Source organism: Psychrobacter nivimaris, assembly GCF_043419765.1.
Classification (GTDB): domain Bacteria; phylum Pseudomonadota; class Gammaproteobacteria; order Pseudomonadales; family Moraxellaceae; genus Psychrobacter.
In genome coordinates this window covers 57,672-115,342 of sequence record NZ_JBHOFX010000006.1, presented here as the reverse complement: position 1 = coordinate 115,342, position 57,671 = coordinate 57,672, and the positions used below count along the sequence as shown (strand labels likewise).

The window sequence follows — 57,671 nt, the reverse complement described above, 5'->3', positions numbered from 1 at the left end:
GCTTAACTTTTTGCTTTTCACGCAACTGTAGAGCATATTCTGAGGTCTTGTTACGGCTTACGCCATGCTGACCTGGTGGACGACCAGCTTTCTTCGTTTTTACGTCATACGGTTTAACGCCAGATTTAAGGCCTAAATCCGTACCTTCACGACGTGATAATTTCAGTTTTGGTCCAATATAGCGGGCCATTGTTATGTCTCCTATAAGCTTTTAGTATAAAAAGCTTCGTCTTTAATATTAGACGCGGCGCTTTTTCGGCGCACGGCAACCATTGTGTGGGATTGGGGTTACATCAGAGATGCTGTTAACTTTATAACCCAATGCACCTAGTGCTCTTACCGCAGACTCACGACCCGGTCCTGGTCCTTTGACCAAAACATCGATATTCTTAACACCATATTCTTGGGCCGCTTTACCAGCGACTTCAGCTGCAACCTGAGCTGCAAATGGTGTAGATTTACGTGAACCACGGAAGCCTTGTCCACCTGAAGTGGCCCAAGCCAATGCATTACCTTGACGATCGGTAATCGTAACAATGGTGTTATTAAAAGACGCATGGATATGGGCAATGCCCTCCGATACTGAACGACGAGCCACCTTTTTGCGACTGCGAGTGTCTTTTGCCATCTTTTAGCTTCCTAAGTTAATTATCTTTTGAGAGGGCGTGTCGGACCCTTACGAGTACGAGCGTTGTTCTTGGTGTTCTGACCTCTAACTGGTAGGTTACGACGATGACGGATGCCACGGTAACAACCAAGATCAACTAAACGCTTGATGTTCATTGAAACTTCACGACGAAGGTCACCTTCAGTCATGTAGTTTGCAACTTGTGCACGGATAGCATCTAACTGTGTATCATCTAACTGACTGACTTTAGTAGTAGGGGCGATGCCAACTGCTTCTAAGATTTTCTGAGCAGTGGTACGACCTACACCAAAGATGTAAGTTAGTGAAATAACAGCATGCTTATTATCCGGAATGTTTACGCCGGCAATACGAGCCATTGATTTCTCTCCATTAAAGAAAAATAAGCGTTATCTAGCGATAAGGCTTTACTCTTCAGATTTGTTGCTGTTAATACTAGAGCTTTTATAGTCATTATCGATGTTTTGACTATAAGTCTGCTCATCGATTCTATTATAAAAGATTTTGTATAAACACGGCAAGTGGCGGATGATATCGCATCCGCCGTTATTTTTCAAGTATTAATTTAATTAGCAGCGAAAACTAAATGTTTTCTAATACTAAATATTAACCTTGACGTTGCTTGTGGCGAGGTTCTGCTGTACAAATAATATGTACACGGCCTTTACGGCGCACAACTTTACAGCTACCACAAATCTTTTTAACTGATGCTTGAACTTTCATAGCATGCTCCTTGAAATATCGTACCGCTCATTTAAGGTTGAGTGGGCGATTGAATTAACGTCTGATCATGATATTGATGGGTCATCAAATGCGCTTGAATCTGCGAGATGAAGTCCATTACCACAACCACCATAATCAGTAAAGACGTACCACCGAGTTGAAACGGCACACCAAACGATGACTGGACGACCATTGGCATTAAACAAATAACCGTCATATACATCGCGCCAATAAAGGTCAGTCGGTTTAATACATGATCGAGGTAACGCTGAGTTTGTTGCCCTGGGCGAATACCTGGGATATACGCACCACTACGTTTAAGGTTCTCTGCTACTTCACGCGGACTAAATACCAACGCCGTATAAAAATAACAGAAAAAGATAATCATTGCGCCAAACAGTACTAAATATAGCGGCTGTCCTGGAGACAAAACCAATGCCATATTTTGAAGTATTTTCTGTACAAAGGTAGGATCAGTCGATTGACCAACCCACTGCCCTAAACTTGCAGGAAACAACAATAAAGAACTGGCAAAAATAGCTGGGATAACCCCTGCCATATTTAGCTTCAACGGCAAATGTGATTGCTGCTGAGCATAAATTTTGCGACCTTGTTGCTGTTTTTGTGCATAGTTCACAGGAACACGGCGTTGAGCACGTTCAATATAAACGATACCCGCAGTAACCGCGATACCTAACAGTACAAAAATAAATAGCACAATCAAGTTCATCTGACCTTGATTGACCTGTTCAATAGACTGCGAAATCATACCTGGCGTACCAGCCACAATACTCGCAAAAATGAGCATTGAAATACCATTACCTACGCCGCGTTCTGTAATCTGCTCACCAAGCCACATTAAGAACATTGCGCCTGCTACTAAAGAAGTAACAGCTGGAATATAGAAGGTAAGACCAGTAGATAAAGTAAGGTTTTGGCTGATTAAGCCGGCACACATTCCTAATGACTGTACTAGTGCTAAAGCAAGTGTTCCCTGACGGGTATACTTGTTTAGCTTGCGTCGTCCCGCTTCACCTTCCTTTTTGAGGGCTTCAAGCGATGGCAATACTGCAGACATCATCTGTACGATAATCGATGCTGAGATATATGGCATAATGCCAAGTGCCATGATAGACATACGCTCTAGCGCACCACCTGAGAACATGTTAAACATGCTCAGAATGGTGTTTTCGTTGCGCGAAAACAGATCAGCCAAGTTAACTGGGTTGATACCCGGAACTGGAATATGTGACCCTAAACGATAAACAATCAATGCGCCGATTAAAAATAATAAACGCGTCCATAGCTCATCATACTTACGTATAAATGCGAATGGATTAAGCGGTATACCAGCCGATGACATTGATTGTTTTGACACGTCACTACTCCTCGATGCTACCACCAGCAGCTTCGATAGCTTGCTTAGCACCTTTAGTCACTTTAATACCTTTGAAGGTATAAGCTTTAGTGACTTCGCCTGATAGCATTACACGAGCACGTTTCATATCGTGACGGATAAGGTTAGCAGCTTTAAGTGTTTCAAGGCTAACTACATCGCCTTCAATTTTATTCAGTTCAGAAAGACGTACTTCAGCAGTCTTCATAGCCAGTTTACTGGTAAAACCAAATTTTGGTAGACGGCGATATAGAGGCATCTGACCACCTTCAAATCCTGAGCGAATGCTAGAACCTGAACGAGATTTCTGACCTTTTACACCACGACCACCAGTCTTACCAAGACCTGAACCGATACCACGACCACGACGTTGGGCAGTTTTCTTTGCGCCAACACCTGGTGATAATTCATTTAATCTAAGACCCATTACGCTTCCTCCACTTTTACCATGTAGTTAACGCGATTGACCATACCACGAGTCGAAGGAGTATCTTCTACTACTACAGTATGATTAATACGGCGTAAACCCAATCCTTTCAAGCTCGCTTTGTGGCTCTTTAGGCGATGGGCACCCGATTTAAATTGAGTGACTTTCATTTTTTTCATCGTAACTCACCTAGTCTAAGTTAACCCAAGATTTCGTCTACAGATTTACCACGTTTAGCTGCCATCTTCTCTGGAGTTGACATATCACGTAAACCGTTAAACGTTGCGCGAACAACGTTAGCAGTATTGGTAGAACCATAACATTTAGTCAAAACATCTTTGACACCAGCAACTTCTAATACAGCACGCATTGCGCCACCAGCGATTACGCCAGTACCTTCAGATGCAGGTTGCATATAGACTTTACTAGCACCATGACGTGCTTTGATTGGATGATGCAAAGTTGCATCATTTAGCTCAACAGTAATCATATTACGTTTGGCAGCTTCTAGTGCTTTTTGGATAGCAGCTGGCACTTCACGTGCTTTACCACGACCAAAACCTACACGACCATTGCCATCGCCCACTACAGTCAATGCAGTGAAAGAGAAAATACGACCACCTTTAACAACTTTCGCTACGCGATCAACGGTAACTAAGCGTTCTACTAGACCGTCAGTCTGTTCATTTTTATCATTTTTATCATTTCTAGCCATGATTAAAACTCCAATCCGTTTTCGCGAGCAGCTTCTGCTAAAGCTTTAACTCGACCATGATATTTGAAACCACTACGGTCAAAGGCAACTTTAGTAATGCCAGCTGCTTTTGCGCGTTCTGCGATCATTTGGCCTACAGACGTTGCTGAATCAGCATTACCAGTCGCGCCTGAACGCAAGCTGCTGTCTAAGGTAGATGCCTGAGCAATCACTTCACCACCATTTGGAGAGATAATCTGGGCATAAATATGTTTTGACGTGCGGTTAACCGTTAAGCGATGAACGCCTAAGAAACGGATATGCGCGCGTGTTTTCTTAGCTCGACGCAGACGAGCTGCTTTTTTATCAAACATTTCAACTCACCTTATTTTTTCTTAGCTTCTTTGCGAATCACATGCTCGTCACTATAACGAATACCTTTACCTTTGTAAGGCTCAGGTGGGCGGAAACCACGGATGTTGGCGGCTGCTTGACCAAGCTGCTGTTTATTGTTTGATTTCAAAACAATTTCAGTTTGCGTTGGCGTTTCAGCTGATACACCTTCAGGTAACGTATACTCTACTGGATGAGAATAACCAACGTTCAAGGTTACCTTGTTACCAGTAACTTGCGCGCGATAACCAACACCAATCAACTGAAGACGTCTTTCAAAGCCTTCGTTTACGCCAGTAACATAGTTGTTAACAAGAGCGCGCATGGTGCCAGTGTGCATCATAGCTTCTTTTGAATCGACTGTAGGTGAGAAAATGATAGCATCATCTTCCTGTTTCAGCTCGACCAATTCATGCAGGCGTAAAGACATAGTACCGTTCTTGCCTTTAACTTCGACCTGCCGATCGTTCAAAGTAACGCTTACGCCGTTTGGCAGCGTCACTGGGGCTTTAGCCACACGAGACATAGGAATATTCCTTAAAAAATTTAACTTCTTTATATTAGCGAAAAAACTAACAGGCTAAAAAGCGTGTTAGTTTAGCATAGTTGACTGTGTTAGACATCTATCAATTCAAAATAATTTAATATTACTCAATCAATAGAAGCCTAACAACCATCAAATAGACTTCATCGTCGTATAGCTTACGCTACAAATGCGACGATTTCACCACCGATACCAGCAGCGCGTGCAGCACGATCGCTCATGATACCCTGGCTAGTAGATACGATAGCAACACCCATACCTTGCTTAACAGTAGGGATTTCGTCTTTACCGCGGAACTGGCGTAAACCAGGACGGCTATAACGTTGAATAGTTTCGATAACCGCACGGCCTTCGAAGTATTTCAATTCAATAGTAAGGGTTGCTTTGTTGTTTTCTTGCTCAGTAACAACGGCGCTTGCCACATAACCTTCGCTAACTAGCAAATCAGCAATTGATTTACGTAATTTAGAGCTCGGCATTGCTACCGATACTTTGTTAGCCATTTGTGCGTTACGGATACGGGTTAGCATATCCCCAACGGTATCTTGCATACTCATATAGTTACTCCTTACCAGCTTGCTTTACGAACACCAGGCACATCGCCTTGCATGACACGCTCACGCAGCATATTGCGTGACAAGCCAAACTTGCGGAAGTAACCGTGAGGACGACCGGTGATAGCACAACGATTACGCAGACGTACTGGTGATGAGTTGCGTGGAAGAGCTTGTAGCTCTAACATCGCTTCCATACGAGTTTCGTCACTTGCAGTCATATCACTGATAGTTTCTTTTAGCTTGATACGCTTTTCAGCATATTTAGCAACCATTTTTTCGCGCTTTAATTCGCGGTTAATCATGCTCTTCTTTGCCATAACGTCTTTACCTTATTTAAATGGGAAGCCGAATGCTTTAAGCAACGCACGACCTTCTTCATCAGATTGAGCTGACGTGGTGATTGTCACATCCATACCACGGATACGATCAATCTTGTCAAAATCTACTTCTGGGAATACGATTTGTTCTTTGATACCCAATGAGTAGTTACCACGTCCGTCAAAGGCTTTAGGTGAAAAACCGCGGAAATCACGAATACGAGGAATTGCAATGGCAACGAGACGATCTAAAAATTCGTACATTTGCTCACCGCGTAGCGTTACTTTACAGCCAATTGGCCATTCTTCACGAATCTTAAAGCCAGCAACTGATTTACGCGCTTTGGTGACAACAGGTTTTTGACCAGCAATCGCAGTCATATCAGCCACAGCACCTTCCAACAATTTCTTGTCTTGAGACGCGCCGCCTACACCCATGTTAAGTGTGATTTTAGTGATTTTAGGCACTTGCATCACATTGTCCAAACCAAGATCTTCTTTGATTTGCTGCTTTAATTTATCGTTATATAAAGATTTTAATCTTGCCATTACCATTACACCCTTAGTGTCTTACGCAGTCGCCACTACTTCACCGTTTGAACGATAGACGCGTTGTTTCTTGCCGTCTTCGCCAAACTGATAAGTAATACGGTCTGCTTTTTGGGTTTGCGCATTTAAGATTGCGACATTTGAGATATGCAGAAAAGCTTCTTGCTTAAGAATGCCACCTTCAACGCCAGTTGCCTGATTTGGCTTCTGATGTTTAGTAACAATATTAATGCCTTCAACTTTAATACGATCGTTTTTTACAGCTTGTACAGTACCTTGCTTGCCTTTGTCTTTCCCAGCAATCACGATAACTGTATCGCCTTTACGTAATTTTGACATGGATTACCTCACAATACTTCTGGTGCTAGTGATACAATTTTCATAAACTGATCACCACGTAGTTCACGAGTTACCGGTCCAAAAATACGAGTTGCAATCGGCGCTTTGTTTTGGTTCAACAATACCGCAGCATTGTCGTCAAAACGTAACACAGAACCATCTGGACGACGAACGCCTTTTTTGGTACGTACAACTACTGCATTCATCACGTCGCCTTTTTTAACACGACCACGAGGAATGGCTTCTTTAACCGTTACTTTAATAATGTCGCCAACTGATGCATAACGACGATGAGAACCACCCAGTACTTTAATGCACTGAACTCGCCTTGCACCGCTATTGTCTGCAACTTCCAGCATTGACTCAACCTGAATCATAGCGTTACTCCACACGTATGAGCAATAAAAACCAGTTGCTGCCGCTAGCACAGAATGAGTAGGACGGCATTTTAATATAAATAACCGCGACTTACTCTTAATGTGAGTGATATACGCTCGGCGCAATCAGCATCCTTAAAAAGGCGGCTATTTTAACAGCTTCTGGCTTTTAATGCAATTTACTTAGATTTTTTCTACTTTTTCAACCACATCAACTAAAGTCCAAGACTTAGTTTTTGAGATTGGACGCGTTTCTTTGATGCGGACAAGGTCGCCTTGTTGGCAAACGTTATTCTCATCATGAGCTTTGATTTTCGTAGAACGACGAAGCTGCTTGCCATACAAAGGATGACGAACCAGACGCTCAATCAAAACTGTGATGGACTTGTCCATCTTGTCGCTGACAACTCGTCCTGTCAATACGCTAGCATTGGTAGCTGTTTGATTGTTATCGCTCATGAGTCGCCTCGTTGTTTCTCGTTAATCAAAGTCTGAAGCTGGGCAATCGTGCGACGATTGGCTCTAACTTCATGGGTATTACCCAACTGACCAGTTGCTTTAGCCATACGAATACGGAAAGCATCAAGTTGCTTTTCATCAAGTAACTGGGTCAGTTCTTCTAATGATTTATCACGTAATTCACTGATCTTCATTACATTATCGTCCGCTTAACAATGGTAGTTTTAAAGGGCAATTTTGCTGCAGCGAGCGTTAATGCATCACGAGCAAGCTCTTCAGATACCCCTTCAATTTCATATAGCACTTTACCAGGTTTGATTTCGCATACCCAATATTCTACTGGACCTTTACCTTTACCCATACGTACTTCTAATGGTTTGTTGGTAATTGGTTTGTCAGGGAATACACGAATCCAAATCTTACCGCCACGCTTAATTTTACGAGTGATGGTACGACGTGCTGCTTCGATTTGACGAGCTGTCATACGACCACGCGTCAATGATTTTAGACCAATTTGTCCGAATGCAACGGTGCTTCCACGATGAGCTAGCCCAGTGTTACGACCTTTGTGCATTTTACGAAACTTGGTACGTTTTGGCTGTAACATAGTTTAACCTCTGTCTGAGTTTCGACGGTTTCCACGACCACGGCGTTTTGGCGCACGAGTCTGCTCTTCTTTGACGGGATTATATACACTGTTCATACCGTCAAGGATTTCGCCACGGAAAATCCAAACTTTAACACCGATGGTGCCGTAAGTTGTCTCTGCACGAATTGACGAGTAGTCAATATCAGCACGGAGTGTATGCAATGGCACACGACCTTCACGGTACCATTCACTACGAGCAATCTCAGCACCGCCTAGACGGCCAGACAGCTCAACCTTGATACCTTTAGCACCAGAACGCATGCTGTTCTGTACCGCGCGTTTCATCGCACGACGGAACATAACACGACGCTCAAGCTGGCTGCCGATGCCGTCTGCTACCAAACGTGCATCAAGGTCAGGTGACGTGATTTCTTCAATGTTGACCTGAGCAGGTACGCCCATAATTTTGGTCAATTCTTTTTGAAGTCTTTCGATATCTTCGCCTTTCTTACCGATAACAATACCAGGACGCGCAGTGGCGATGGTAATCTTAGCAGCGCCAGTAGGACGCTCGATCATGATGTTACTGATCATAGCGTTGTCTAGCTTTTTGCGTAGATATTCACGAACTTGAATGTCGTTGATTAGGTATTCTGAGTATTGTTTAGGGTTAGCATACCAGTTTGCGTTATGCTTTTTTACAACACCAAGACGAATTCCGATTGGATGTACTTTTTGACCCATAACTTATTCTCCTACCTTTATAGTGATGTGACAAGTACGCTTGCTGATACGATCAGCACGGCCTTTGGCACGTGGTAGGATACGTTTTAGCGTAATGCCTTCATCAACATAGATAGTAGCGACTTTTAGGTCGTCAATATCTAAGCCGTGATTATGTTCGGCATTGGCGATGGCTGAGTTAAGGCATTTCTTAACAAACACAGCGCCTTTTTTATTGCTATACGTTAGGATATCCAAAGCACGCTCAATAGATTTGCCACGAACTTCATCAGCAACGAGTCTAACTTTTTGTGCCGATATGGCGGCACCGCGTAATTTTGCAGTTACTTCCATGGTAAGCACCTTATCTCTTAGCTTTTTTGTCAATGCCGTGACCACGATACGTACGAGTCGGGGCAAATTCACCTAGTTTATGACCAACCATCTGCTCGCTCACGATAACCGGTACATGAGTACGGCCGTTGTGAACAGATAAAGTTAGGCCAACCATTTGTGGCAGAATCATCGAGCGGCGCGACCAAGTCTTAATTGGCTTGCGTGAGTTGGTGTCTAATGCATTCTCAACTTTAGCAAACAAGTGCGCGTCTATGAATGGACCTTTTTTCAATGAACGAGGCATGAAATTCTTCCTTTATTTCTTCTTGGCGCGACGGCGGATGATCATGTTGTCAGTACGCTTATTGTGACGCGTTTTAAGTCCTTTAGACTTCTGACCCCAAGGGCTGGTTGGATGGCGACCTTTGTTACGACCTTCACCACCACCGTGTGGGTGATCAACCGGGTTCATAGCGACACCACGAACAGAAGGACGAACACCACGCCAACGTGAAGCACCGGCTTTACCAAGTGATTTCAAGTTGTTTTCAGTGTTAGAAACTTCACCAATAACAGCGCGGCAATTTACGTGTACACGGCGAGTTTCGCCAGAACGCATACGTAGAATAGCATAAACACCGTCACGACCTAGTAACTGAACGCTAGCACCCGCAGAACGAGCCATCTGTGCACCTTTACCGATTTTAAGCTCGATATTGTGAATCACAGTACCCAATGGGATGTTTTTTAGCGGTAAGCAGTTACCTGGACGAATTGGAGAAGTCTCGCCTGACATTACTGTATCACCAACTACTTGTTTCTTAGCAGCGATAATGTAACGACGTTCGCCATCAGCATACTTAAGTAGAGCAATATGAGCAGTACGGTTAGGATCGTATTCGATACGCTCTACCGTTGCTGGGATATTGTCTTTAGTACGTTTGAAATCGATAATGCGATAATGTTGCTTATGACCACCGCCAATGTGACGAGTAGTAATGCGGCCATTATTGTTACGACCACCTGACTTGCTTTTTGATTCTAGAAGTGCTGCAAACGGACGACCTTTGTACAGGTGTGGATGCACTACTTTTTCAACAAAACGACGGCCTGGTGATGTTGGCTTTGCTCTTACGATAGGCATGAGTGTAATCCTTATTCGTTATTCGCTGTTTCACTAGTAGAATCAGTAGTATTCGCTACTTCTTCACCAGCATCAGCCATTTGTACATCTTGACCAGCTTTTAAGGTAACATAGGCTTTTTTGTAGTCGTTACGACGGCCGATGCTTTTACCAAAACGCTTTGTCTTACCTTTAACATTCAAAGTGTTTACTTTAGTAACTTCAACACCTTCAAACATCAACTCAACTGCTTTCTTGACTTCAAGCTTAGTAGCATTAGAATCAATTTTAAATACCTGCACACCAAGTGAGTCGCCAAGCATTTGAGATTTTTCTGAGAATACAGGCCCTCTTAAGACCTGATAAAGTCTTGCGTTATTCATGCTAGTGCTTCCTCAAATTGTTTCGCAGCTTCAACTGACATGATCACTTTATCAAATGCGATCAAGCTCACTGGGTCCACTTCATTTGTACCAAGTACATTGACATGTGGAATGTTGCGAGCAGCTAAGTATAAGTTTTCATCAACTTCTTTAGTAACGATTAGTGCACGAGGTGCATTCAAATCGTTTAACTTAGCAATCAGTTCTTTGGTTTTCGGCCCAGAAACGCTCAACTCTTCTACCAAAATCAGACGCTCTTGACGAATCAATTCTGCTAGGATGCACTGCATCGCACCGCGATACATTTTACGGTTTACTTTCTGTGACCAATCTTGTGGTTTTGCAGCGAATGCACGACCACCTGAACGCCAGATTGGGCTACGAATAGAACCCGCACGAGCGCGACCAGTACCTTTTTGGCGCCATGGCTTAATACCACCGCCAGAAACTTCGGCACGTGTTTTTTGTGCGCGTGTACCTTGGCGAGCACCAGCTAAATAAGCGGTGACGACTTGATGCACTAGTGCTTCGTTGAATTCACGACCAAATGCCGTATCAGAAAGCTCAACCGCCGCACCTGTAACTGTTTTTAAATCCACGTTAATCCCCTTGCTTAGGCTTTGACTGACGGACGTACGATAACATCGCCACCGGTGGCACCTGGGATAGCACCCTTGATGACAAGTAACCCTTTTTCGGCATCAACCGAAATCACTTCTAGGCCCTGAACGGTAACACGTTTGTTACCCATCTGACCCGCCATCTTCTTGCCTTTGAATACTTTACCTGGTGACTGGTTTTGACCAGTTGAACCATGCGCACGATGAGACACTGAGTTACCATGAGTAGCATCTTGCATACTAAAGTTGTGACGCTTAACAGGGCCTTGGAAACCTTTACCTTTGCTCTGTCCTGTCACATCAACCATCTGACCTTGTTCGAACAAGTCAGCTAGAATCTCGCCACCAATCTCACGACCTTCAAGATCGCTTTCGTTGGCACGGAATTCCCAAACACCACGGCCAGCTTTAACACCAGCTTTAGCGAAGTGACCCTTTTGTGCAGCTGTTACGCGGCTGTCACGACGAGTACCTGTGGTAATTTGGATGGCTTGATAACCATCTACATCAGTATTTTTTACTTGAGTAATGCGGTTTGCATCGACCTCAACAACTGTTACAGGGATAGATGCGCCTGTTTCAGTGAAGACACGGGTCATGCCGCACTTTTTACCGACTAAACCGATCGCCATTTTAGACCTCTTTATATCTTATATTAATGGGTTGGGTGTTTAATGTGCATTAACCCAAAGCAATTTGAACGTCAACACCCGCCGCTAAATCTAATTTCATTAGCGCATCCACAGTTTTGTCAGTTGGCTGAACGATATCAACCATACGCTTATGAGTACGAATTTCGTACTGGTCACGAGCGTCTTTGTTAACGTGTGGTGAGGTTAGAACGTTGAAGCGCTCAATGCGAGTCGGCAACGGTACAGGACCACAAACTTGCGCACCGGTGCGCTTTGCAGTATCAACAATCTCTTGTGCAGATTGATCAATCAGACGATGATCAAAAGACTTAAGACGGATACGGATTCTCTGGTTAGCCATGCCAGCAAGCTCCTAATATGTGCCTTTGTCATTCTTGCGTCGCAAGACCATGATCAAAAGCAGTTTGGTTAAATATTCACTTAAAGCGGCCTTCTGTTCTTAACCAGAATGAGTTCTTTATCCGAACTTATAGCGTGCCAAAAGCAAAATAGTTTAAAGCCCCGCCAACCCTCCTATTAATTGGAAAGTAGCAAAGGCATAATGAAATAGTGCTAGAAACGATGCTCTAGCTGTCATAGCGCCAGCTTTTTTTATTCAGCTGCGCATATATAATTCAGTGGTGTATATTATACATAGTATTTTAGGTATTGCAAGAGCAATCTCTAGTATGATTAGAGACGCTCTTTCTTAGACTAGCCTTTAGTTAAATAAATATTTTCATCTAGAACTATTATTTATTTTAAATAATATTAATCTAAAACAATATCATACTGCTCTTGAGTGTATAGATTCTCTACATCAAAAGTAATGACCCTGCCCAATAGATACTCTAAATCAGCCACTGTGTCTGACTCTGTTGTAAGTAGTAAATCAATGACTGCTGCATGAGCTACTACTGTGAATTTCTTAGGAGAGTTATAAGTGCGGGCGCAGCGCATGATCTCACGAAAAATCTCAAAGCAAACCGTCTCTGCGGTTTTGACAAACCCTCGTCCTTGACAAGTTGAGCACGGTTCACAAAGCTGCTGGCCCAATGATTCACGCGTGCGCTTGCGTGTCATCTCTACCAGTCCAAGCTCACTAACTTGTGTAATTTTGGTTTTTGCATAATCTTGGGTAAGCTGCGCCTGTAAGCTCTCAAGCACGTCATCTTTATGCTGCTGTTCAAGCATATCGATAAAATCTAGAATAATAATGCCGCCTAGATTACGTAAGCGCAACTGTCGAGCGATAGCATGTGTGGCTTCTAGATTAGTCTTATAAACCGTATCCTCTAATGAGCGACCGCCCACAAAAGAACCTGTATTAACATCAATCGTGGTCATGGCTTCGGTCTGATCGATAATCAGATAACCGCCAGACTTGAGATCGACACGGCGCTTTAGTGCGTCACGCAAGTCATCCTCGACACGATGTACATCGAACAATGACTGCTCAGCGGTGTAATGCACGATACGATCATAGACGAAAGGAACAAACTCTTTGGCAAAATATCTGACTTGCTCATAAATCTGCGTATTATCAATGATGACTTTTTCGGTATCAGCGTGAACCAAGTCACGGATAGAACGTAATGGTAATGATAGTTCCTGATAGATCAGCTCTGAGCTCTGATGATGATTAATCTCTTGGCGACGAGCACAGATAGTACGCCACAGCTGCAATAGATAATAGATGTCCTCTTCTAATTTATCGACAGGCACACGCTCAGCAGCGGTGCGGGCAATCAGTCCACCCTTTAGATTGACCGTCTGCATTAGGCTACTAAGCTCAGTCTTTAATCGGCTACGCTCTTCTTCACCATCGATACGCTGCGATATACCAATATGGTCACTCGATGGCAAATATACTAGATAACGTGATGGTAGTGAGATGTTGGTCGTTAGACGAGCACCTTTGCTCCCTAACTGGTCTTTGGTTACCTGTACCAAAATACGCTGACTTTCATGCAGACGATGCTGAATCAATGTTTTAGACGCTGGTACGATCTCTGTACTTTGCGCACTGACAATAGGCGGTGTCACAGCCAAGCTATCAGCAGAAGCATTGGTAGTTGCATCGTCCTCATTTATCTCGTGCTTAGTGGCCTTAGCCGCTTTGTTTTTTTCTGCAACGGGGCGTGGTTCACGCTGCATATCATTAACATGTAGAAATGCGGTCCGCGACTGACCAATATCTACGAAGGCTGCCTGCATGCCAGGAAGGACACGTACGACCGTTCCCAGATAGATATTGCCGACCAACCCCAGTTTGTGATGTCGTTCAATATAAATCTCGCCCAAAATACCATTGTCTAAAACCGCAACACGGGATTCCATTGGACTAATATTAATCAGCAGCTCTTCGGACATAGTTTTTTCTCTTATCTCTCAGCTTTCTTATTAGACGGTCATCGCCTATTAGATTGACAGTGTAACAAATGCGACTTGCTCTTGCCCATTACCCTACCGTGTCATTATGTGCATATCCCATTATAACGGGTTGACTGTGTCCATACTGCCTTCTGTCATTTCTTTGATTAGTGCCAGTGTTTGTGCCAGTGGCAGACCAACGACATTGGTATAGCTGCCGTTGATACGACTGACCCACGCAGCACCCAGTCCTTGAATGCCGTACCCACCTGCTTTATCAGCGGGTTCGCCACTATCCCAATAATCGCTCATTATCTGTGTCGTCAGTGGTATAAAGGTCACTTCCGTACGCTCAGTGATTCGCTGCTGATTAATAACTTGCAAGCACTGTGTAGATTCTGGTGGGCTTGGTTTTGCTATAGGCAATAGCTGTACTTGAGTCGCTTGGACTGCAGTCCATACTTCGTGGACGTTATCAGACATACGCTGCCACATACTATATGCGTGCTCACGATCGACGGGTTTAACCAATACTGTCTTGTCATCTGACAGCACGCCAATAGTATCAGAGGTCAAAATGATAAATGGTGAGGTAAGGCTATCGTGATCCGCTTGAGAGGTATCGCACAATTTATGTATCGCGGCATCGGCTTTGGTTGCGACCATACGTTCGATATAGGCTGTCGGCGACTCATTATCTAACGGCGTCTCATCAATATCCACGCTTAAGATAGTAAAGTCTAGTTGCGCTCTTTCTAGTAACTCACGACGACGCGGAGAGCCAGACGCTAAAACGATATCCATCGATTTTCTCTTTATTTATAAATTTATGATGTGTGTGGTCATACAGTCTTGTGGACAGAGCAAACTACGCTGTTAATCAGAGTAATAGCTATAGCTAGTGACTCATTAACGCGAAAACTTGCGCAAAGCAAACAGTACGAGTGGCCAGCTAATAATACTCATAAACAATGACAAAGCAGACTGAGCGACAAAGACGTTTTGAATAAACATCTGTAGTATCCATAGATTTAACTGAAAGACAATCAGCCCTAGACTAGCAATTAACCAAGCGCTAACGGTATTCAACTGTCTGACATAGATACTGGTAATTTTGATAACCAGTGCAACCACAACAGCGGCGAACGCTTGTTGTCCTAAATGGGTATCCATCAATAAATCAGCAATTAGTCCAACTGTGAATGCGGTAAAAATGCCGACATAGCGCGGCTGAAACAGCAACCAATAAATCAGTACCATGATCATGACCATGGGACGCAATGTGGCCATGCTTGGGCTTAGTGGATAGACATTGAGTGATGATGCAGCAATGAAACTTAGAACAATCACAACTATCAATAGTACCGTGGCATTCTCAGAATCAGGATACGACATGGGTACTTACCTTAGCGAATGTTTTATGGTTGCGGTTATATTGTTGATTGGATATTGGCAAGGTGAATACCATAAGTGAACAGCTTTAAAAAGTTACTACTGTGACTTACGTCGTTATCTACGGAGCAATAGCAACAACATTGTTCTCATTTAACAGCTTGTCTTGAAGTATTAATACATAGGCATTGTCAATAAAATTGGCTGCTGGAGTAACTTCGATCGTTCTAAAGTTGTCGGTTTGCTCGTCTTTGACATGCGCGATATGCCCTACTCGATAGCCTGCCGGAATACGTCCGCCCAGTCCTGACGACACTAGCTCATCACCTACTCGCACATCTGATGTTTTGAAGACGTAATTGAGACTTAATGAAGATGGAATTCCTTGACCTGTGACGATAGCACGCTGACCAGTACGCTTAACAGTAACTGCAACTGACTGCTGCTCATCTGTAATCAACAACAAACGGCTAGTATTCGGGTAGACATTGATAATCTGTCCTAATACACCGTCTTCATCAATGACCGTTTGCCCAACTTGAACGCCATCTTGCTCACCTTTATTAAGCACGACAATTTGTCTGAGCAAGTTGGTATCTGTACCGATGACTTGTGCCAAATTAAGATCGAATTGCTCGGGCTTGGTGGTAGATAAGATACCTTGCAGGCGTGCATTCTGTGCCAAGATATAATCTTGCTGTTGTAGCTTGGCATGCGCGTGTATCAACTGCGACTTTAGCTGCATGTTTTCGCGACGCAGCGCTTCTTTTGACTGCAGGCTGCCACCTGCCCAGTGCTTGGCATAGCTTGGTAATAGAGACAGCTCATAGATTGGCTGCATGGCGGCATGACTGGTGCTACGTACTGGCTTGAACCAATCAGAGTTTTTGCTATCAAACCACATCAAAATCAAGGCTGCTATCAATACAATAACAGTCTTACGAAGTGATAACGGCTGGCGCGCAAAAATACTTGGAGTCATAAGTCGTCTGATTTAAGGATTCTAAAATGAACAATAGCACTTATTTACAGCATGAGTGTTTATCGAGGATATTGGGTTCTAGCACAAATGAATGCAATTAAAGGTAGCACAATCGGCTACCTTTAATTTTATATATAGTCAATTTTCTATAAATTGGATACGGTGTCAGTCTCGCTCAGCCTACTATTTGTAGTACTTTCGCTCGGCTTCTTTGTATCCAAATTATATTGAACCGACTATATTTATAGTTTCATCATTCACATAAATCATCATATATTGCCAAGACTATATAGCAATTAAGGATAAAGATGACTTAAACAAAAATCATGTTTAAACTTTTGTTATTGATGAAATCAAGCGCGATACCACCACCACGGCTAACGCAGGTTAATGGGTCTTCTGCTACCGTCACTGGCAAACCGGTCTCTTGCGAGATAAGTTTATCTAAGTCACGTAATAGTGCGCCGCCACCTGTCAATACAATGCCACGCTCAGCGATATCTGATGATAACTCTGGCGGAGTCTGCTCAAGTGCTACTTTTACAGCGCTAACAATACCACTCAATGGATCAGTCAACGCTTTTTGCACTTCTTCTGAATTGACAGTAAAGGTCTTTGGCACACCTTCTGCCATGCTACGACCACGAACTTCTACTTCTAGTTGGCTGTCTTCATTCAATGCAGAACCGACTTCTTTTTTGATACGCTCAGCAGTCGTCTCACCAATGACACAACCATGCGTACGGCGTACATGGGTGATGATCGCTTCATCAAACATATCGCCACCGATACGAATCGACTCAGCATATACGCAACCAGATAGTGCGATAACAGCAATCTCAGTTGTACCACCACCGATGTCCACCACCATAGAACCACTGGCTTCATGAACTGGCATACCAGCACCGATAGCCGCAGCCATTGGCTCTTCTAGCAATAGTACTTTGCTCGCACCTGCTGATGATACTGCCTCACGAATCGCCTTACGCTCAACTAGAGTAGACTTGCATGGTACACAAACCACAACGTTAGGCTGTGCCATAAAACGCTTGGCTTTTACTTTAGCGATAAAGTGCTTAAGCATTTTTTGCGTCACTTCAAAATCAGCAATCACACCGTCTTTCAACGGGCGAATTGCTGTGATGTTCGCAGGCGTACGACCTAGCATCTGCTTGGCATCGATACCAACAGCGGCGACGGTCGGGTTCTGAGTACGATTGCTTCGTAACGCGACCACCGTAGGCTCGTCAAGCACGACGCCTTTATTAGGAATAAAAATTAGGGTGTTCGCAGTACCGAGGTCGATAGCGATATTATTTGATAAAAATCCAAACAGGTTCATGACTAATATATCCAGCGTCTTACGAATGAGGCGAATGAGATTGACTGAGGTGTTACTCGTCAGTGTTGAGCAGGTCGTCGTTAAACATTACTTGTGGCAACAGTTAATCATCCCAACAAGTCAAAATCCAAAAAATAATGATGAAATGAAAAAACTGAGCTAAATTATACCGATTTAGCTCAAAAAAAACATAGATATTTGCATCAGTAAGTAAGGATTTTTGTCTTAGACGCCAAAAGTTGTTACAAAGTTTGAAATAGTAGTAAATATCATTCAACTCAATGAAACATCATTTAATCCGATAACTAACAAGGCTCTACAGGCAGATGAATGTTTTGCTTAATAGCAGATGCATACTGTAACGTATTTTAGAAGCTAATTGGAGAGCAATTGAGGAACAATGATGAATTAGGGGGTCAGTTTTGCAATTCTCTGTAAATCATTGTGTCTTAATTGGCATTATGGCTTGTCTGACACCATATCTTATTTAATATTACATCTTTATCAACTCAGCCTCTTGGTTGAGATTGTGCATCAATCAAGCGTCATGCTCTGTAAACTTGAGTCAGATGCTTTATAATAAGCCCACTGATTATTTATCTCTATTTTAGTTGTTTCTATTTTAGCGCTTACGTATTTTCGTTTTCGTAATCAACTACTCTAACAAAAACTGTCCTTAACTGGAGAAACTATGTCTCAGCAGCCAGCAACGTCTGACAGCAACGTCAGCCGTGAAGAAATCCTAGAAGTTGCCAACCTTGCCCGCTTAGGTGTCGATGAAAGTACAGCCGATAGCTATGCTGATGATATCAGTAAAGTATTAAAACTGATGAATACGCTGTCTAACGTTGATACGACAGACATCAAGCCACTAGCCAATATTCATGAAGCTTGCCAAGAGTTGCGTGCTGATGTGGCAAAACACGATATCAATCGTGAGCGTAATCAGTCAGTCGCACCTGCCGTAGAAGAAGGCTTATATCTAGTGCCTCAGGTGATTGAATAATAGTGGCTGAATAATACAATCACGCATTTGTCACTATCCCATTTTATTTTATGCTATTAACATTTTGACGGACGACACCTTATGTCTGAACTTCATTTATTAAGTACCGAGCAGCTCATTACTGGCTTGCAAAACAAACAATTTAGCAGCGCAGAATTAACTGAACACTACATCAAGCGTATCGATGCGCTAGACAGCAAGATTAACAGCTTTATCACTCATACTTCTGAGACAGCACGCGCACAAGCAAAAGCGGCAGACGAGATGCGTGCTCAGGGAGATCAGCGTCCACTACTTGGTGTACCAATGGCGCACAAAGACATCTTTTGTACCCAAGGCGTACTGACCACTTGTGGCTCAAAGATGCTGCATAACTTTGTCTCACCATATGACGCGACTATCGTCTCTAATATCGACAAGGCTGGCATGATTAGCTTAGGTAAGCTCAATATGGATGAGTTTGCGATGGGCTCAGACAATAGTAGCTCATACTACGGTACGGTACAGAATCCTTGGAACCTAGAGCGCGTCCCTGGTGGCTCATCAGGTGGTAGTGCTGCTGCCGTTGCCGCTGGTTTTGTCCCTGTTGCTACCGGTAGTGATACGGGTGGCTCCATTCGTCAGCCCGCTTCATTCTGTGGTCTAACAGGTATCAAGCCTACTTATGGCCGTGTGTCACGCTTTGGTATGATTGCCTACGCCTCAAGTCTAGATCAAGCGGGTAGCATGGGACGCAGCGCTAAAGATTGCGCCTATCTGCTCCAACCAATGATTGGTCATGATCCGCGCGATGCAACTTCTATCAAATATGAGATGCCTGACTACGTACAAGACATCAATGATGCAGAGGCCGCGGCTGGCGATAAACCATTTGACGGCTTGCGTATCGGTGTGGCCAAAGAATACTTCGGTGCAGGGCTTGATAGCGAAGTTGAACAAGCAGCACGTGCGGCTCTGAAGAAATATGAAGAGCTAGGCGCAACGATTGTAGAAGTGAACATCACTGATCCTGAGATCACACTTGCCACTTACTATATGCTAGCACCTGCTGAAGCATCATCGAACCTATCACGCTTCGATGGCGTACGCTTTGGCTATCGCTGTGAGAATCCAACGGATCTTATCGATCTATACACACGCTCACGCTCTGAAGGCTTTGGCCCTGAAGTACAGCGCCGTATCTTGACAGGAACGTATGCGCTATCGGCTGGCTACTTTGATGCTTACTATACTAAAGCACAGAAGATTCGCCGCTTAATCGTTAAAGACTTCGATGAAGCCTTTGCTAGCTGTGATGTGATTGCTAGCCCAACTGCACCGACAGCTGCCTATAAGCTTAGTGAAGACCTAGATCCTGCAACGATGTATTTAGGTGACGTTTATACCATCGCGGTCAACCTAGCGGGTCTGCCTGCGCTCAGTCAGCCAGTTGGTTTGACGACAGAAGGCCTACCTATTGGCTTGCAACTAATCGGTAAGCATTGGCAAGAGAGTCAATTGCTCACGACTGCGCACCTGTTCCAGCAGCATACCGATCATCACCTACAACACTCTACCATCGCAAAGGAGACGGTATAATGAGTACAGCTACTACTGATAACAATGCCGTCCGTGAACACGCCGTGCGTAAAGAGCTATTTGTCGATGGCTATGAAGTGGTCATCGGTATCGAGATTCACTGCCAGCTAAATACGGAAAGTAAGATCTTCTCAAGTGCGCCGACTGATTTTGGTCATGAGCCAAACAGCCAAGCTAGTATCGTCGATTTGGGTTTGCCTGGCGTATTACCAGTGTTAAATGCTGGTGTGGTCGATCGCGCGCTAAAATTCGGTATCGGTGTCAATGCTGAGCTGGGTCTGTTTAATACGTTTGACCGTAAAAACTACTTCTACCCTGATTTGCCTAAAGGCTATCAAATCACTCAGATGGCCAATCCTATCGTGGGTGAAGGCTATATCGATGTCGTGGTCAATGAAGGCGAAAAGAACGAATATCCTAAACGTATGGGTATCACTCGCGCGCATCTAGAAGAAGATGCGGGTAAATCTGTACATGACGCAGTCGACGGTATGACTGGCGTGGATTTGAACCGTGCTGGTACGCCACTAATCGAAATCGTCTCTGAGCCAGACATGCGCTCTGCTCACGAAGCACTTGCCTACATCAAAGCCATCCATCAGCTAGTTACTTGGCTAGGTATCTCAGACGCAGTAATGGCCGAAGGCTCATTCCGCTGTGACTGTAACGTCTCTGTGCGCAAGCCAGGCGCTGATCTCGGTACGCGTACTGAGCTAAAGAACCTAAACTCGTTCCGCTTTATCGAACGTGCTATCAATCGTGAAATCGAACGTCAAATCGATATCTTAGAAGATGGCGGCAAAGTCGTACAAGCAACGATGCTATATGATCCAGAGCGTGATGAAACGCGTACCATGCGTACCAAAGAAGACGCCAACGACTATCGCTACTTCCCTGATCCTGACCTACTACCTGTCCGTATCGAGCAGCATACGGTTGATGCGATCAAAGCAGCAATGCCAGAGCTACCAGTCGCTCGTCGCGCACGCTTTGAAGAAGCGCTTGGTCTGTCAGAATACGACGCTCGTATCTTGACTGGTAGTCGTCAAATTGCTGACTATTTCGAAGATGTAGTGGCTGAAATCGGTCAGCAAGATGCCAAAATGGCTGGCAACTGGGTCATGGGCGACTTGCTCGGCGCACTGAACAAAGATGACACCGACATCATCGACTCCCCTATCAGCGCTAAGCAATTGGCTGGCATGCTCAAGCGTATCAAAGATGACACGCTATCTGGCAAACTGGCTAAAAAAGTCTTTAGTGCTCTATATGAGCGCGAAGGCGGCGATGGTGATGATGCAGCAGATAAAATCATCAAAGACAAAGGCCTCAAGCAAGAAACCGATACTGGTGCTATCAAAGCGATGGTCGAAGAAGTCATCGCAAAAAATGAAGCGATGGTCGAAGAGTATCGCGGCGGTAAAGAAAAAGCCTTTAACGGTCTGGTCGGTCAGGTCATGAAAGCCAGTCGCGGTAGTGCTAACCCACAGCAAGTGAACCAAATTCTAAAAGAATTATTGGGTTAACATTGGCTGCTGAGCGATTATACTGACTATGCTATGCAGAATAATATTGTAGAGTTTGGCTGCTATAAATAGCCCTTGCAATATACATAATTTTGCGTAAAATAGTCAGTCACTCGGGGCGTAGCGCAGTCTGGTAGCGCACTACACTGGGGGTGTAGTGGTCGCAGGTTCAAATCCTGCCGTTCCGACCAAACATAGTAGTAAAGAGAAAAGCCAATCATTGTTTTCAATGGTTGGCTTTTTTTTGTGCTAAATTTGGCTGGTAATTGTATGATGTTTTGATTGAGCAAATAATAATAAAAATCTTGCAAGGCATGATGAATAATCTAAAGCCAGTCATCCATATAGTTTTAGACTGGCTTGTCTTATATCTACTTTGATTTAATGGTGTGTAGAGGTGTGAATATGAGTCAGAGCAAAAAAGAGAAAGCGAGAAACCATAAGTTAATGTATAAGTATTTTGAACTCAATTTATCAAAACCTATGGATAGTCAGATTGCAAAAACGATACTGCTTGATAATGAATGTAGTGAACTTCAATCTGAAAATAACTTTTCCTTCATAAATAGTATAAAGTCTGTTGTTGGCCAATTCTTAAAGGAAAATGAACTAAACTATAAAAATAACAACGACTTTAAAGGCAGCCCTGAATGTGACTGTGATTATAATTGTGAATGTGGTCTTAATGAATTTGTGATGCCAGCTTTCAAAAATATGACTGTTGAATTTGGAGTTTACGTAGAAAGTAATTCTGTAATACATAATGCTTTAAAAGAATTCACATCAGAAGAACAAAATAGGCTTTTAAACTGTAATTTAATGGCAGTAATCAGATTGATTTTATATAAGGGGTTAGCTTATTTAGCTTTCGACCTCAATTTTCATGACGTTTCTTGTTGGCATCATGAAGCTGCGGTATTAATGTATGGAGGTTCGATAGTTGGTGAGAGTTTAAGCCCATCTGAGTATGTAGAAGAAAGCGAAGTTATAGCACGTAATTATAAAATTATTGGAGCTAAGGGAGGTTCACAAAAAGCTCTTAACTATAGAAACTCACAGCAAAAGGCATTGATTTATCACGATAAACACCTCAGTGAAAAGCATGAAAAAGGTAAATATATTTATTCCAATGATAAAGCAGCTAGAGAAATAATCTCTTATTTTGAAAGAAAGTCTGAACATCTCGGTTATACAGAACGCTCATTATCTAACATCATAAGCAAGCATCGTAATAGGCAGACCAAAGACTAAAACACCATTTTACTAGCTAAAATGTCACTTTAGTTGCTCCAATTCTGCAGGTAACTTTTTATTTTATTAGGCTCTATTTATTGACTGTTATACAACATAGTGCAACAGCATAATTGGAGCTATATAATGACTCAGCAAGATTATACCCCACCTAATTTAGAGCAGCCACCGCATAACGCGCCTAGCAATTTATCAAAACGGCTACTCCCTATACTTAGAATAGTATTCAGCATTTTATTACCCTACCTGCTATCACTGCCTGATATCAGCATTCATATTCATCATATTAGTATCCTGTTTTAAAGCCGAAAAGCTTAGCACTACCCTAGCCGATACTCGTACCCTATAGACTTTTATAAAGCAAGCCGTTAGGGTAAATGCTACACCTTTACACTGGTTTACCCTATGATCGAGCCTGTCAATCAGCCCACACCTAACTGCCTCATAGATAACGCACCTTGGGAACGTTACCGCCGACCCTATGTGCGCGATTTAGCTTATGTACTGGCATGTCCCAATGTTTTGACACAGTGGCTAGACTTTACGCCGCACCAGAATACACATACGGTTGCCGTGCATAGCGCACAATTTTGGCAGACACAGTTTGAAGCGTATGAGCAACGATTAGCAGAGCTAGATACCACTGCCGCTTATCAAGATCTGACTCGTTATTTACTCAAACGCCCTAGCCCCAATCGTCTAGGTTTTCATTTTGAAGGCTTACTGTCATTTTGGTTAGAGGATGGATTTGCACGCAAGCTACATCCGTATGAGATACTGGCTAGCAATGTGCAGCTCTATAATGGCAAGCAGACGACTGGTGAGCTTGATTTGATCTTGTATAACCATGCAGAACAGCTGGTTGAACATTGGGAACTGGCGATCAAATTCTTTATGGGATCAGCACCGTTTGAACCTGTGAACTGGGTCGGGATTAACTCCAATGATAATCTACAACGCAAGATGACGCACATGCAAACCAAGCAGTTCCGAGCGGTGTGGGTAGATACAGAAAACCATGGACAGGTAAAAATCGATAAGCGTTATGCCGTGATTAAGGGCCGATTCTTTTTACCGATTAATACAAATGATTGTGGTAATCATGATTGGCCATATTGGCTAACGCCGAGTTTTCCAATACATGAATGGTGCGATAAGAGGGACATGGCAGGTCTTGCAGCGATTGACACTACAGATTTGCGAGCCGCGCATTATATTGAATGGTTCACCAAGCGCGACTTTTATGATGAGCGAAATGCTTATAATGGTCATCAGCAGCCGATAGTTTGGTCAGATAGCGAACTACCTAAAACAGGTTTATATTTTGAAGGTAATCGACCAATCGTTATTTACCCAAGGCAATCAGACCAGATCGATGAATAAATTTAGCTAACCTAAAGTTTTAAAATTAAGCTACTTAGATAATGTTTTGGCCTTAATAATCGAACATCTTTCACAGAATGCTTAATAGCTCTCAATCACTTGCATTAGCTCATATCTAAGCATGTCGGCACTCGGCATACGCTCAGCGTGGAAGCGCACCATCGCAATACCTGCACTGGCAAGCGCTTTGTCTTTTTTGTCATCCGCTTTTTGGCGGGCTTTGCTACTATGTGTCCAGTCATCAAGCTCGATAGCGACCAATGTAGTCTGAGCATCGACATCCACAATCACATAGTCAACGCTCTGACGGCAAATACGATTGAACCAAAAGCTACGCTCTGATGTCTCACTACTATTGGCTTCAATAATCCGTGACAGCTGTACTTGGACAAATATGTGATACTCCGGCAGCGCATTTTTTAACTTATTAAAAAATATTACTTCCGTATCGGTCATGATTGGCATCGGCGCAAATGGCCAGATCGCTAGCTCATCACCGCGCACAGGTTTTGGATCAGGCTCAACGACAGGGCGCTTCGTCAGTAGTGTTGGTAGCAGCTTCGGTAACGTAATCAGCCCCAAAAAGCCAACGGCCAATATTAAGAATATAACACCAAACGACATGGTTCTACCTTATACAATATGAGAGTGATGGGCTACTTGTCATTATTAATAGCAATCAATAATGCGCCAACCACGACAAGGCAACCTATATAGGTTGACAGGTTATACAACAACGGATTATAAAAATGGCGCTCATCTTAACTAAGGCGGCGCAAATCAGCAATCTATAAAACAAAAAACACGACAGTATTTGTCGTGTTTTTATATAAAGTAGATAAAAGCCGAATCCAGACCATTAGAAACGCTCTAGCTTATCGCCAGTAAAGCACCCAAGCACTGGTCGTATTTACTTTGGGGTCACTATTGATTTTATCTTTTAGTGCCAATGCTGCGACTTTGCCACGTTCAGGCCCAACCACAACACGGACACCACGACTAGTAGCACTGGTCTTAACTTGATAACCTGCTGCTCGGAACTTTTTCGCTAACTCATCGGCTTTGGCTTGGTCATTTGCTAGAGCCACTTGTACCCCAAAGCTACCTTTAGCGTCTGTTTCTTTGACTTCTTTACGCGCTTCACTCAGTTTTTGCTGCGCTTCACGTTTGGCATCGGCAGATTTCTTCGCTAGCGCTTCTTCTTGTTGGCGCTTCTTCTCACGCGCTTGTTCAGCGGCAGCCGCTTCACGTTCTAAACGTTGTACCTGTTTGCTCGATGGGATGGTGATGCTCTGACCCAGTTGTAGCGCTGCTGATGGAGATAGGTTGTTGGCTTGAGCCAATACTTCTACAGGCATATTATATTGTCTTGCCAGTTTGATGAGTCCATCACCTTTCTTAATCTGATATTCAGAAGGCGATTTTGGTGGCTCGTTTTTAGCCGCTTCAGCCGCTTCTCTTTTTCTCTCAGCCACTGCTTGGGCTTCAGCCTGCTTTTTTGCTTCGGCTAGTTTCTCTGCCTCCGCTTGTTTTTTACTCTCGGCAAGTTTTTTGGCGGCCGCTTGCTCTTTTATAGCAGCTTGCCTTTGAGCTTCTTGTTGCTCTTGAGCCGCTTTTTGCTTTTCGGCTTCGCTAGACTTTGTAGTATCAGTAGTAGACTGACTCTCAGTACGAGGCTGAACCGTTAGGTCTGTAGTAACGTCTTTTGTAGCCTCTGTATTGGTAGTTTCATCAGTAGCTGGCGCACTATTATCGACATATTGCTGGCTCTCAGCACGTGCCTTAGCTAACGCTTCTGCTTCTGCAACTTCCTGCTCTGTCAAAAACTCTTTTGCACGCTTTTCTTGCTCTGCAACGCGGGCTGCACGTTCTTTTTGCTTTTGCGCAAGGATACGTTTTTCTGTTTCGATATCAGTCGTAAGCGGCTGCGGAGACTCTTGCTCCGAGCTTGATTTGTCAACCATCGCTGACATCGGCTCTGGTTGGTCGCTATCGCCAATCTGTTGCACCATGGCGTATAGCATCACGCTACCGCCGATAATCATCCCAATGCCCAATAAGGCTTGTCTCGAAAAGTTCATCCGTTTACGTCTCTTAGTTGGTAATAAGGTTGATTGAGCGGCGCAGCGACTATCTCAAAGCAGTATATCCAATCGCTTTAATCATAATCTCTTACCGCCAGTTACTGTCAGTTAATGCCATCAGAGTTCAAAATTTGTGCCGACCGTCTTCTACCAGTCTGGCAAATCATTTTGATTATAAAGCATATTTTTCATGCTGTCTGCTATCAGGCTACGACTAAGATTAACATTAAACAGGCACTACTTTAACTTAAATTATCATACGCTAAGGGCACTTAACGCTTCCCCAATCGTATGAAACGAGCCACATACGACGATAAGGTCTTGCGGTTGGCTCGCCTCTATCACTGCATGGGTCGCTGTATGCAAACCATTGAAATCATATATATTGGTGCTATCGATATATTTAACCAATACACCTTGTAGCTGCTCAGTAGTCGCGGCACGAGGGTAATCAATCTCAGCGATAAACCAGTCACTAATTGGTAAGCCTGCTTCAGTCAAACGCTGCACAACCTTATCAATATCCTTATCACCTAACATAGAAAATAGCATTTTTATCTTTGGTGTAGGGATATCCGCTGAGCTATCTTGATTACTTTGCTTGGCTACATGCTGCTGCCAAAATGGTAATAGCTGCGCTAGTAAGAACTCAACGCCTTGCTCATTATGCGCGACGTCAAATAACCAATGACGGCTATGACTCTCACGATAATCGAAACGACCTGCCAGTTTGACAGTTTGTAGTGCTTGCTCAATCGCATCGATATCGACATCTAATGGACTTGCTAATACGGCTGATAGTGCATTGGCCGTGTTAGTTAACGATAGCGCAGGACGTGGTAATTGCAAGGTAACCGCCGCATTACTGTATTGCCAAGTCGTTGAATTAATATCGCGGTAGCTAAAATCTTGTCCTATTTGATAACAAGTCGCCTGCTGGGTATCGATAGCGTGTTGCACGCTAGCTGGCATCTCAGTAGCACCGTAAATCAGAGGAATGCCGTTGCGCAAGATACCTGCTTTTTCGCGACCAATATCCTCGACATTGTCACCCAACCAGTCAACGTGATCGATACCGATATTGGTAATGATTGCCATGTCAGGATCAATGATATTGACCACATCTAGCCGTCCACCCAACCCTACTTCTAATACCCACACGTCACAATCTGCCTCGGCGAATATCAATAGTGCTGCTAGTGTGGTCATCTCAAAGAACGACAACGTCAAATCACACTGTAAACGCGCCGCCTCTACTTTGCTAAAAGCCTCAATCAGCGTCTGGTCGCTGACCATTTCGCCATTGATACGTACACGCTCGTTGAAGGCACTAAGATGTGGCGACTGGTATAGCGCCGTCGTATAACCTGCGGCTTTGCACATTTCGGCGATGACAGCAGTTGTAGAGCCTTTGCCATTAGTGCCTGCCACAGTAAATACATAAGCGTCATCTTTAGCTGACTGCACCACGCCTAACGCTTCTGCAACAGGCAATACACGTGACAATCCCATATCGATTGCAGATACATGAATCTGCTGCATATAATCGAGCCATTCAGTTAGGCTAGCACTTTCATTAGGACTATGGGCGTTGAGGCTGCGAAGGTCAGACATGGATAAAACCTATATAAAATTTAATAAGAGATAAAAATATATGTGTTAGCTAAAACCAAAAATAGCACTTACCGTGCAATGACGATAAATGCTATTAGAGGGTCTTGCACATGCAGTAGATGTTAGCACGCAGCTAAGTCATTATGCACTCAATAAATGATTCATTACACTGAGTCATTTACCTTATCGAGCATCTCATTTTACTGAGCATCTACATTTGGTACGCGGCATAGTTTTGCAAGCAGACGATAAATCGTATCGATTAGCTGATGACGATGTACCACTTCATCCACCACACCATGCTCTAATAAGAACTCAGCACGCTGGAATGGCTCTTCTAACGTCTCACGTACAGTCTGCTCAATTACACGCTTACCAGCAAAGCCAATCATCGCTTTTGGTTCTGCTAGATGTATATCACCCAACATCGCCAGTGATGCAGTTACGCCGCCGTATACCGGATTGGTCAATACCACAATATAAGGAATCCCAGCGATTCTTAGACGCTCAATCGCTGCTGCCGTGCGTGCCATTTGCATCAATGACAATAGACCTTCTTGCATACGTGCACCACCAGAAGCAGCAAAGCAAACCAAAGGTACTTTTTGCTCTAGCGCTTTTTCAGCTGCTTGAACGAAACGATCGCCAACGACTGAACCCATTGACCCGCCCATAAAGCGGAAGTCAAAAGCACAGGCGACGATATCAAGGTTACGCAGTTTGCCATACATAGCAACCAACGCCTCACTCTCACCTGTTTTTTCTTGTGCTTCACTCATACGCGCAGGATATGGCTTACTATCCACAAAGCTTAATGGATCTTTTGCCGTAAACTCTTGTCCTGTCTCGCCGTCTACTTGATCAAGCAACCAGTTCAAGCGCTCACGAGCACTCATCGGTAAATGATGATCACAATGTGGGCACACATAACAGTTAAAAATCAGCGCCGTGTTGGTAATCATTGAATGACAATTACTACACTTAGTTGACGGTTCAGTCTCTACCGCAGACAGTGGCGCAGTCAAATGCTGCTTGATGCCTGGAATAGGACGGTTAAACCATGACTGCCTATCCGTATTGCTGTTTGGCGCGGCTTTAGCAGTATTGTTATCGGGTTTTGTTATTGTATCAGTCATATTATTTGCCATCATAAAAGGCTTATTGACAAGTTTGCTCATTCGCTTGTCATTGAGAGTTTAATGGTTGTCTAAACAAAGCGTCTAATACAGTCATAACATGAGCAATCATGCGACATACTGATAAATAAATCTCGTATGTCGGTAATTTGATTATGCGCTTGTTGATAGATAATATATTTGCCAATCAAAATGACAAATAAATCACTGCTATCAGACACCATATAATAGTGATGTTAGTTTACACTCGTAAACTAATTTTAGCAAAGTCATTTAGTATTGTCTTCACGTAAAGCTTTTAAGTAAAGTCTTAGGTAAACAATAACTGCAATTTGACTTTGCCGTTTCAAATAACTATTTCTTCAAATAACTATCTCTTTAAGTAACAACAATATGAAAGCAATAGCTATTAGGCGCTTAAGCTGTCTAACGCTTCGCGTAGCTCATCCATTTTTGCCATGATGTTCTGCTGTGCATTTGCAACCGCAGCGGTATCGTTGGCATCAATATCGGCAAAATTCTGTACCAATGCACTACCGACGATAACGCCATCTGCATGAGTACCGATCGCTTTTGCAGAAGCTCCATCACGGATACCAAAGCCAACACATACTGGCAGATCTGTTTCTGCTTTGATTGCTTGTACTTGAGTTGCTACATCGTCAGTATCTAGCGTGGCTGAGCCAGTCACACCTTTTAGTGATACATAATAAATATAGCCGCCACAATGAGTCAATACTTGCTCACGACGCTCAGGCAACGTCGTTGGCGATAGCAAGAAAATCTCATTCATCGAATGATCGGTCAAATGCTGAGTGAAGCTGCCCGCTTCTGCTGGTGGCAGATCTACCATCAATAAACCATCAACGCCTGACTGCTCGCATAGCGCCACAAAGTTATCATAGCCAATAATTTCAACAGGATTTAAATAACCCATTAGGATAATTGGCGTCTGCGTATCTGTTTGACGAAACTCTGCAACCATCTTTAATGCATCACGAGTACTCGTACCCGCTGCCAATGCACGCTCGCCAGCCAAAGCGACGACAGGGCCATCTGCCATTGGATCAGAGAACGGTAAGCCAACTTCGATCATGTCTGCGCCGTGCTTGACCAAGTCATGCAGTAGACCGACAGTGGTTGCAGGATTAGGGTCACCTGCCATAACATAAGGAATCAGGGCTTTTTTATTTTGTGATTTTAAGGTTTCAAAGGTACTTTCAACTCGGGTCATAGTGATCTCTTATAATTTTGTTAAATAAATTTTTAGCTTATATAAGTGTATTCTTACCAGCCAATATCCATTAAATTATCGTGGTTGTCTTGCGACAAATATTTAATATCCTCAGTTCTTTGCTTATGAAAAGTATTCATAATATTTAGAATTTCACGCTGCTCTATGTAGTATAGACCGTTTAAAACATTGTACCTCGCGCACAGTGGAATATTTTTATTAAATATTAGACCTTGCACCCTGTTCCCTCGGTTTTTCATCTTTCTACTATATATTTCTGTGTAATCTATCCAAAAACCAACAGTGCTTCCTCGAATTTGGTTAAGATAAAATGCTTCAACGTCATCATAATTTATGACTTTATCGTGCTGAAAATTTTTATTAGCTATATAAAACTGAGACGTCAATTGGATATTATCTTTATTGATTATAAGTATGGGGATATGCTTCCAAGTCCATTTTCTAGCAATCCATGGATTTGGCACAGCAGAATTCTTAGTGATCCTATATATCCAGTAAGATAGTAAAAACAAACCTAAACAACACATTGCCCATACGACCTTAACCTCTTGTATTGATTCATATAGACTCATTGTCTCAAAACTAGCCCACCAACTCATAAAAAATAAAATAATAGTAACTTGTATTATTACAAACATCATTAAGTAGAGAATATAGCTCTGCCAAAAACTGACACTTTCAGTAGGCACACCCATACTTATTGTGACTGGCGCTGTTAGCACTGCTTGGTCTGGATACTTGCCCAACTGGCTAGGCTTACTCGGTATTAAGCGGTTCAAGTTCATGAAGGTATACTATCGATAATTAAAAAATAGTTAGCAATATTGATAACTACTCTACTCTATAGAGTGAAGTAATTATCAATTAGCGTATTGAGATTTATGATACCTAATCGAGTTAATACGCTGCTAAACTTTCTTATACAACCATCTAAACTACTCTATTCTTACTACAACTCAATCCCTTCTGCTTTCATCACTGAATGCAGATCCTTGTCACCGCGACCTGACATATTAACGATAATCGTCTGATCAGGCGTCATGGTTTTAGCCAGTTTCAATGCATACGCGACAGCATGGGCGGTTTCAAGCGCAGGGATAATACCTTCTTTGCGCGTTGCTTCATGGAAGCCTTCTAGCGCCTCTTTATCCGTACAACCAACATACTCAACACGCTTCATGTCTTTTAGGAAGCTATGCTCCGGACCGACACCAGGATAATCAAGACCCGCTGAGATAGAATGCGTCTCTTGAATCTGGCCATCATCATCTGCCATGAGGTAAGTACGGTTGCCATGTAGCACACCGATACGGCCAGCAGCCAATGGTGCTGAATGACGACCTGACTCGATACCATCGCCAGTGGCTTCGACGCCATACATCTTAACTTCAGTATCATTTAGGAAGTCAAAGAACAAACCAATCGCGTTTGAGCCACCACCGACACAAGCAACCAATGCATCAGGCATTTTACCTGTTTTTTCTAGATGCTGAATGCGTGCTTCTTTACCGATAATCGCTTGGAAATCACGAACCAATAACGGATAAGGATGCGGGCCTGCCACAGTACCGATAATGTAATAGGTGCTATCGACATTGGTCACCCAGTCACGCATGGCTTCGTTCATTGCGTCTTTGAGCGTACGTGAGCCAGAAGTGACTGGCACAACTGTCGCGCCAAGTAAGCGCATACGATAGACGTTCATCTTTTGACGCTCGACATCGTCAGCACCCATATAGACGATACATTCTAGCCCTAAGCGTGCCGCAATCGTTGCCGTCGCTACGCCATGCTGTCCTGCGCCCGTTTCAGCAATGATACGTTTTTTGCCACACATTTTGGCAAGCAGTGCCTGACCAATGGTGTTATTTACTTTATGCGCGCCTGTATGGTTTAGATCTTCACGTTTGAAGTAAATTTGCGCACCGCCAATCTCATCACTCAAACGCTTAGCATGATACAGCGGCGTTGGACGACCGACATAATTGACCAAATCGTTATGATACTCTTCCCAGAATGCTGGGTCTGCTTTGACTTTGGTATAAAGCGTTTCTAGCTCTTCTAGAGCAGCCATTAGCGTCTCAGAGACAAAACGCCCCCCATGTACACCGAAATGACCGCGCGCATCAGGATACTGGTTGAAGTCCTGTACGTTTTCAGGATTGGTAAAAGTGTTTACAGACTGTGCGGTAGCAGATAAATCTTTGTTCTCGACATGACTCATGATAATTCCTACTGTAATAAGTGGTATTTTTTAAATAATTTTAGATAACTAGAGAGAAAATAATAAAAGGGATAATAATCTAATAAGATTTAAGCAGAAAATCGGAATAACGATCAACTAAGCAGATTATGTATCGCAAATAGCTAGATACAAACCTACTTAGATGGCGCCAGTGACCGTAGCGTTTTGCCATCGATCGCGCTTAACCGCTTTCATAAAGGCACGCATCTTGGCAGCGTCTTTTTTACCTTTATCAACCTCAATGCCACCACTCACATCGACGCCATAGATAGGCAAATCTAATGTCGCGGCAACATTATCGGCATCGAGTCCACCGGCCAAAACGATTGGTAGTGCGCTGTCATGTGGAATGAGACTCCAGTCAAAACGTGCGCCTGTACCGCCATACTTATGCTGATGATAAGCATCCAGTAAAATACTACTGGCACCTGCGGTCGCAAATTGATTAATTTGGGCGCGAACGCTATCGAGGGTGTCTTGCTCTGTATTGATACGCAATGCTTTGATCCAACGTTTATTGACCATACCTGCCAGCTGTTGGCATTGCTCAGGCGTTTCATCACCATGGAACTGGATAATATCAAAAGAGACGTTGCTTGCTAAGTTAATCAGCTCATCTTTGGGCATATTGACTACCAGTGCCACCACGCTGACAAAAGCAGGTACGGCAGCGCTCAGAGTTTGCGCCTGCGCTATTGTGACCGCACGTGGACTTGGTGGATAAAACACCAAACCCACTGCATCTGCACCTAGCTGTGCCGCAGTCTGTATATCACTAAGCTGAGTAAACCCGCAAAACTTAACGTGCATTTTGTGACCTTGCGTTTCATGGTGCTGAATATGACACCGATTATAGCGGCATCAGATAGGTTCAAGCTAAAGATAAATCGTTAGATGTGATGAGGTTTTGTTAACCAAACGGCAAAGCCATTGCATCCAAAAACTTATCCTAGCATACTTTTATCCTTAGTTTTGTTTATGATTGCGATTGATTAATATAGGGATACTTTGATGTCTAAGACTGCACAGACAGCCGCTACTGATACTGACGACAATGCTACTAGCAAAAATCCACCGCATTACTTGATGTGGTTTCGCCGTGACCTGCGTATCCATGACAATACTGCTTTAGCAGCGCTTTGCGAACGTGCAAAAGAAGACAACGCTTCAGTATCTGCAGTATTCTTTTTAACCCCTGAGCAGTGGCAAGCGCACGATACATCCCTTGTACAAGTCGATCATATTGCCCGCACGCTACCTATTCTAGCAAAGGATTTGCAATCGCAACTGAATATCACTTTAACAGTACAGCTCTGCCCAAGCTTTGCTGACTGTATAGAAGCGCTCACGACTTTATGCAATAACAATGAAATCAGCTGCGTCATGGCCAATCACGAGTACGAAGGCAATGAGATTGATCGTGATGAGCAGTTAAGCAAACAATTTGCAAAAAACGATATCGAGTTCGTCCGCTGGCATGACCAGTGCATTTTGCCACCGCAAAGCATCACGACCAATGATAGCGATAGCATGTATAAGGTCTTCACCCCATTTTATAAAAAATGGCGACATACGTTGGACGTCAGCACCATCCAAATGCATGAAGCATCCGCAGTGGATAGCGATTATAAAATCAAACTACCATCATCGCAAACGTTTGCCAATACAATCGACGATATCAAAGCACTAAATGAAAAAATGCTGAGTGACTATCAGCAGACATTGGAAAAGAACGACTCCTTGCAGCATATCGATATGACAGCTCAGCTTGACCAAGCAAGAGACGCTTATCCTGCAAGTGAGTCTGCCGCTTGCCAGCGTCTAGAAGCATTCGTCGATGATGATATTAATAATTATGATGTAAGCCGTGATGTCCCTCATTTGCATGCAACCAGTCAGCTATCGGCTTACCTCACTATAGGCTCTATCAGTCCTAGATTCTGCTATTTACAGGCGAGCAAAGCACAAGAGAAGCTACACGGTAATGACAGTGATAATGAAGACATCAATCGCTGGATAAGTGAGCTTGCGTGGCGAGACTTTTATCGTCATGTGCTAGTAGAAAAACCAAACATGATCCGTCATAAGGCTTATAAAGAAGATACTGACACTAAGGTTAATTGGTCATATGACAATGATGATTTTATGACATGGTGCACTGGTAAGACAGGCGTACCGCTCGTAGATGCAGCAATGCGTTGCCTAAATGCGACAGGGTTTATGCATAATCGCTTACGTATGGTAACAGCGATGTTTTTGACAAAGGACTTACTGATTGATTGGCGCTTGGGTGAGCGCTACTTTATGCAGCAGCTGATAGATGGGGATTTTGCGTCCAATAACGGCGGCTGGCAATGGAGCGCATCGACAGGTACTGACTCAGCGCCCTACTTCCGTATTATGAACCCTTTTAGCCAAGCCAATACGCACGATTCTAAAGCTCTGTTTATTAAAACTTGGCTACCGGAGTTAAAAGATATTCCTAACAGTATCTTGCACAACGAAGACAAGATGCGTAAAGAATTGGCAAAAGGTGGCAAGTTTGCCGATGTTGACTACCCTGCACCGATGGTCGAGCATAAATCAGTACGCAAGCTAGCTATTGCTGAGTTTAAAAAAGAGTAGATATCAGCTTAGCCATTGGTAGTGACTGGCAATTGACATGCACCTGCACCCTGAGTGGTAACCGTCACTACCGCTCCTGTGAGTGCAAATAGCTGCTGCAATTGTGTTTGCGCATTTTGCAGTGCCATATTCATAACATCACCTCGACAGGCACGCTCAAGCACTTCTTTTTTTGCCATGGTCTGTGCTTGTGCCAATATCTTAGGATCGACTTGCATCATGCCAAAAGCCCCTGTCTGCCAGTCGTAAATCTCAATATCATCCAGATATACTGAAAATATCTCTGTAGGCGGCAAAGTAATATTGATTTGCGGCATAGTGGCAACTGATGAGTTGGTGTCAACTACTTGCTCTTCATCCTCATTAGCTTGAGCAGGTTGCACCACTTGTACCATCTCAGGTGTCAAAGCACTCAGATCAACGCCTGCCTCTACGCGACCATGAGCGATAAACAATGCTTTTTGCTCATCCTGCCATAGTTTCATCCAGCTCCCGGGTCGCTCGCTCGTAATCACTGTATCGACACTGAATGCGACGGTATGTAAGCGATTTAACTGCTGAATTTGCGTAACCACCCCTTCGCGAGTAATAGTTTCTATCGGCGCTTCTTCTGGTTTGTTTTGCGCGCTATAAATAGCAAAGACAATCGCTATTAAGCCAATGAGTAATATCACCCACGACATTGTCGCAATAGGACGTTTCTCAGGCTTTTGAGTGGCTTTAGCGTTATTCATATCAGGATTATCCATAGAAGCTACCTTTATAATGTTGCATCGTTTGGTAAGGCTAAAAGCGTTGTAAAAACGGAACAGATGCTTAGTCTATAAATGCGACTATTGTGCAGTAACTTCAAGTAATGGCTACCATTCCTCTACATAACTTTATGCATAAACCTCTACGCAATCATGTTAATAAACTGTCTCTCAAGTAATCAGTGCTTTCGCTATAAAATCATATGAATAGCTCAATTATTTATCCCTTATTGAACCCTTTGCGTCACGTTCGGTCTGAAAAGACAAAAAGTCATTGCGTCTTAGGCGAACTTTACCTAACATAGTCAGATTGTATGAATAAAATGTCAGTCTTAAAGCATTTATCAGGGTTTTGACCTGAATATATTGCATTTTTGGCATATTGATACATCAAATCAAATTTGCCTCTCTTTTATGAGAGTGGTTTTTACTGATGTGCTTTGTATATAAGCAGGTTGGTAACTAGGAAATACCCTAGATTATTGCTAAGTGATAAAGGTAAGCTTGCGGCGGCAATGAAACGATTAGCCATACGCTCAACATCCTACTATTTCTTATTTTTTTATCGTTGATAAGGTTACGCTTTATTTATGAAAGCCAGTCAATTTTTATTTGCCACACTAAAAGAAACCCCAAGTGACGCCGACATCGCCTCAAGCCAATTGATGGTGCGTGCTGGTCTTATCCGCAAGATTGCTTCTGGATTGTATATTTGGTTGCCTATGGGTCTGCGCGTCTTGCAAAAGGTCGAACGCATTGTTCGTGAAGAGATGCAAAACGTCGGCGCACAAGAAGTGCTAATGCCGATGACTCAGCCTGCTGAGCTTTGGCAAACGACCGGACGTTTTGATGATTATGGTCCTGAGCTATTACGCTTCAAAGACCGTCATGATCGCGACTTTGTGCTTGGTCCAACGCACGAAGAAGTCATCACCAATCTAGCACAAGGCGAGCTACGTAGTTATAAACAACTACCGATTACGTTCTTTCAGATTCAAGGTAAATTCCGTGATGAGATTCGTCCACGCTTCGGTGTGATGCGCGCACGTGAATTCACCATGAAAGATGCTTACTCTTTCCATGTGGATCAAGCCTCATTGGCCAAGACTTACCATGACATGTATGACGCTTATACACGCATCTTTACCCGCTTGGGCTTAGATTTCCGTGCCGTACAAGCAGATACAGGCTCTATCGGTGGCTTTGCTTCACATGAGTTCCATGTATTGGCAGATAGCGGCGAAGACGATATTGCGTTTTCGGACTCATCTGACTATGCAGCCAACGTAGAGCTAGCAGAGTCTGTCAGCACCGCTGAGCGTCAACCACCGAAAATGGAGCGTGAAGACGTTCTAACCGAAGGCATGACCAGCTGCAAAATGGTTGCTGAACACTTGGACATCCCGTTAGAAACTACGGTTAAAACCTTGATCGTTCATGGTCATACCGAGAATGATGAGCCACAACTGATTGCTATCGTGTTGCGCGGCGACCACCAGCTCAACACTATTAAAGCTGAGAAAATCGAAGAAGCCAACGTACCATTGACATTAGCGTCTGACGAAGAGCTAAAAGCGGCAGGCCTACATAAAGGTTATATCGGTGTTAATTTAGATATGCCTGTATTCGTTGATCGTTCAGCAGCTGCGTTGTCAGATTTTGTTTGCGGTGCCAATGAAGTGAACAAACATACTATCGGTATGAACTGGGCACGTGATACTCGCATTACTCGCATCGTTGATGTGCGCAATGTACAGGAAGGCGACCCGTCTCCTGATGGTAAAGGCAGCCTAAAAATCAAGCGCGGCATCGAAGTCGGTCATATCTTCCAGTTGGGTGATAAATACTCACAAGCAATGAACTGTACGGTTTCTGGTGAAAATGGCAAACCTGTTACCTTGATGATGGGCTGTTATGGTATTGGCGTTAGCCGTATCATTGCCGCTGCTATTGAGCAGAACAATGATGAAAACGGCATCATGTGGCCAAAAACACCAACGGTTGATGATTCAATCGCTCCTTTTGAAGTCGCCATCATCCCGATGAAGTCTAAAGAAGAGACGGTCATGCAGACGGCAACCGCCCTGTATGAAGAGTTGAAAGCTCAAGGCATCAATGTGCTACTGGACGATCGTAACGAGCGCCCAGGCGTTAAGTTTGCTGATCTTGAGTTGATTGGTATACCGCATCGTATCGTCGTGTCTGATCGCAACTTGGCTGAAGACAAGTATGAGTACGTCAATCGCCGTGAAGCCGAAAAGCAAATGCTGAGCCGTGAAGAAGTCATGGCAAAAGTAAGCGGTAAATAGTTTTGTAATTAAAGACTATATAACAGAAAGCGCCTATCTCACATAATGAGATAGGCGCTTTTTTATGGGCTTAAAAACTATTTAACATTGTATTTTTATTAACACTGTATTTTTAGCGAGAACTTACTGGCGAATTAAACGGCTTGGCGTAGGCAATAGACTGATATCACTAACACGGCAAGGATTGATATCGATACCACCGCGGCGCGTATACCACGCCCGTACCATTAGCTCACTTGGCTGATAGTATTGGCTTAAATCAGCAAATATTTGCTCAACACACTGCTCATGGAAGCCATTGTGCTGACGGAAGCTCAATATATAGCGCAGCATACTTGCATTATTAAAAGGCTTATCAGTCGTAATCGAAACGGCCAACGTACCCCAATCTGGTTGATTGGTCACTGGGCAATTGCTACGCAGTAGATTGGAATAAAAGGTATATGGTTGCGTACCCTCATTTGCCACACTTTCATCGCTCGCCTCTACTTCGTTAATACTCAGCAATGACGCGTCAGGATGTTCAGTTAAAGCAACTTTGTCCGTATTGCCTGCTAGTGCCTCATCAATACAAACACCCTCAGGCTGAGCAATCAATAACGCTGTTTCGTTACCATTTATGTCATCGTTTAAACCAAATAACGCTACCTGTACATCTGTTTGCAAACAATCTGACAAGTCTTTCGCAATCAATACTTGTACGTCGTTCCAACTGGCAAACTCGGTAAAATTAATACTATTCAAATATAGCTTAAGCGATTTTGACTCCACGATAAATGGTGAGCTAGCAGGAATACTAAAGCGTGCAATCGCCACTTGCGAGATACCTTGCGGATTTAACCAAGATATCTCAAAGGCCTGCCACCAATCGATACCGACGGCTAACTTGTCGTCATGCCAACCAATCGCATCACGTCCCATGCTGCGCGCAATCGGATATAGCGTCTCTGGGCTATACTCAGTTGGATAGTCTATGGTTTGCTCACCCAAGATACCGTGAATACTCATCTGTCTTCCTAATATTAAACCGTTTAAAATTTGCTTTAAATAATATGCTTAGCGAATAATACACACTACACACTACACACTACACACTACAAACGCACACGCGAACCATTACTTAGCAAGCGATAAGCGATGGTATAAAATATCGCACAGAACACAAAAATAGCCGCCATCGAATACCAAACATTGACATCAGAGTAGCCAAGAATACCGTAACGGAATGAGTTGACCATATAAACGATAGGGTTCAGTAGCGAGATATTTTGCCAAAATGGCGATAAATTCTCCATCGAGTAAAACACACCACCAAGATAGGTCAATGGCGTCAATACAAAGCTTGGAATGATAGAGATATCATCAAATGAGCGTGCAAATACCGCATTGATAAAGCCGCCTAATGAAAACAAGATAGACGTGCCAAGTACCGTAAATACAGTCACAAATAAATGCTCAATACCAAGATCGGTAAAGAATAGCGCCACTATCGAGACAATCACACCGATAGCCAATCCACGGAAGATACCACCACTGATATAACCCATCAAAATAGCATGCTTGGATACTGGCGATACTAGAAGCTCTTCGATACTAGACGTGAACTTGGCACTAAAAAAGCTTGAGACCACGTTAGAGTAACTGTTGGTAATGATCGACATCATGATCAAACCAGGCACGATAAACTGCATGTATGGCACGCCGCCCATCTCACCCACGCGCGAGCCAATCATCTTACCAAAGATAACAAAATACAGGCTCATCGTGATAACTGGCGGTAGCAACGTCTGCGGCCAAATACGTAAAATACGGCGTACTTCTTTGAACCAAATAGTACGAAACGCAATCCACTTCTTACTCAATGACATTGTTTTATTATGATCGATTAGTTCCTGACTCATAATCCCGCCTCCTTCATGCTATCTGCACTCTGAATGTTTTTGTCTACCAAGCGCATAAATAACTCTTCTAGTCGGTTGGCTTTATTGCGCATACTCGCCACACTGATACCCTTATCAGACAACTGATCAAAGACACCGTTTAGTGACTCACCTTCTGTCAAGGTAACTTCTAGCGTTTGCTCATCTGGTTGCGAGACCCCTGTAACTCCTGTCAGAGCCAACTGCTCAGTGAGCGGCGTATCCAAATCAAATACAAACGTCTCTACCGACAACTGCGCCAGTAGTTCTTTCATTTCTGTATTAATACGAATCTCGCCGTGATCCAAGATCGCAATACGCTTACACAATTGCTCAGCTTCTTCGAGATAATGAGTCGTCAGAATAATAGTAGTATTTTCTTCGATATTAATCTGCTGCATAAATTCCCACATCGAGCGGCGAAGCTCGATATCGACACCCGCCGTTGGCTCATCAAGAATCAATAGCTTTGGTTTATGAATTAATGCACGGGCAATCATCAAACGGCGTTTCATACCACCAGATAGCTCACGAGATTTACTGTCGCGTTTATCCCATAATCCTAGCGCGGTTAACAGTCTCTTTGCTCGTGGTTTGGCTTCTTTTGCCGGAATACCAAAATAACCCGCTTGCGTAATCAGGATATCTTCGACTTTTTCGAACATATTAAAGTTAAATTCTTGCGGTACAACACCAAGGTATTGCTTGGCAATCGAAGGGTTCTCTAGCAGATCTGTGCCGAAAATATGAACGCTACCGGTGGTTGGCTTAAACAATGAGCTAATAATGCCAATCATGGTAGATTTACCTGCGCCGTTTGGCCCGAGTAACGCAAAGAATCCACCTTGTGGTACCGTTAAATCAACCCCCTTTAATGCCGAAAACCCATTGTCGTAGGTTTTGGATAAGTTTTTTATGGAGAGTGCTGGTGCATCAGACATGAAGACCTCTTTATTTGTTATCAATTTATATAAAATGCGATTTTAGAATAATAGGCCGTGTTGAACATTCGACTATCATTATCATATAGGCAGAAGCCATATAAGAATGTTCAACACACTCTACTATCTAAAGGTGACAATGTACGGTAATAAACGAACTAATCTCATAAAATGAGGCTACTCATAGCGAATTTCAACTGCCTTATATTCGAAGTACCATATTAATAATACTCATCATGAAAAAGCGCCTATCTCATCACTGAAATAGGCGCTTTATAGATAACTATCGTAAAAGCTTGGAAGGTAATCAATAAAGATTAGCTTGCTTCTGCGACCATATAATCTACAGCATTTTGAACTTCTTCATCAGGAATATCCGCGCCACCTTTAGCAGGCATCGCATTGAAACCATTGATAGCATGGGTATATAGCGTATCTTTACCTTTTGCAATACGTGGGCCCCAAGCGCCAGCATCACCGAAGATAGGAGAGCCTAGCAAGCCTGCTGTATGACAAGTATGACATACAGCATTATATACCGCTTTACCGTCACGAGGACCGTCGCCAGCAGCTGGGCCAGATGAGCGTGCCGTTACATCACAAGCTTCACCATCTTCAAAACAGATATTGGCAACAGGCTGGATACGCGCAATCAGATTAGGATACAAAGCAATTAGCTTCTGTACTTGCGGCGTATCTTGTGGAATTGGCTCTTCATCAGCGGCAGGCGCTGCAGCGGCAGTTTCTTCGCCTTCTGCTGGAGCGGCTTCGTCAGTGGACGCAGCACCATCTGTCGTATCTGCAGCAGCTTGGGTATCGTCACCTAGCGTTTCAGGAGCAGCTTCTACGACCTCTTGGCCTTCTGCTACATCTGACGCAGTTACAGGAGTGTCTACAACATCTTCAGCTTGGCTCACCGCGATACTAGCGATTCCTAGAATGGCAGCTGCCGATAACATAACTACTTTTCTCATTCGTCACGTTCTCTTATTACGTATACAAGGACTAGCACGGCTCGGACATTCTGTCTGTCCTCCTTTGACGACCTCTAAGCCTTCAATAGCAGACAGCCATCCCGCGTGCCAGCGCACTTGCAATCGGTGATTATAAATATGAATTCTCCCCAACATTATAAGGGAAAAGGCAGGTAAATTGCCATGCTTGTTTAATGACTTAGCTGTTTTTTCTTAAAAAACCTCAATCGCGACTGTCATTTATTGGCTTTATGCTTTTTATTTGTTAGACTAAGCGGTCTTTATTTCTAGACACCTTATGCTAATTATCATGCGCATCTAAGCGTGACAGTCAGACATATCGTTATCATATGCGCTCGTAGCTCAGTTGGATAGAGTATCGGTCTCCGAAGCCGAGGGTCGTGGGTTCGATTCCCGCCGAGCGCACCAATCATCGTATTTTGCCACCTCCTAGCATTACCTAAAACCTCTATAACCCTTTAATAGCAATATACTAAGTCTTTTACTATTACTTGTTATTACCTAGTAGCACCTATAGAATGTTGTTAAATTTGTTGTTAAAAAATTAAGCATTTTTTACGGGTTCCCTGAATATGAGAAAAGACTATCTACTAACTGACAACGGTGTGAAGTCCATAGCTAAGCAGTCAGTGCCTGACAAAGTCACCCGTCACAGTGACGGTAATAGTTTATTTCTAATACAACATCCTAACGGCTCACTATTTTGGCAGATGTCATACCGATATCAATCTGATAAAGATATTAAGCCTAAACAAAAAACCTACCAAATTGGTATCTATAAATCATCAAAGCAAGTTATCGATTCATCATTCAAGCCGCAAGTATCGCTAAAGCAAGCACGTAACGAACGTAATAAGGCGAAGGCATTATTGGCTGACGGTATCGACCCCACCGAACACAAAAACGTTGAGAAAAACAACTTTGAGCAAAAGGACTTATTTAAAGTCATTGCTAAAAGCTATCTTGATGAAAAATCTAAGACCACTGCAAAGAACGTGCAAAAACTGCAAGGGTTCTTGGACAACCATATCTTAAAACATCTAGGCGACTACCCTATTGGTACCATCACCGCGCAAGATATTATTAAAACAGGGCTTGCCATTCAAGCCACCTTTGAGCAGCAAGGCAAACACACCTCAGAGACCGCGCATAAGTGTATGGGGTTGATTAGTGCCATCTTTGAGTATGCTATTAATACTTTAGGCTATGACATTACCAATATTGCTATTGGACGTAATAAGGCTCTTAGACCGCATAAAGCCGAACGTATGAAAGCGGTAGAGCAGCACCAATTCCCCGACCTACTCCGCAATATTGATCAGTACATTAATAACCACCCAAACGCTCATGAGCAGACCGTAGCGGGTTTACAGCTGATGACGCTGTGCTTTGTGCGTACCAAAGAGCTAAGGCACTTTGAATGGTCAGAGATTGATTATCATAAAAGCGTATGGCGTATTCCAGCCGCTAAGATGAAAATGCGACAAGATCATATTATCCCTCTGTCACCGCAAGCAATGGCTATCATTGAGCGTATGCGTCCCTTGACAGAGCATACAGGCTATGTGTTCTACAACTTTGAATCAAACAAAACCTATAGTGAAGCATGGTTTAATCAAGCGCTACAGCGCATGGGCTATACAGGTGAACCCTACCCTAAAATGACAGGTCATGGCTTTAGACAGCTTGCTAGCACAGGGCTTTATGAGCTGCAATTTCCTGAAAGTTTGATTGAGATACAGCTCGCCCATTTAGAGCAATCAAGTGTCAGACGACGCTATGACTTATCAGAGCATTTAGCCGAGCGCCAAATGATGATGCACCGCTGGGCGAACTATCTTGATGACTTACGCGCGGGCAAGGCGGTCAGCTTTGATTTATTGACTCCTGATGAACTCACTAAAGAAATGGAAAGCCGTAATGAGCAAACGACTGATATAGCATTGCATGACAAGGACATACTGATAAAGAGCTTACATGCACAAGGCGTATCGCAAGAAGTACTAGCCACACTTGCCGAGCAGCTTTAATAACCACATTTAGCAACATCGCATTACCACTTATCGTCAGCATTGGGCTGGCAAGCCGATATTGATAGCGTCAATCGCTGTCATAACCGATTGCAAGGCTAGGACTAATTACCCGAACGACAGCAACCGCACCCTTAGCTGTCAACGCCTTGCTCCTTTTTCTTTAGGGGTGTAAGGGTGCAAGTATGGGTAACAATGATATAGCTTTGAGTTTTGATACTGCAGAATATTATAGCTTGCAAGAGGCTAGTGAATACTTAAATAGAAAGTATAAAACTGATAGCGTTACACCCAAAAAGTTACTCAAAAAAATTTACGAGTTTGATTTAGATGCCTATATATATGGGAAAGGTTTCTTTTTATTAGGAACTCATTATTTAGACGACTCAGATATACTCGATAGTTTAAATGAAGGAAATGAAGACTTCGAGGTTTATGCTAATCACATAGACTCTTATCTAATTTACTGTGACTTCTTTCCTTCAGTTCATTGTGAAGCACTTGGTTTATTTATTAGGATAAGTAAGAGAGTAAAAGGTCAACTTCTATTTTTAAACCGTGCTGAAATTAATGATAAATGGGGAGATATCGAAGGATTGTTATCACACGATAAACTTAACGCTGACCCTAGTAATGTAGAAAAATTTCTCAGACCTCGGAATATACCTAGAAATTATAATGATGAATACTATGACTTTAGTCAAATTAAAGTAAGTCGAAGCTGTTACTCACCAATTCTACCGAAAGAACATATTGATGAATTCGGAATTAAAAAAGCATTAAAAAGAATAAACTTGAACGTATTAGAACATTATCATTTCGACGATTACCAAATTGAAGGTTATGAAGGTTCTAATCATTTTTATAATAACAAAGATACGATTGTATTAAACCTAGAAGTGAAACGTGATGAAATTCTAATCTTACACAGAGATTTAGAAAAACTAGAAAACTATATTATTAAATACCAAAAGCCTATAGAAAAATCTGAAACGGAATTTAAAAGGAGAGGCGTTAGCCCAAAACTATTAAAAGCAAAACTAGTTGCTGATGCTCATGCGCAATACTTATGGTCAAAAGACCATGATAAAAAAATTCGAATTGGTGAGATGTGCGAGCTTATATGGAATTACTTGATTGATACTGAACATAGTAAGATGCTTCCTGAAAGGAAAAGTTCTTTAAAGAGCTGGATTAGCTCGATACCTCAGTACGCTAGTGAGTCAGGAAGGCCACAATCATAAATCGAATATACCTCAACTTGTAGTTTATATAGATTAAGCTAGGTTGAGGAATTTTTTTATATAGTACCTTTCTCTATCATTCACTTCATAGCAGGGCATTACCGCCCATTCCTTCAACTGCTACGGAGTGAATTATCATGACCTTAATCGATCAATATCTAAGAATGGCAGACCTTGCCAACCAGCCAGCGAGAACCGCTAAGACCTATACCGCAAAGTCAGGCCAACAGCGCACCGTCACCGCTAAATCCGCTAAACGCGGTATTACTGGTTTTAGTGCTAAGCACATTTACCATTTAATCAATGAAGGCAAATTTCTAGCACCCATAAAAATCGGACGTGCCAGCTTGTGGCGTTTGTCTGATATCAATCAGTGGTTAGAAAGTCATAATACTACTAAAAGTAGTGAGGTATAAATTATGACTACTTCGAAACAAACTAATAGTAAAGAAAAAGCCCATGCGGACAACATGGGCGCTCATACTCTCTTACAGGATTGCAAGCCAGCTACAGAGCAACAGCTGGCAAACGATCTGTTTTTAATCAAACTTAATGACATGCTAGAACCTGAACGGCTGCTATTCGTTACAGGTGACACCACTATATATTATGGTGAACAAATTGGCAAAACCGAACCAACAGCCAACACTATAGGCTTAGCATTGACCGATAAACAAGGCGATATAGTAGGCGCGGTATTCTACACACCAAACAGCAAAGCAAAGCCCATTGTCATTGATTCTACAGGGTATGGCGCTATCGTCATTGGTGAGCCAAACAAAGCCAATGAGATAATAGCGTTTAATGATCTAGATGATGGTATTGATGTTTACAGCTACCTGATAGGCAGCGATAAAACGATCATCATTAGTCCTCAACAAACAAAACAATGCCTTAAAAAGATGGTGCAGCACTGGAGCAGCGGATCACAGGTTACTGTACCTATGACACTCGATGATAAGGGCTTAATCAACCTATTGGCAGGTGTAAAGGCTCAAGCATTGGTTACAGTGGCTCATATCGTCACTATGCTACAAGATGAGAGCTATGAAGCGATACTGGCAGACAGTGACAACCAGCTTATCAACTTACAAGACACTGCCTATTATCCTGAATGGCGCGATGATCCCCAGCTGAATGAACCAATGATCTACAGTGATGGGCGTTTTGAGCTCTACCACGATGGGTTGTTTTTCGTGAAGTATAACGATGACGACCCAGCAAACATAACCTTTAAGTTTAAGGCGTTTGTTTGTTCACCGATAGAGGTTATCGCTAAGACACGGGACACAGGCAGCGGTACATGGGGGCGGTTATTACAGTGGCGTGATGATGATGGTGTGTTACATACGTGGTCAATGCCTTTAGCACTACTGCAAGGCGATGCAAGGGAGTATCGCAAAGAGCTGGCTAGTCAAGGCTTGAACATCACCACCAACCCCAAACAGCGCAATTACTTAGACACCTATATTCAAAACTACCCTATTCACAAACGGGCGTTATGCGTGGATAAGTTAGGCTGGCACGATAAGCAATATATATTACCTGATAGAGCCATAGGCAGCGATGGTAAGCAGCTTATTGTCTATCAGTCTGCAAATAGCATTAACAGCACCCTAACCCAGCAAGGAGAGTTAGCACAGTGGCGTGATGAGTTATGCAAACCACTTGCCGATCAAAGCCGTTTTGTGTTCTCGATTGCTTGCGCGTTCGCTGGGCAACTACTGGAATTATTAGAGTATGACGGGGGCGGTTTTCACCTTTTAGGATCATCGAGCATGGGCAAGTCCCTATCGCTTAAACTGGCTGCTAGTGTATGGGGCAATCCTGACAGGTACGTTAAGACATGGCGTAGCACTGACAATGCCCTAGAAGGCACAGCAAGCGAGCACAATGACAGTTTTCTGCCACTTGATGAGATCAGCGAATGTGATCCCAAAATAGTAGGTAAAACCGTTTATATGCTGGCTAATGGTCAAGGTAAAGGACGAAGCACCACCACGGGACACAATCGTATAGCCAAAACATGGCGCATTATCTTTTTGTCTAATGGTGAGGAGTCGCTACAAAACTTCATGGCACAAGCAGGACAAAAAACCAATGCAGGTATTGAGGTTCGAGTGGCGCATATAGATGCTGATGCTGGCAAAGGCTTAAAAACGTTTGATAGTTTGGTACTGGCAGACACAAGCGAAGCACAAGCCGACAGGATCAAAGAGCTGTCACACGCTTACTATGGATCAGCTGGCATTGCATGGCTAGAACATATCACCAGTGACAAAGCAGCGACCACCGCCAACGCTGGGCAGCTTGTCAGTGACTTTATGAGCCAGTACAGCGACCTGACAGCACAAGCGCATAGAGTGGCTAAACGGTTCGCTATCGTAAGCGCAGCTGGAGAGCTAGCAACACAGGCAGGTATAACAGGCTGGCAAGCAGGACAAGCAACGATAGCCGTAATGACATGCTTAGATAATTGGCTTGATAACTATGGGCGTGATGGTGAACATGAGCAGCGCCAAATCATAGATCATATCAAGGCATTTATTGAACAGCACGGATCAAGTCGTTTTCAACCTTGTCATATTCACACGTACCAAGACTTTGAACCTAAAATCAATAATCGTGCTGGCTATCACAATTACGACACAGGGGAATATTATTTCTCTACCAGTACCTTTGATGAAGTCTGTTCACCATTTAATAAAAGCAAAGTCTTACAAGTATTAGATGACGCTGGATTATTGAATGTGACTGAAAGTGACCGTAAAACGTGTAGAGTGCCTTTACCATTCAAAAAGAACCGCCAGCGTGTTTATGCGGTCAAAGGTGAGATATTAAGTTGTGAAACTACAAAAAGCACTGGGACAGCTGGGACAAGCTATACACCGCAAGGGCTAGACCCTGTCCCAAGCATTAAAACACCACTGGGACAGCTGGGACAGAATGGCTCAATTTGTTAATTTGTCCCAAGTGTCCCAAAGGCTAAAAAAGGGCTGGGACAGCTGAAAGCCAATAAGTACGGGCGTTGTCCCGTTGTCCCAAGTGTCCCAAGCAAAAAAGTAGATGCAGACAAAATAATTAAAGGTGGGCGTTTATCGTCTGCCTTTTCTCTTGAGAGCAGTATATTTATCAGCATACAAACTTATTGAGAATCAGACCCTAATCCAAACTTGGATTACCCCTCCTAACCGTCATCATTTACTATCTTTGACACCACAAATTAGGAAGCAAAACCATGGAATCAAGAAAGTTAGGAAGCAAAAAACGACTTTTTTGAAATATCAAAATCACGGCAATTGCTTAACTCATAATGGGTACAGCGGAATCAGAGAAGAAAAAAGGAATCAAGAGGAAGCAAGAATTGGTAATCGGGTTATCTCTTTCATTCTTGAGATTTTTTTTAGTTAATTAGATATTTTTTCCAAAATTCGCGTTTTTGGGGGAGATTCAAATTTTGTTAACCATTAAGATATTGGTTATAGGCAGTAGGCAACTGGCTATATGAAATCAACTAAACCTTCAATGGAGTAACAACTATGAAAATTTATATGAACAATGGCGGTCAAGGTTCAGGCTTTCCGAGCACAACAGACAACCCTTCAGAATAGTTACTCTCAGCATTGGTGATCATTACCACATCGCCCATAGCTTTGGGGCGCTCTAGAATCGTTTTAGTATATTGTGCTTGCTCACGTGCCAGCTTATAACGCTTCTGCTAACGCTCAACCGCTAACATGCAAATGCTACTCATAGCGGCGTTAGATTTATTCTTGCTATAGAAGGCTTCAATGCACTGGAAATATTAATCGAAAATGACTGGTTAAGCTGGCAGGTGATACCAAGCACAGGTCAAGGAGGTAGACCAACAGAGCGTTACTCTATCAACTCAAGATTAACTGAGCTTATATAGGTTTTGTCAGTTTTGTCAGTTATGTCAGTTATGTCAGTTATGTCAGTTATGTCAGTTATGTCAGTTATGTCAGTGCAGTTATAGGGCGTTATTGAAAAATATCGTACTTTTTATCTATATTATTTCTTGTTTGTATTATAATAGTAGTATGGTAGATAGGCGTTTAAATAAATATTTATAAGATATTGTTTAAAAATCAGAAGGTTAAAAATAATTTATACTTTTTATTTTATGGAATATTTATGAAATACTTAATAACTCCCTTAATTACTCTTTCTATTATAGGTTTTACTCCTTTAGCAAATGCCGCTGAGGTAGAAGAATTATGTGCCAAATATAGGCAAGCTTTTGGTAAATGGTCAAAATCTTATAAAGTAAGTACCACTTTGATCGATGGCAGTGAGCTTAGCAGTAAGACTAGTTGCTATTCTTGTTATGATAGCTTTTCAAAATATGCGGTCATGTTTTGGAGTAATGATGGTACAACGGTCATTAAACTTGATAATCGATACCTTGGTTACTCTGGTAACGAAGGTTATGACCAAGACGGTACACAGTGGGAGCTTTCTAAAGGCTACTGTTATTAATAATTAGACTATTTTAAATATTCTATTCAAATTAGGGTATTATGTAGAAGTAGTGGCTTTTTTGGTTGTAATTGGTTTAGAAAATTTAAGGTTAAGACCCAACATCTATATAAAATGAAAACTTGTCAAAAGCTTATAAAAACTCAGATTGAACTTAATTAACATCTATTATAAGTGAAAAACCTAACCTTTAATCACCCAGCTTCGTATCAAGCATCAATCGAATAAACTGCTTAAACTGATTCGGGTTAGACAGCAGATGCATGGTCATATCTTCAAACGTACCTTTAGCATCAAACATAGCGTCCTCGGCAGCGTTTGGATAACCACCCAGCATAATCTGATCAACACTGTTGTTAGTGAACTGCTTGACCACGATCTCGTTCTCTGTGACTTTATCCCAAATTGTATTCATAAAGTTCACTTTGTCCTTATCGGTAAAGTCCTCGCCAGCAAATACCTCGTTCAATCGATTGATGACTTTTGATAATAGCTCTTCTTTTTTGTCCTTAGGCGTGGCTGTACCAGCACCGCTGCCAGCTTCCAGCTCACCACTGCCCTCTTGTAGCTTTAGATCTTGCTGGTGCAGCTTTGAGACGCGGTAATGACTCATGACGATGTTACTTAGATCAACCTCATCTTCATTGTCCATGCTTTCACGTAGCATCGGCTGTAGGTTACGCGCGTATAGGCTCAGCTTCTCTAACTCTTTATCGTCATAGTCCACGATTTGCGACATAAACTCATACTGGCGGGTAAAGGTGCCTAAGTCCTTTTTAAAGATTTCCAGCGCGTCTTGATCGGTCTTAAAACCTTTGTAGTCATTCTCAGCATTGGTCATCAGCACCACATCACCCGTGGCTTTGGTACGCTCTAACATCACTTTGGCGTGCTGTGCTTGCTCACGTGCTAGCTTATATTGCTTTTGCCAACGCTCGACCGCAGGCTTGCAGATATTACTAATGGCAGCATTAGACTTGTTCTTACTATAGAAGGCCTCAACAAATTGTTCTACCTCATGCCACAAGAAGATACCGCTGGCACGCAGTTTCTCATAAAGGTCAAACACCTGATCAGGGTCAGACACATCCGCTAAGGTTGCGGTCTCATAGTATGGCTGGAAGGCTTCAAGAATATCGTTAGGATCATTAAAGAAATCGAGCACAAACGTACCGCTCTCAGCCTTACCTTTATAGGTACGATTCAGCCGTGAGAGGGTCTGTACGCAGTCCACACCTGTCAGTTTCTTATCGACGTACATGGCGCACAGTTTCGGTTGGTCAAAGCCTGTCTGGAACTTGTTAGCCACTAGCATCACTTGATAGTCATCACTGTCAAAGGCTTTACGCAGATCGCGGCCTTTTAACCCGATATTCATATTGTGCTCAGTGAACTTCTCACCAAGTAATGCGCCGCTATCAGGGTCATTGTCGTTAAAGGTGACTTCACCTGAGAACGCGACCATAGCATTGATGTTTCTATAACCGTAATCAGCGATATAGTTATCAAAAGCGATTTTGTAGCGTACTGCTTCCTTACGTGAGCCTGTCACTACCATGGCTTTGGCTTGGCCGCCTAATAAGCCTTTAATATTGTCATTAAAGTGCTCAATGATGATCTTAACCTTCTGCGCGATATTGTGCTCATGTAAGCGTACCCAATTATTAAGCTTAATCTTGGCGCGGCGGGCATCGACCTCATCATCAGCAGCGGCCAGCTTTTGCTTAAGCTGATAAACAACTTTATAGTTGGTGTAGTTTTTAAGCACATCTAGGATAAAGCCTTCTTCAATTGCTTGGCGCATGGAGTAGACATGATAAGCGGCGGGTAGGTTATCTTTTGAGGCTGGCAAGTCAGGATTGGGCAGACGTCCGAATAGCTCAATAGTTTTTGGCTTAGGCGTGGCAGTAAAGGCATAGTAGCTGAGGTTGGGACTGCTACGGCGTGCGGCAAGCGTGGCATCTAATATATCTTCGCTAGATAGCGGCGCGTCATTCTCAGTAGCATTGCTCTCTATATCTCCTGAGACCAACACTTCTTTAAGCTGGCGTGCGGTAGAACCTGTCTGTGATGAATGCGCTTCATCAGCGATGATGGCGTAGCGGCGCGACTTGAGTACGCTTGAATCCTCAATGGCTTTGAGTACGAAAGGAAAGGTTTGAATGGTCACGATAATGATCGGCTGTGAGTTGACCAATGCGCTAGCAAGCTGTTCAGACTTTGAGCCGTCACTCTCTTTTCTATTGATCTTACCCACCACGCCATCGGCATGTTCAAACTGATAGATGGTGTCCTGCAATTGGTCATCGAGCACAGTACGGTCGGTAATGACAATAACAGAGTGAAATTGCTTATCGCCGTCGCTGTTGTATAAGGTAGATAGCTGATGGGCAGTCCATGCAATAGAGTTAGACTTGCCTGAACCTGCACTATGCTGAATGAGGTACTTTTGACCAGCGCCCTCAGACACAGCAGCATTAACCAACTTGGTCACCACATCCCACTGATGATAGCGCGGGAACATCATGGTCTCTTTTTTAGACTTGCGCCCAATAGCGTCCTCTTCCTCATCGATCTGCAAGTGCATAAAGTGGCCGAGAATAGCCAATAGATTGGCTGGGGTAAGTACTTCATTCCATAGATAGTCGGTAGCATAACGGCTGCTATCACTGGGGATACTATTACCCGCGCCGCCCTCAATAGTACCTTTATTAAACGGCAAGAAGTACGTGCTGTCACCTGCCAGCCTAGTGGTCATATAGACTTCATATTGACTGACGGCAAAGTGAACGAGTGCGCCGCGCTTAAAGGTCAGCAGCGGCTCAGGTTTCTTAGTATCAGGGTCTTTCGGCAGGCGTGTCTTCTTATACTGAGTAATGGCATTTTGTACCGCTTGCTTAAACTCGGACTTTAGCTCCATTGTAGTGACTGGCAATCCATTGACGAATAGCACGATATCGATACGGTTACGTTTAGCGACCTTGCTATTAGCGTCAGCACCGTCTTTAGGACTTGTATAAGGGCTATACACCACTTCAGGGACGACACGGCAGATATTGGACTCATAGCGTGCCATAGTCTCAGGATTGAGACTATGCTCAGGCTTGAACTGACATAAAATAAAACGTGCGTTACGAATCTTTAGGCCATGACGTAAGACGCCCAAGGTGCCATAGGTGCGCGACGCTCTATCGGTAGCGTGTTCATCGGCCTTATTAAGCTGCTTCACCAATGCGCTGATAAAGTGGCGCTCTGAGTCGATAGGAAAAGTACGGCAAAACTTCCCCCATTCCTGCGGCTGGGTAGTCTTCACAAAGTCGAGCACGTCTTGCTCGTATAGTGCGGTCTCTGCCTGATAGCCGCTGGCATGACCTACTTGCCAGCCGTGCGCTTGCAGTTGACTGACGATATCGGCTTGGAAGACAGATTCATAGGTGATATCTTGGGCGTTCATAGCATTACTGATCTGAGTCATAGCGTGATTCTTCTTATTGATTGCTATCAACAATTTTAAACTCTAAAGGATGTTCAGATAGATACTCATTGAAAATCTCTATTAGTCTTTTCTTAGAAACTCCTTTTACAATATTATCTTTATTGCGTTCTAATCCTATACCAAGAAATATAAATGATTTTTCAACTCCATCAAATTTATGATGTACAGAGTTTGCAATAAAAGTTGTGAAGAATGCTCCACCACTCATACCCTTAAGACTAGGCGCATCACTTATTCTACCTTTATATTTTAGCTCTAAATTTTTAGTGAAGATTAAACCTTTTAAATAATCATAACTATCAGTTTTGACACTCATTGCTGACATCATAAAATACTTAGTGCTTTTCATGTAAGTACTAACTTCATTCTCATAAAAGTTTGATTGTTTGAGCATTTCAGAACTCTTAGTTTTAGAGATTTTTTTAAGTTTATTCCAACTATTAGGAAAACCAATCCAATAAAAACCATCGAAAAAGTAACTACTAATCTCAGCGGGATTCAGTTGGTAATTTAAATTAAAATAGTTTCTGTTATTATTTTTTTTGTTAAAATAATCTACGATGATAATATCATCTTCTCTAAATACCTTATAATAAAATGACTCTGACAATACACCTATCATTTCACCTGAAGCTGATAACCAATGTAAGTCTTCCAAACTTTCTTTGTCTGAAATAGCATGAGCTGCACAAACTAAATAGAACAGAGAGTTATACTCGATATATGTTCCTGTAGAGGAATACTCATAGTTGCCGAGTTCATCTTTTAAGTAAAGTGGGATAATAAATCTTTGAGCTTGTTTCTCAAATTCATCGGAATCATATTTAAATTCTTTATTCATGCTTATACCTAGTGAGTTAAGTAAAATAAATTCTCTAATATACATTAAGCGTAAAAACTACTTAACCTGTACATTACTAACTACTCAGACGCCTGCCAGCCCCGCACATCAATCTTACCCGTAACAGCAGCGGAAATTAAAGCACTGCGGCGCTCTTGCATGAGTTGAATGGTTTGTTCAGCTTTACTCACCAAATTTGAAAACACATTTAGCTTATTACTTAAGTATTGGCAGATTTCTTTTTGCTCATCAAATGGTGGAATAACAAAGCCTAAATTTAATAAGTCTTCTTGGGTCATACTTGGTAATGCAGTGTTTGTTGAAAGCTTATCAAAAGGGAACAATAATGCTTGGTGATAAACATATTCAGGTTTGGCATTATTGGAAACTTCACTATAGAACATAGTATCTACTGTCCAAAACTTTCCTGAAACTAATAGAGGTTTATCAATAGTCCCTTTTCTACCAAATAGTACGGACTCACCATCAAATAAGTAATCCGAACTACGCTTGAAAATCCCACCCGATCCATAAACAGGATAGCCACCACTTTCTACTTCTACCTCTTTATAATCCCGACCGTTACGAATTCTTAAAACATTTTTTAGGCGACCGACCTCCCAATGTTCTGGCACATCCCCCAACCACTCGACGCCCGAATCTTTCATCGGTGCATTAGGGTTTAAACCTTTGGTCACCGCATGACTGATCACCGCTTGTCGCTTTTCTTTTAGCAGCTGGATAAGGGTTTGCTGCTTCTCAATTAAGGTATCGATTTGGGCGGTTTGGTAATCGAGAAAATTGGCGATGCTTTTTTGTTCATCTTTTGGTAAAAGAACTGTTGAAGTGCTAACCAGATCACCCATATAAACACCGCTTTGAGCACTTGCTTTAGAATTAGCTTCCAATTGAGACTGGTAATTTTTTGATTCTACAAAATACTTATAAAATTTTGGCTCTGCCAAGTCTGAAAGACGAAGAAAAGCAACACTTCGTTGAAATGCATAAGGTTTGTCAAACTCATAAACACATGTACGTCCAATAGTACCTACACATGTAATTAATAGATCACCTTTTTTAGGAAACCCATTCGCTGTAATTTCTTTATAATCTTTTTCTGAAACCATACTCTCAGAATCACTTATTTCTACTCCTTTATGCAGCACATTCTTGGCACTTAAGAAGGGAAAGCCTTCACTCACTCTTGCATGAGTCCCGTGTGTTCCATCCTTTATTTGAATAATGACTCTTTTGAATAAGATCGGCTCCCAATGAACAGGGATTTCAGATACCCATTCCGAATCTGTATTTTTATATTCTGGATAAGCTAAATACTTTTCAGCCATTACGAATGCACCTCACCCAATAACTGCATAATCTCAGTGCTAACAGCATCTAAGTCTGCATCGATCTCTTGTAACGGACGCGGTGGCTCATACACATAGAAATGACGGTTAAACGGTATCTCAAAGCCGACAATGCCAACCTCTTCATCAATGGCATCTGTCTTGTCGCTATTGATCCACGCATCAGGCACATGCGGCTGTACTTCACGGGCGAAGTAACTTTCAATCAGCTCCGTGGTGGTCACTTTAGGGTTCAGCGGCACGTTTTCATAATCACGTAGGTCGCTGTCTGTTTGGAACTCTACAATTTTGGCTGGCTTGTCTGCTTGTTGATGAGTTGCGGTAGGTTTGTAGCTAAACGCACCGTAAATCGGACTTTCAACCTTGACCGCTTTTTTGATGACGGGTTCTGCTTCAGGGTTTTTCCAAGTGGTAGCATCCATCAGCTGCTTTTTCTCTTTGCTATCTAGACTTACATCAATGTCTTTTAACGCTTGTTTAAACACCTTTTCAAACTCATTAAAATCATCGAATTGACCGTTACCAATAGCCGTTTGCAAGGCTTTAGCTTTATTCATGATCTCAAGCTGATCTTGCCAAAGCTTGGCATCGAGCACATCTTTAATTTGCTTTTCTTTCAACTCAGAGAAGTCGGCTTTAATCATTGCACGCGCTTCTAAGATGACCGCTGATAAGTCGCCATAGCTGTCAGTCGTCCACTCACTACCAAATGCCTCATACAGTGCTGGCATGACCATATCAAACGGTTTAGAGGCATAACGTAAGGTTTCGATAGCATCGTCAGATAACTGAGCCGATAGACGAAGCGGACGCTCAATGGTGATACGGCGATAGCCAAACTCATGAGTGGCAAATATCTTACTGGCAAAGGTCTTGGCAGGTTCGGCTTTAGGATTGGCGGACTGACGGCCACGGTTAGACTTCACCTCTTCTGGCTTATCTAGCACGCGCGCATCAACTACCTCAAAGTCACCAAAGCTACGGATAATGGTCTTGATATCGTCATCGCTCATCTCATTACGCTTTGAGCCAAGTGATTTACGCATCTTGCCGTATAGGTTACTGCCATCAATCAATTGCACACGACCTTTACGCTCAGGCGCTTTCTTATTGCTTAATACCCATACATAGGTGGCGATACCCGTGTTGTAAAACATATCGGTAGGCAGAGCGATAATGGCCTCTAGCAAATCGGCCTCAAGGATATAACGGCGAATCTCACTCTCGCCACTGCCTGCGCCGCCCGTAAATAGTGGTGAACCATTTAAGATAATACCGATACGGCTGCCCTGATTGCTGCTGTTATCTTCATCTTTAGCATGATCAGTAATCGGACGCATCTTGCTAATCAAATGCATCAAGAACAATAGCGAACCATCAGATACGCGTGGCAAGCCAGCCCCAAAGCGACCGTCAAAGCCTTTTTGCTCGTGCTCGTCTTTGATCTCACCTGATATCTTTTTCCAATCTACCCCAAACGGTGGATTCGATAGCATGTAGTCGAACTTCTCAGCGACCAGCTGATCACTAGACAAGGTATTGCCCAGCTTAATGTTATTCACCTCTTGCCCTTTGATCAGCATATCGGCTTTACAGATGGCATAAGACTCAGGGTTTAGCTCCTGCCCGTAGGTACGCATGACCGCATCAGGGTTTAG

At 43.0% G+C, this 57,671-nt stretch carries 61 protein-coding genes and 2 tRNA genes (2 of these 63 cut by a window edge); 15 read left to right on the top strand and 48 right to left on the bottom strand.

What is annotated here, in order from left to right:
• From rpsD to ACHEVO_RS12545, 31 genes are all read right to left on the bottom strand, one after another.
• Positions 1-190, bottom strand: partial view of a 30S ribosomal protein S4 gene (rpsD, locus tag ACHEVO_RS12695; protein WP_057758723.1) — the 5' portion only. The gene continues 452 nt to the left of window position 1, outside the view; the window shows 190 of its 642 coding nt (coding positions 1-190); the start codon lies at positions 188-190; the stop codon falls past the left edge of the window.
• A gap of 48 nt (positions 191-238) precedes the next feature.
• Positions 239-628 (bottom strand): 30S ribosomal protein S11, encoded by a 390-nt coding sequence (rpsK, locus tag ACHEVO_RS12690; protein ID WP_010196728.1) that lies wholly within the window; start codon positions 626-628, stop codon positions 239-241.
• A 20-nt stretch (positions 629-648) separates the two neighbouring features.
• Complete coding sequence (gene rpsM, locus ACHEVO_RS12685; RefSeq protein WP_021813384.1) at positions 649-1,005, bottom strand: 30S ribosomal protein S13; 357 nt, start codon at positions 1,003-1,005, stop codon at positions 649-651.
• Positions 1,006-1,252: 247 nt separating this feature from the next.
• Entirely contained in the window at positions 1,253-1,369 is a 117-nt protein-coding gene (rpmJ, locus tag ACHEVO_RS12680; protein ID WP_010196721.1) for a 50S ribosomal protein L36, read from the bottom strand.
• 31 nt (positions 1,370-1,400) lie between these two features.
• Positions 1,401-2,732 (bottom strand): preprotein translocase subunit SecY, encoded by a 1,332-nt coding sequence (gene secY, locus ACHEVO_RS12675; protein WP_166739245.1) that lies wholly within the window; start codon positions 2,730-2,732, stop codon positions 1,401-1,403.
• 19 nt (positions 2,733-2,751) lie between these two features.
• Positions 2,752-3,192, bottom strand: coding sequence for a 50S ribosomal protein L15 (gene rplO, locus ACHEVO_RS12670; RefSeq protein WP_057758719.1), 441 nt, complete (start codon positions 3,190-3,192; stop codon positions 2,752-2,754).
• Positions 3,192-3,371 carry a 50S ribosomal protein L30 gene (gene rpmD / locus ACHEVO_RS12665; RefSeq protein ID WP_057758718.1) on the bottom strand — a complete coding sequence of 60 codons (180 nt, stop codon included), beginning with the start codon at positions 3,369-3,371 and terminating at the stop codon, positions 3,192-3,194. The genes rplO and rpmD overlap by 1 nt, the downstream gene beginning before the upstream one ends.
• 20 nt (positions 3,372-3,391) lie before the next feature.
• Positions 3,392-3,907 carry a 30S ribosomal protein S5 gene (rpsE, locus tag ACHEVO_RS12660; protein WP_057758716.1) on the bottom strand — a complete coding sequence of 172 codons (516 nt, stop codon included), beginning with the start codon at positions 3,905-3,907 and terminating at the stop codon, positions 3,392-3,394.
• Positions 3,908-3,909: 2 nt separating this feature from the next.
• The gene (rplR, locus tag ACHEVO_RS12655; protein ID WP_057758713.1) at positions 3,910-4,260 is read right to left on the bottom strand and encodes a 50S ribosomal protein L18; all 351 of its coding nucleotides are present in this window, start codon (positions 4,258-4,260) and stop codon (positions 3,910-3,912) included.
• 11 nt (positions 4,261-4,271) lie between these two features.
• Complete coding sequence (rplF, locus tag ACHEVO_RS12650) at positions 4,272-4,805, bottom strand: 50S ribosomal protein L6 (protein WP_298810438.1); 534 nt, start codon at positions 4,803-4,805, stop codon at positions 4,272-4,274.
• Positions 4,806-4,981: 176 nt separating this feature from the next.
• Positions 4,982-5,380 carry a 30S ribosomal protein S8 gene (gene rpsH / locus ACHEVO_RS12645; protein WP_057758708.1) on the bottom strand — a complete coding sequence of 133 codons (399 nt, stop codon included), beginning with the start codon at positions 5,378-5,380 and terminating at the stop codon, positions 4,982-4,984.
• An 11-nt stretch (positions 5,381-5,391) separates the two neighbouring features.
• Positions 5,392-5,697, bottom strand: coding sequence for a 30S ribosomal protein S14 (gene rpsN, locus ACHEVO_RS12640; protein ID WP_010196705.1), 306 nt, complete (start codon positions 5,695-5,697; stop codon positions 5,392-5,394).
• Positions 5,698-5,709: 12 nt separating this feature from the next.
• Positions 5,710-6,246, bottom strand: coding sequence for a 50S ribosomal protein L5 (rplE, locus tag ACHEVO_RS12635; protein WP_057758706.1), 537 nt, complete (start codon positions 6,244-6,246; stop codon positions 5,710-5,712).
• A 21-nt stretch (positions 6,247-6,267) separates the two neighbouring features.
• A complete protein-coding gene (gene rplX / locus ACHEVO_RS12630; RefSeq protein WP_011279796.1) occupies positions 6,268-6,585 on the bottom strand; it encodes a 50S ribosomal protein L24 in 318 nt (105 codons plus the stop codon).
• 8 nt (positions 6,586-6,593) lie between these two features.
• A complete protein-coding gene (gene rplN / locus ACHEVO_RS12625) occupies positions 6,594-6,962 on the bottom strand; it encodes a 50S ribosomal protein L14 (RefSeq protein ID WP_010196702.1) in 369 nt (122 codons plus the stop codon).
• 183 nt (positions 6,963-7,145) lie between these two features.
• Positions 7,146-7,421: a 30S ribosomal protein S17 gene (gene rpsQ, locus ACHEVO_RS12620; RefSeq protein WP_021813375.1), complete on the bottom strand. Its 276-nt coding sequence runs from the start codon at positions 7,419-7,421 to the stop codon at positions 7,146-7,148.
• Positions 7,418-7,615: a 50S ribosomal protein L29 gene (rpmC, locus tag ACHEVO_RS12615; RefSeq protein ID WP_025644397.1), complete on the bottom strand. Its 198-nt coding sequence runs from the start codon at positions 7,613-7,615 to the stop codon at positions 7,418-7,420. The genes rpsQ and rpmC overlap by 4 nt, the downstream gene beginning before the upstream one ends.
• Positions 7,615-8,028 carry a 50S ribosomal protein L16 gene (gene rplP / locus ACHEVO_RS12610; RefSeq protein ID WP_025644399.1) on the bottom strand — a complete coding sequence of 138 codons (414 nt, stop codon included), beginning with the start codon at positions 8,026-8,028 and terminating at the stop codon, positions 7,615-7,617. The genes rpmC and rplP overlap by 1 nt, the downstream gene beginning before the upstream one ends.
• A 3-nt stretch (positions 8,029-8,031) precedes the next feature.
• Positions 8,032-8,754, bottom strand: coding sequence for a 30S ribosomal protein S3 (gene rpsC / locus ACHEVO_RS12605; protein ID WP_057758704.1), 723 nt, complete (start codon positions 8,752-8,754; stop codon positions 8,032-8,034).
• A 3-nt stretch (positions 8,755-8,757) separates the two neighbouring features.
• Positions 8,758-9,087, bottom strand: coding sequence for a 50S ribosomal protein L22 (rplV, locus tag ACHEVO_RS12600; protein WP_021813373.1), 330 nt, complete (start codon positions 9,085-9,087; stop codon positions 8,758-8,760).
• A 10-nt stretch (positions 9,088-9,097) separates the two neighbouring features.
• Entirely contained in the window at positions 9,098-9,373 is a 276-nt protein-coding gene (rpsS, locus tag ACHEVO_RS12595; RefSeq protein ID WP_010196682.1) for a 30S ribosomal protein S19, read from the bottom strand.
• A gap of 12 nt (positions 9,374-9,385) precedes the next feature.
• On the bottom strand, positions 9,386-10,213 hold the full coding sequence (gene rplB / locus ACHEVO_RS12590) for a 50S ribosomal protein L2 (protein ID WP_057758702.1): 828 nt from the start codon (positions 10,211-10,213) through the stop codon (positions 9,386-9,388).
• A gap of 11 nt (positions 10,214-10,224) precedes the next feature.
• Complete coding sequence (gene rplW / locus ACHEVO_RS12585) at positions 10,225-10,575, bottom strand: 50S ribosomal protein L23 (RefSeq protein ID WP_057758700.1); 351 nt, start codon at positions 10,573-10,575, stop codon at positions 10,225-10,227.
• Positions 10,572-11,174: a 50S ribosomal protein L4 gene (rplD, locus tag ACHEVO_RS12580; RefSeq protein ID WP_057758698.1), complete on the bottom strand. Its 603-nt coding sequence runs from the start codon at positions 11,172-11,174 to the stop codon at positions 10,572-10,574. The genes rplW and rplD overlap by 4 nt, the downstream gene beginning before the upstream one ends.
• 14 nt (positions 11,175-11,188) lie before the next feature.
• Positions 11,189-11,827: a 50S ribosomal protein L3 gene (gene rplC / locus ACHEVO_RS12575; RefSeq protein ID WP_057758696.1), complete on the bottom strand. Its 639-nt coding sequence runs from the start codon at positions 11,825-11,827 to the stop codon at positions 11,189-11,191.
• 49 nt (positions 11,828-11,876) lie between these two features.
• A complete protein-coding gene (rpsJ, locus tag ACHEVO_RS12570; RefSeq protein WP_010196670.1) occupies positions 11,877-12,188 on the bottom strand; it encodes a 30S ribosomal protein S10 in 312 nt (103 codons plus the stop codon).
• A gap of 410 nt (positions 12,189-12,598) precedes the next feature.
• A complete protein-coding gene (locus tag ACHEVO_RS12565; protein ID WP_102092408.1) occupies positions 12,599-14,200 on the bottom strand; it encodes an Rne/Rng family ribonuclease in 1,602 nt (533 codons plus the stop codon).
• Between the two features lie 120 nt (positions 14,201-14,320).
• Positions 14,321-15,004: a Maf family protein gene (locus ACHEVO_RS12560; RefSeq protein ID WP_394125154.1), complete on the bottom strand. Its 684-nt coding sequence runs from the start codon at positions 15,002-15,004 to the stop codon at positions 14,321-14,323.
• 105 nt (positions 15,005-15,109) lie between these two features.
• On the bottom strand, positions 15,110-15,595 hold the full coding sequence (mreD, locus tag ACHEVO_RS12555; RefSeq protein ID WP_057758689.1) for a rod shape-determining protein MreD: 486 nt from the start codon (positions 15,593-15,595) through the stop codon (positions 15,110-15,112).
• A 118-nt stretch (positions 15,596-15,713) separates the two neighbouring features.
• Positions 15,714-16,574, bottom strand: coding sequence for a rod shape-determining protein MreC (mreC, locus tag ACHEVO_RS12550; RefSeq protein WP_394125153.1), 861 nt, complete (start codon positions 16,572-16,574; stop codon positions 15,714-15,716).
• A gap of 313 nt (positions 16,575-16,887) precedes the next feature.
• Positions 16,888-17,925, bottom strand: a complete 1,038-nt coding sequence (locus ACHEVO_RS12545; protein ID WP_057758685.1) for a rod shape-determining protein — start codon at positions 17,923-17,925, stop codon at positions 16,888-16,890.
• A 25-nt stretch (positions 17,926-17,950) separates the two neighbouring features.
• Here ACHEVO_RS12545 and ACHEVO_RS12540 point away from each other — a divergent pair, with 25 nt between their 5' ends.
• The 7 genes from ACHEVO_RS12540 to ACHEVO_RS12510 all read left to right on the top strand — a co-directional run bounded on the left by ACHEVO_RS12540 (position 17,951) and on the right by ACHEVO_RS12510 (position 24,660).
• Positions 17,951-18,079, top strand: coding sequence for a hypothetical protein (locus ACHEVO_RS12540; protein WP_394125152.1), 129 nt, complete (start codon positions 17,951-17,953; stop codon positions 18,077-18,079).
• Positions 18,080-18,607: 528 nt separating this feature from the next.
• The gene (gene gatC, locus ACHEVO_RS12535) at positions 18,608-18,922 is read left to right on the top strand and encodes an Asp-tRNA(Asn)/Glu-tRNA(Gln) amidotransferase subunit GatC (protein ID WP_057758683.1); all 315 of its coding nucleotides are present in this window, start codon (positions 18,608-18,610) and stop codon (positions 18,920-18,922) included.
• Between the two features lie 81 nt (positions 18,923-19,003).
• Positions 19,004-20,500, top strand: a complete 1,497-nt coding sequence (gene gatA / locus ACHEVO_RS12530) for an Asp-tRNA(Asn)/Glu-tRNA(Gln) amidotransferase subunit GatA (RefSeq protein WP_394125151.1) — start codon at positions 19,004-19,006, stop codon at positions 20,498-20,500.
• Entirely contained in the window at positions 20,500-22,026 is a 1,527-nt protein-coding gene (gene gatB / locus ACHEVO_RS12525) for an Asp-tRNA(Asn)/Glu-tRNA(Gln) amidotransferase subunit GatB (RefSeq protein ID WP_102092404.1), read from the top strand. Before gatA ends, gatB begins: the two co-directional genes overlap by 1 nt.
• Before the next feature lie 114 nt (positions 22,027-22,140).
• Positions 22,141-22,217: transfer RNA gene (locus tag ACHEVO_RS12520), tRNA-Pro, on the top strand.
• A gap of 214 nt (positions 22,218-22,431) precedes the next feature.
• Positions 22,432-23,277, top strand: coding sequence for a hypothetical protein (locus tag ACHEVO_RS12515; protein ID WP_201599198.1), 846 nt, complete (start codon positions 22,432-22,434; stop codon positions 23,275-23,277).
• A gap of 405 nt (positions 23,278-23,682) precedes the next feature.
• Positions 23,683-24,660: a DUF1853 family protein gene (locus ACHEVO_RS12510; RefSeq protein ID WP_394125150.1), complete on the top strand. Its 978-nt coding sequence runs from the start codon at positions 23,683-23,685 to the stop codon at positions 24,658-24,660.
• 81 nt (positions 24,661-24,741) lie between these two features.
• Here the strand turns inward: ACHEVO_RS12510 and ACHEVO_RS12505 are convergent, their stop codons facing one another.
• From ACHEVO_RS12505 to ACHEVO_RS12470, 8 genes are all read right to left on the bottom strand, one after another.
• Positions 24,742-25,284: a DUF2726 domain-containing protein gene (locus ACHEVO_RS12505; protein WP_057758628.1), complete on the bottom strand. Its 543-nt coding sequence runs from the start codon at positions 25,282-25,284 to the stop codon at positions 24,742-24,744.
• A gap of 251 nt (positions 25,285-25,535) precedes the next feature.
• A complete protein-coding gene (locus ACHEVO_RS12500) occupies positions 25,536-26,741 on the bottom strand; it encodes an SPOR and LysM peptidoglycan-binding domain-containing protein (protein ID WP_394125149.1) in 1,206 nt (401 codons plus the stop codon).
• 258 nt (positions 26,742-26,999) lie between these two features.
• Positions 27,000-28,358: a bifunctional tetrahydrofolate synthase/dihydrofolate synthase gene (gene folC / locus ACHEVO_RS12495; protein WP_394125148.1), complete on the bottom strand. Its 1,359-nt coding sequence runs from the start codon at positions 28,356-28,358 to the stop codon at positions 27,000-27,002.
• A gap of 200 nt (positions 28,359-28,558) precedes the next feature.
• Positions 28,559-29,506, bottom strand: a complete 948-nt coding sequence (gene accD / locus ACHEVO_RS12490; protein WP_180952657.1) for an acetyl-CoA carboxylase, carboxyltransferase subunit beta — start codon at positions 29,504-29,506, stop codon at positions 28,559-28,561.
• A gap of 397 nt (positions 29,507-29,903) precedes the next feature.
• Positions 29,904-30,728: a tryptophan synthase subunit alpha gene (gene trpA, locus ACHEVO_RS12485; RefSeq protein ID WP_394125147.1), complete on the bottom strand. Its 825-nt coding sequence runs from the start codon at positions 30,726-30,728 to the stop codon at positions 29,904-29,906.
• A gap of 53 nt (positions 30,729-30,781) precedes the next feature.
• The gene (locus ACHEVO_RS12480) at positions 30,782-31,534 is read right to left on the bottom strand and encodes a hypothetical protein (protein ID WP_394125146.1); all 753 of its coding nucleotides are present in this window, start codon (positions 31,532-31,534) and stop codon (positions 30,782-30,784) included.
• Between the two features lie 164 nt (positions 31,535-31,698).
• Positions 31,699-32,973 carry a tryptophan synthase subunit beta gene (trpB, locus tag ACHEVO_RS12475; protein ID WP_057758619.1) on the bottom strand — a complete coding sequence of 425 codons (1,275 nt, stop codon included), beginning with the start codon at positions 32,971-32,973 and terminating at the stop codon, positions 31,699-31,701.
• 159 nt (positions 32,974-33,132) lie between these two features.
• The gene (locus ACHEVO_RS12470; RefSeq protein ID WP_394125180.1) at positions 33,133-33,834 is read right to left on the bottom strand and encodes a phosphoribosylanthranilate isomerase; all 702 of its coding nucleotides are present in this window, start codon (positions 33,832-33,834) and stop codon (positions 33,133-33,135) included.
• Positions 33,835-34,005: 171 nt separating this feature from the next.
• Between ACHEVO_RS12470 and ACHEVO_RS12465 the strand changes: the two genes are divergently transcribed.
• A complete protein-coding gene (locus tag ACHEVO_RS12465) occupies positions 34,006-35,619 on the top strand; it encodes a cryptochrome/photolyase family protein (protein WP_394125145.1) in 1,614 nt (537 codons plus the stop codon).
• 8 nt (positions 35,620-35,627) lie between these two features.
• Here the strand turns inward: ACHEVO_RS12465 and ACHEVO_RS12460 are convergent, their stop codons facing one another.
• Positions 35,628-36,368 (bottom strand): DUF4230 domain-containing protein, encoded by a 741-nt coding sequence (locus tag ACHEVO_RS12460; protein WP_394125144.1) that lies wholly within the window; start codon positions 36,366-36,368, stop codon positions 35,628-35,630.
• Positions 36,369-36,961: 593 nt separating this feature from the next.
• Between ACHEVO_RS12460 and ACHEVO_RS12455 the strand changes: the two genes are divergently transcribed.
• Positions 36,962-38,680 (top strand): proline--tRNA ligase, encoded by a 1,719-nt coding sequence (locus tag ACHEVO_RS12455; protein ID WP_394125143.1) that lies wholly within the window; start codon positions 36,962-36,964, stop codon positions 38,678-38,680.
• Between the two features lie 123 nt (positions 38,681-38,803).
• Here the strand turns inward: ACHEVO_RS12455 and queF are convergent, their stop codons facing one another.
• The 4 genes from queF to ACHEVO_RS12435 form a co-directional block, all read right to left on the bottom strand.
• Positions 38,804-39,688 carry an NADPH-dependent 7-cyano-7-deazaguanine reductase QueF gene (queF, locus tag ACHEVO_RS12450; RefSeq protein ID WP_394125142.1) on the bottom strand — a complete coding sequence of 295 codons (885 nt, stop codon included), beginning with the start codon at positions 39,686-39,688 and terminating at the stop codon, positions 38,804-38,806.
• A gap of 86 nt (positions 39,689-39,774) precedes the next feature.
• Complete coding sequence (locus tag ACHEVO_RS12445) at positions 39,775-40,548, bottom strand: ABC transporter permease (RefSeq protein WP_057762348.1); 774 nt, start codon at positions 40,546-40,548, stop codon at positions 39,775-39,777.
• A 29-nt stretch (positions 40,549-40,577) separates the two neighbouring features.
• A complete protein-coding gene (locus tag ACHEVO_RS12440; protein WP_101204942.1) occupies positions 40,578-41,540 on the bottom strand; it encodes an ABC transporter ATP-binding protein in 963 nt (320 codons plus the stop codon).
• A 317-nt stretch (positions 41,541-41,857) separates the two neighbouring features.
• Complete coding sequence (locus ACHEVO_RS12435; protein ID WP_057758606.1) at positions 41,858-42,514, bottom strand: c-type cytochrome; 657 nt, start codon at positions 42,512-42,514, stop codon at positions 41,858-41,860.
• Between the two features lie 352 nt (positions 42,515-42,866).
• Here ACHEVO_RS12435 and ACHEVO_RS12430 point away from each other — a divergent pair.
• The 6 genes from ACHEVO_RS12430 (at position 42,867) to ACHEVO_RS12405 (ending at position 50,309) form a co-directional block, all read left to right on the top strand.
• Positions 42,867-42,943 (top strand) — tRNA-Arg (locus ACHEVO_RS12430).
• 164 nt (positions 42,944-43,107) lie between these two features.
• On the top strand, positions 43,108-44,565 hold the full coding sequence (locus tag ACHEVO_RS12425; RefSeq protein WP_394125141.1) for a tyrosine-type recombinase/integrase: 1,458 nt from the start codon (positions 43,108-43,110) through the stop codon (positions 44,563-44,565).
• A 185-nt stretch (positions 44,566-44,750) separates the two neighbouring features.
• Complete coding sequence (locus ACHEVO_RS12420; protein ID WP_394125140.1) at positions 44,751-45,809, top strand: hypothetical protein; 1,059 nt, start codon at positions 44,751-44,753, stop codon at positions 45,807-45,809.
• A 137-nt stretch (positions 45,810-45,946) separates the two neighbouring features.
• Positions 45,947-46,225 carry a helix-turn-helix transcriptional regulator gene (locus ACHEVO_RS12415; RefSeq protein WP_394125139.1) on the top strand — a complete coding sequence of 93 codons (279 nt, stop codon included), beginning with the start codon at positions 45,947-45,949 and terminating at the stop codon, positions 46,223-46,225.
• Between the two features lie 3 nt (positions 46,226-46,228).
• Entirely contained in the window at positions 46,229-48,772 is a 2,544-nt protein-coding gene (locus ACHEVO_RS12410; RefSeq protein ID WP_394125138.1) for a DUF927 domain-containing protein, read from the top strand.
• A gap of 1,192 nt (positions 48,773-49,964) precedes the next feature.
• A complete protein-coding gene (locus tag ACHEVO_RS12405; RefSeq protein ID WP_394125137.1) occupies positions 49,965-50,309 on the top strand; it encodes a hypothetical protein in 345 nt (114 codons plus the stop codon).
• Positions 50,310-50,499: 190 nt separating this feature from the next.
• Here ACHEVO_RS12405 and ACHEVO_RS12400 read toward each other — a convergent pair whose 3' ends face one another.
• From ACHEVO_RS12400 to ACHEVO_RS12385, 4 genes are all read right to left on the bottom strand, one after another.
• Positions 50,500-53,784: a type I restriction endonuclease subunit R gene (locus ACHEVO_RS12400; protein WP_394125136.1), complete on the bottom strand. Its 3,285-nt coding sequence runs from the start codon at positions 53,782-53,784 to the stop codon at positions 50,500-50,502.
• Between the two features lie 13 nt (positions 53,785-53,797).
• Positions 53,798-54,646, bottom strand: coding sequence for a hypothetical protein (locus ACHEVO_RS12395; RefSeq protein ID WP_394125135.1), 849 nt, complete (start codon positions 54,644-54,646; stop codon positions 53,798-53,800).
• Positions 54,647-54,726: 80 nt separating this feature from the next.
• Positions 54,727-55,992: a restriction endonuclease subunit S gene (locus ACHEVO_RS12390; RefSeq protein WP_394125134.1), complete on the bottom strand. Its 1,266-nt coding sequence runs from the start codon at positions 55,990-55,992 to the stop codon at positions 54,727-54,729.
• On the bottom strand, positions 55,992-57,671 hold the 3' portion of the coding sequence (locus tag ACHEVO_RS12385; protein ID WP_394125133.1) for a type I restriction-modification system subunit M. The gene runs 687 nt beyond the window's last position; 1,680 of the gene's 2,367 nt are visible here — the last part of the coding sequence; its start codon lies off the right edge, out of view; it ends in the stop codon at positions 55,992-55,994. The genes ACHEVO_RS12390 and ACHEVO_RS12385 overlap by 1 nt, the downstream gene beginning before the upstream one ends.

Bases quoted from the DNA above. Each gene is read 5' to 3' on its own strand.
- rpsK (WP_010196728.1), bottom strand. From the start codon at position 628: ATGGCAAAAGACACTCGCAGTCGCAAAAAGGTGGCTCGTCGTTCAGTA.
- rpsM (WP_021813384.1), bottom strand. From the start codon at position 1,005: ATGGCTCGTATTGCCGGCGTAAACATTCCGGATAATAAGCATGCTGTT.
- rpmJ (WP_010196721.1), bottom strand. From the start codon at position 1,369: ATGAAAGTTCAAGCATCAGTTAAAAAGATTTGTGGTAGCTGTAAAGTT.
- secY (WP_166739245.1), bottom strand. From the start codon at position 2,732: ATGTCATCGGCTGGTATACCGCTTAATCCATTCGCATTTATACGTAAG.
- rplO (WP_057758719.1), bottom strand. From the start codon at position 3,192: ATGGGTCTTAGATTAAATGAATTATCACCAGGTGTTGGCGCAAAGAAA.
- rpmD (WP_057758718.1), bottom strand. From the start codon at position 3,371: ATGAAAAAAATGAAAGTCACTCAATTTAAATCGGGTGCCCATCGCCTA.
- rpsE (WP_057758716.1), bottom strand. From the start codon at position 3,907: ATGGCTAGAAATGATAAAAATGATAAAAATGAACAGACTGACGGTCTA.
- rplR (WP_057758713.1), bottom strand. From the start codon at position 4,260: ATGTTTGATAAAAAAGCAGCTCGTCTGCGTCGAGCTAAGAAAACACGC.
- rplF (WP_298810438.1), bottom strand. From the start codon at position 4,805: ATGTCTCGTGTGGCTAAAGCCCCAGTGACGCTGCCAAACGGCGTAAGC.
- rpsH (WP_057758708.1), bottom strand. From the start codon at position 5,380: ATGAGTATGCAAGATACCGTTGGGGATATGCTAACCCGTATCCGTAAC.
- rpsN (WP_010196705.1), bottom strand. From the start codon at position 5,697: ATGGCAAAGAAGAGCATGATTAACCGCGAATTAAAGCGCGAAAAAATG.
- rplE (WP_057758706.1), bottom strand. From the start codon at position 6,246: ATGGCAAGATTAAAATCTTTATATAACGATAAATTAAAGCAGCAAATC.
- rplX (WP_011279796.1), bottom strand. From the start codon at position 6,585: ATGTCAAAATTACGTAAAGGCGATACAGTTATCGTGATTGCTGGGAAA.
- rplN (WP_010196702.1), bottom strand. From the start codon at position 6,962: ATGATTCAGGTTGAGTCAATGCTGGAAGTTGCAGACAATAGCGGTGCA.
- rpsQ (WP_021813375.1), bottom strand. From the start codon at position 7,421: ATGAGCGATAACAATCAAACAGCTACCAATGCTAGCGTATTGACAGGA.
- rpmC (WP_025644397.1), bottom strand. From the start codon at position 7,615: ATGAAGATCAGTGAATTACGTGATAAATCATTAGAAGAACTGACCCAG.
- rplP (WP_025644399.1), bottom strand. From the start codon at position 8,028: ATGTTACAGCCAAAACGTACCAAGTTTCGTAAAATGCACAAAGGTCGT.
- rpsC (WP_057758704.1), bottom strand. From the start codon at position 8,754: ATGGGTCAAAAAGTACATCCAATCGGAATTCGTCTTGGTGTTGTAAAA.
- rplV (WP_021813373.1), bottom strand. From the start codon at position 9,087: ATGGAAGTAACTGCAAAATTACGCGGTGCCGCCATATCGGCACAAAAA.
- rpsS (WP_010196682.1), bottom strand. From the start codon at position 9,373: ATGCCTCGTTCATTGAAAAAAGGTCCATTCATAGACGCGCACTTGTTT.
- rplB (WP_057758702.1), bottom strand. From the start codon at position 10,213: ATGCCTATCGTAAGAGCAAAGCCAACATCACCAGGCCGTCGTTTTGTT.
- rplW (WP_057758700.1), bottom strand. From the start codon at position 10,575: ATGAATAACGCAAGACTTTATCAGGTCTTAAGAGGGCCTGTATTCTCA.
- rplC (WP_057758696.1), bottom strand. From the start codon at position 11,827: ATGGCGATCGGTTTAGTCGGTAAAAAGTGCGGCATGACCCGTGTCTTC.
- rpsJ (WP_010196670.1), bottom strand. From the start codon at position 12,188: ATGGCTAACCAGAGAATCCGTATCCGTCTTAAGTCTTTTGATCATCGT.
- ACHEVO_RS12565 (WP_102092408.1), bottom strand. From the start codon at position 14,200: ATGTCCGAAGAGCTGCTGATTAATATTAGTCCAATGGAATCCCGTGTT.
- ACHEVO_RS12560 (WP_394125154.1), bottom strand. From the start codon at position 15,004: ATGGATATCGTTTTAGCGTCTGGCTCTCCGCGTCGTCGTGAGTTACTA.
- mreD (WP_057758689.1), bottom strand. From the start codon at position 15,595: ATGTCGTATCCTGATTCTGAGAATGCCACGGTACTATTGATAGTTGTG.
- mreC (WP_394125153.1), bottom strand. From the start codon at position 16,574: ATGACTCCAAGTATTTTTGCGCGCCAGCCGTTATCACTTCGTAAGACT.
- ACHEVO_RS12540 (WP_394125152.1), top strand. From the start codon at position 17,951: ATGAGATTGACTGAGGTGTTACTCGTCAGTGTTGAGCAGGTCGTCGTT.
- gatC (WP_057758683.1), top strand. From the start codon at position 18,608: ATGTCTCAGCAGCCAGCAACGTCTGACAGCAACGTCAGCCGTGAAGAA.
- gatA (WP_394125151.1), top strand. From the start codon at position 19,004: ATGTCTGAACTTCATTTATTAAGTACCGAGCAGCTCATTACTGGCTTG.
- gatB (WP_102092404.1), top strand. From the start codon at position 20,500: ATGAGTACAGCTACTACTGATAACAATGCCGTCCGTGAACACGCCGTG.
- ACHEVO_RS12515 (WP_201599198.1), top strand. From the start codon at position 22,432: ATGAGTCAGAGCAAAAAAGAGAAAGCGAGAAACCATAAGTTAATGTAT.
- ACHEVO_RS12510 (WP_394125150.1), top strand. From the start codon at position 23,683: ATGATCGAGCCTGTCAATCAGCCCACACCTAACTGCCTCATAGATAAC.
- ACHEVO_RS12505 (WP_057758628.1), bottom strand. From the start codon at position 25,284: ATGTCGTTTGGTGTTATATTCTTAATATTGGCCGTTGGCTTTTTGGGG.
- ACHEVO_RS12500 (WP_394125149.1), bottom strand. From the start codon at position 26,741: ATGAACTTTTCGAGACAAGCCTTATTGGGCATTGGGATGATTATCGGC.
- folC (WP_394125148.1), bottom strand. From the start codon at position 28,358: ATGTCTGACCTTCGCAGCCTCAACGCCCATAGTCCTAATGAAAGTGCT.
- accD (WP_180952657.1), bottom strand. From the start codon at position 29,506: ATGGCAAATAATATGACTGATACAATAACAAAACCCGATAACAATACT.
- trpA (WP_394125147.1), bottom strand. From the start codon at position 30,728: ATGACCCGAGTTGAAAGTACCTTTGAAACCTTAAAATCACAAAATAAA.
- ACHEVO_RS12480 (WP_394125146.1), bottom strand. From the start codon at position 31,534: ATGAACTTGAACCGCTTAATACCGAGTAAGCCTAGCCAGTTGGGCAAG.
- trpB (WP_057758619.1), bottom strand. From the start codon at position 32,973: ATGAGTCATGTCGAGAACAAAGATTTATCTGCTACCGCACAGTCTGTA.
- ACHEVO_RS12465 (WP_394125145.1), top strand. From the start codon at position 34,006: ATGTCTAAGACTGCACAGACAGCCGCTACTGATACTGACGACAATGCT.
- ACHEVO_RS12460 (WP_394125144.1), bottom strand. From the start codon at position 36,368: ATGGATAATCCTGATATGAATAACGCTAAAGCCACTCAAAAGCCTGAG.
- ACHEVO_RS12455 (WP_394125143.1), top strand. From the start codon at position 36,962: ATGAAAGCCAGTCAATTTTTATTTGCCACACTAAAAGAAACCCCAAGT.
- queF (WP_394125142.1), bottom strand. From the start codon at position 39,688: ATGAGTATTCACGGTATCTTGGGTGAGCAAACCATAGACTATCCAACT.
- ACHEVO_RS12445 (WP_057762348.1), bottom strand. From the start codon at position 40,548: ATGTCATTGAGTAAGAAGTGGATTGCGTTTCGTACTATTTGGTTCAAA.
- ACHEVO_RS12440 (WP_101204942.1), bottom strand. From the start codon at position 41,540: ATGTCTGATGCACCAGCACTCTCCATAAAAAACTTATCCAAAACCTAC.
- ACHEVO_RS12435 (WP_057758606.1), bottom strand. From the start codon at position 42,514: ATGAGAAAAGTAGTTATGTTATCGGCAGCTGCCATTCTAGGAATCGCT.
- ACHEVO_RS12425 (WP_394125141.1), top strand. From the start codon at position 43,108: ATGAGAAAAGACTATCTACTAACTGACAACGGTGTGAAGTCCATAGCT.
- ACHEVO_RS12420 (WP_394125140.1), top strand. From the start codon at position 44,751: ATGGGTAACAATGATATAGCTTTGAGTTTTGATACTGCAGAATATTAT.
- ACHEVO_RS12415 (WP_394125139.1), top strand. From the start codon at position 45,947: ATGACCTTAATCGATCAATATCTAAGAATGGCAGACCTTGCCAACCAG.
- ACHEVO_RS12410 (WP_394125138.1), top strand. From the start codon at position 46,229: ATGACTACTTCGAAACAAACTAATAGTAAAGAAAAAGCCCATGCGGAC.
- ACHEVO_RS12405 (WP_394125137.1), top strand. From the start codon at position 49,965: ATGAAATACTTAATAACTCCCTTAATTACTCTTTCTATTATAGGTTTT.
- ACHEVO_RS12400 (WP_394125136.1), bottom strand. From the start codon at position 53,784: ATGACTCAGATCAGTAATGCTATGAACGCCCAAGATATCACCTATGAA.
- ACHEVO_RS12395 (WP_394125135.1), bottom strand. From the start codon at position 54,646: ATGAATAAAGAATTTAAATATGATTCCGATGAATTTGAGAAACAAGCT.
- ACHEVO_RS12390 (WP_394125134.1), bottom strand. From the start codon at position 55,992: ATGGCTGAAAAGTATTTAGCTTATCCAGAATATAAAAATACAGATTCG.